This is a genomic window from Prosthecodimorpha staleyi (assembly GCF_018729455.1).
In the GTDB taxonomy this organism is placed as follows: domain Bacteria; phylum Pseudomonadota; class Alphaproteobacteria; order Rhizobiales; family Ancalomicrobiaceae; genus Prosthecodimorpha; species Prosthecodimorpha staleyi.
The window spans coordinates 169,739-225,767 of the sequence record NZ_JAHHZF010000011.1 but is presented as its reverse complement, the minus strand read 5'-3'; the positions used below and the strand labels follow the sequence as shown (position 1 = coordinate 225,767).

At 70.3% G+C, this 56,029-nt stretch carries 51 protein-coding genes, 1 tRNA gene and 1 riboswitch (1 of these 53 only partly in view); of the genes, 21 read left to right on the top strand and 31 right to left on the bottom strand.

The genetic code is table 11. From position 1 onward, the window contains the following. The first annotated feature begins 492 nt into the window (after positions 1-492). The 3 genes from KL771_RS21665 (at position 493) to KL771_RS21655 (ending at position 3,906) form a co-directional block, all read left to right on the top strand. On the top strand, positions 493-1,692 hold the full coding sequence (locus KL771_RS21665; protein ID WP_261970587.1) for an aspartate aminotransferase family protein: 1,200 nt from the start codon (positions 493-495) through the stop codon (positions 1,690-1,692). Beyond that, a complete protein-coding gene (gene argF, locus KL771_RS21660) occupies positions 1,689-2,624 on the top strand; it encodes an ornithine carbamoyltransferase (RefSeq protein WP_054358665.1) in 936 nt (311 codons plus the stop codon). The genes KL771_RS21665 and argF overlap by 4 nt, the downstream gene beginning before the upstream one ends. Before the next feature lie 265 nt (positions 2,625-2,889). Beyond that, positions 2,890-3,906, top strand: coding sequence for an Hsp33 family molecular chaperone (locus KL771_RS21655; RefSeq protein WP_261970586.1), 1,017 nt, complete (start codon positions 2,890-2,892; stop codon positions 3,904-3,906). A gap of 42 nt (positions 3,907-3,948) precedes the next feature. Here KL771_RS21655 and KL771_RS21650 read toward each other — a convergent pair whose 3' ends face one another. The 4 genes from KL771_RS21650 to KL771_RS21635 all read right to left on the bottom strand — a co-directional run bounded on the left by KL771_RS21650 (position 3,949) and on the right by KL771_RS21635 (position 7,258). Further along, positions 3,949-4,737 (bottom strand): sulfite exporter TauE/SafE family protein, encoded by a 789-nt coding sequence (locus KL771_RS21650; protein ID WP_261970585.1) that lies wholly within the window; start codon positions 4,735-4,737, stop codon positions 3,949-3,951. Between the two features lie 210 nt (positions 4,738-4,947). Continuing rightward, on the bottom strand, positions 4,948-5,559 hold the full coding sequence (locus KL771_RS21645) for a CAP domain-containing protein (protein WP_261970584.1): 612 nt from the start codon (positions 5,557-5,559) through the stop codon (positions 4,948-4,950). Then, positions 5,556-6,257: an alpha/beta fold hydrolase gene (locus KL771_RS21640; protein WP_261970583.1), complete on the bottom strand. Its 702-nt coding sequence runs from the start codon at positions 6,255-6,257 to the stop codon at positions 5,556-5,558. Before KL771_RS21640 ends, KL771_RS21645 begins: the two co-directional genes overlap by 4 nt. 131 nt (positions 6,258-6,388) lie before the next feature. Further along, on the bottom strand, positions 6,389-7,258 hold the full coding sequence (locus KL771_RS21635) for a transporter substrate-binding domain-containing protein (RefSeq protein WP_261970582.1): 870 nt from the start codon (positions 7,256-7,258) through the stop codon (positions 6,389-6,391). A 220-nt stretch (positions 7,259-7,478) separates the two neighbouring features. Here KL771_RS21635 and KL771_RS21630 point away from each other — a divergent pair, with 220 nt between their 5' ends. After that, positions 7,479-9,476, top strand: coding sequence for a glycosyltransferase family 2 protein (locus KL771_RS21630; protein WP_261970581.1), 1,998 nt, complete (start codon positions 7,479-7,481; stop codon positions 9,474-9,476). Then, positions 9,456-9,530: transfer RNA gene (locus tag KL771_RS21625), tRNA-Gly, on the top strand. Before KL771_RS21630 ends, KL771_RS21625 begins: the two co-directional genes overlap by 21 nt. Positions 9,531-9,703: 173 nt before the next feature. Here KL771_RS21625 and KL771_RS21620 read toward each other — a convergent pair. The 7 genes from KL771_RS21620 to KL771_RS21590 form a co-directional block, all read right to left on the bottom strand. Further along, positions 9,704-10,426: a GntR family transcriptional regulator gene (locus tag KL771_RS21620; protein WP_261970580.1), complete on the bottom strand. Its 723-nt coding sequence runs from the start codon at positions 10,424-10,426 to the stop codon at positions 9,704-9,706. A gap of 10 nt (positions 10,427-10,436) precedes the next feature. Then, positions 10,437-11,276, bottom strand: coding sequence for an ABC transporter permease (locus KL771_RS21615; RefSeq protein ID WP_054358658.1), 840 nt, complete (start codon positions 11,274-11,276; stop codon positions 10,437-10,439). A gap of 3 nt (positions 11,277-11,279) precedes the next feature. Further along, positions 11,280-12,164, bottom strand: coding sequence for an ABC transporter permease (locus tag KL771_RS21610; protein ID WP_261970579.1), 885 nt, complete (start codon positions 12,162-12,164; stop codon positions 11,280-11,282). Next, the gene (locus KL771_RS21605) at positions 12,161-13,225 is read right to left on the bottom strand and encodes an ABC transporter ATP-binding protein (protein ID WP_261970578.1); all 1,065 of its coding nucleotides are present in this window, start codon (positions 13,223-13,225) and stop codon (positions 12,161-12,163) included. The genes KL771_RS21610 and KL771_RS21605 overlap by 4 nt, the downstream gene beginning before the upstream one ends. Before the next feature lie 167 nt (positions 13,226-13,392). After that, a complete protein-coding gene (locus KL771_RS21600) occupies positions 13,393-14,583 on the bottom strand; it encodes an ABC transporter substrate-binding protein (RefSeq protein WP_261970577.1) in 1,191 nt (396 codons plus the stop codon). Between the two features lie 179 nt (positions 14,584-14,762). Next, positions 14,763-16,226 (bottom strand): ADP-ribosylglycohydrolase family protein, encoded by a 1,464-nt coding sequence (locus tag KL771_RS21595; protein ID WP_261970576.1) that lies wholly within the window; start codon positions 16,224-16,226, stop codon positions 14,763-14,765. A gap of 220 nt (positions 16,227-16,446) precedes the next feature. Continuing rightward, a complete protein-coding gene (locus KL771_RS21590) occupies positions 16,447-17,133 on the bottom strand; it encodes a hypothetical protein (protein ID WP_261970575.1) in 687 nt (228 codons plus the stop codon). A 231-nt stretch (positions 17,134-17,364) separates the two neighbouring features. Here KL771_RS21590 and KL771_RS21585 point away from each other — a divergent pair, with 231 nt between their 5' ends. Next, positions 17,365-17,655, top strand: coding sequence for a hypothetical protein (locus KL771_RS21585; RefSeq protein ID WP_054358653.1), 291 nt, complete (start codon positions 17,365-17,367; stop codon positions 17,653-17,655). Between the two features lie 185 nt (positions 17,656-17,840). On the opposite strand, the gene KL771_RS21580 is transcribed toward KL771_RS21585, so the two are convergent. From KL771_RS21580 to KL771_RS21570, 3 genes are all read right to left on the bottom strand, one after another. Next, positions 17,841-18,311 carry a hypothetical protein gene (locus tag KL771_RS21580; RefSeq protein ID WP_261970574.1) on the bottom strand — a complete coding sequence of 157 codons (471 nt, stop codon included), beginning with the start codon at positions 18,309-18,311 and terminating at the stop codon, positions 17,841-17,843. A gap of 98 nt (positions 18,312-18,409) precedes the next feature. After that, positions 18,410-19,765, bottom strand: coding sequence for a sensor histidine kinase (locus KL771_RS21575; protein ID WP_261970573.1), 1,356 nt, complete (start codon positions 19,763-19,765; stop codon positions 18,410-18,412). Between the two features lies 1 nt (position 19,766). Next, entirely contained in the window at positions 19,767-20,471 is a 705-nt protein-coding gene (locus KL771_RS21570) for a response regulator (RefSeq protein WP_261970572.1), read from the bottom strand. Between the two features lie 160 nt (positions 20,472-20,631). Here KL771_RS21570 and KL771_RS21565 point away from each other — a divergent pair, with 160 nt between their 5' ends. Together KL771_RS21565 and KL771_RS21560 are read left to right on the top strand one after the other, a co-directional pair. Next, on the top strand, positions 20,632-20,946 hold the full coding sequence (locus KL771_RS21565) for a hypothetical protein (RefSeq protein ID WP_261970571.1): 315 nt from the start codon (positions 20,632-20,634) through the stop codon (positions 20,944-20,946). Between the two features lie 80 nt (positions 20,947-21,026). Further along, entirely contained in the window at positions 21,027-21,488 is a 462-nt protein-coding gene (locus KL771_RS21560; RefSeq protein ID WP_261970570.1) for a cysteine rich repeat-containing protein, read from the top strand. 59 nt (positions 21,489-21,547) lie between these two features. Here the strand turns inward: KL771_RS21560 and KL771_RS21555 are convergent, their stop codons facing one another. From KL771_RS21555 to KL771_RS21545, 3 genes are all read right to left on the bottom strand, one after another. Then, positions 21,548-22,717, bottom strand: a complete 1,170-nt coding sequence (locus KL771_RS21555) for a carboxylate-amine ligase (protein ID WP_261970569.1) — start codon at positions 22,715-22,717, stop codon at positions 21,548-21,550. A 324-nt stretch (positions 22,718-23,041) separates the two neighbouring features. Then, positions 23,042-23,854 (bottom strand): DUF2076 domain-containing protein, encoded by an 813-nt coding sequence (locus KL771_RS21550; RefSeq protein WP_261970568.1) that lies wholly within the window; start codon positions 23,852-23,854, stop codon positions 23,042-23,044. 94 nt (positions 23,855-23,948) lie between these two features. Continuing rightward, positions 23,949-25,052, bottom strand: coding sequence for a 2'-deoxycytidine 5'-triphosphate deaminase (locus KL771_RS21545; RefSeq protein WP_261970625.1), 1,104 nt, complete (start codon positions 25,050-25,052; stop codon positions 23,949-23,951). 131 nt (positions 25,053-25,183) lie between these two features. Then, positions 25,184-25,262, top strand: a riboswitch (SAM riboswitch). A 67-nt stretch (positions 25,263-25,329) separates the two neighbouring features. Here KL771_RS21545 and KL771_RS21540 point away from each other — a divergent pair. Then, a complete protein-coding gene (locus KL771_RS21540) occupies positions 25,330-26,541 on the top strand; it encodes an O-succinylhomoserine sulfhydrylase (protein WP_261970567.1) in 1,212 nt (403 codons plus the stop codon). Positions 26,542-26,548: 7 nt separating this feature from the next. Here KL771_RS21540 and KL771_RS21535 read toward each other — a convergent pair whose 3' ends face one another. Next, positions 26,549-27,160 (bottom strand): CDP-alcohol phosphatidyltransferase family protein, encoded by a 612-nt coding sequence (locus KL771_RS21535; RefSeq protein ID WP_261970566.1) that lies wholly within the window; start codon positions 27,158-27,160, stop codon positions 26,549-26,551. Between the two features lie 180 nt (positions 27,161-27,340). Here KL771_RS21535 and apaG point away from each other — a divergent pair, with 180 nt between their 5' ends. Beyond that, entirely contained in the window at positions 27,341-27,736 is a 396-nt protein-coding gene (gene apaG, locus KL771_RS21530; RefSeq protein WP_261970565.1) for a Co2+/Mg2+ efflux protein ApaG, read from the top strand. Between the two features lie 103 nt (positions 27,737-27,839). Then, the gene (gene pdeM / locus KL771_RS21525) at positions 27,840-28,625 is read left to right on the top strand and encodes a ligase-associated DNA damage response endonuclease PdeM (RefSeq protein WP_261970564.1); all 786 of its coding nucleotides are present in this window, start codon (positions 27,840-27,842) and stop codon (positions 28,623-28,625) included. 10 nt (positions 28,626-28,635) lie between these two features. On the opposite strand, the gene KL771_RS21520 is transcribed toward pdeM, so the two are convergent. The 5 genes from KL771_RS21520 to KL771_RS21500 form a co-directional block, all read right to left on the bottom strand. Then, complete coding sequence (locus tag KL771_RS21520; RefSeq protein ID WP_261970563.1) at positions 28,636-30,726, bottom strand: methyl-accepting chemotaxis protein; 2,091 nt, start codon at positions 30,724-30,726, stop codon at positions 28,636-28,638. Positions 30,727-30,811: 85 nt separating this feature from the next. Further along, positions 30,812-31,594 carry a TIGR02186 family protein gene (locus KL771_RS21515; protein ID WP_261970562.1) on the bottom strand — a complete coding sequence of 261 codons (783 nt, stop codon included), beginning with the start codon at positions 31,592-31,594 and terminating at the stop codon, positions 30,812-30,814. Next, positions 31,591-32,523, bottom strand: a complete 933-nt coding sequence (locus KL771_RS21510; protein ID WP_261970561.1) for a sulfite exporter TauE/SafE family protein — start codon at positions 32,521-32,523, stop codon at positions 31,591-31,593. The genes KL771_RS21515 and KL771_RS21510 overlap by 4 nt, the downstream gene beginning before the upstream one ends. Positions 32,524-32,803: 280 nt before the next feature. Next, positions 32,804-33,883 (bottom strand): quinone-dependent dihydroorotate dehydrogenase, encoded by a 1,080-nt coding sequence (locus tag KL771_RS21505; protein WP_261970560.1) that lies wholly within the window; start codon positions 33,881-33,883, stop codon positions 32,804-32,806. Next, entirely contained in the window at positions 33,880-34,227 is a 348-nt protein-coding gene (locus KL771_RS21500) for a DUF952 domain-containing protein (protein WP_261970559.1), read from the bottom strand. Before KL771_RS21500 ends, KL771_RS21505 begins: the two co-directional genes overlap by 4 nt. Positions 34,228-34,344: 117 nt before the next feature. On the opposite strand from KL771_RS21500, the gene KL771_RS21495 reads away from it, so the two are divergent. Together KL771_RS21495 and KL771_RS21490 are read left to right on the top strand one after the other, a co-directional pair. Beyond that, entirely contained in the window at positions 34,345-35,133 is a 789-nt protein-coding gene (locus KL771_RS21495; RefSeq protein ID WP_261970558.1) for a S24 family peptidase, read from the top strand. Further along, positions 35,130-36,011, top strand: a complete 882-nt coding sequence (locus KL771_RS21490) for a thermonuclease family protein (protein WP_261970557.1) — start codon at positions 35,130-35,132, stop codon at positions 36,009-36,011. The genes KL771_RS21495 and KL771_RS21490 overlap by 4 nt, the downstream gene beginning before the upstream one ends. Before the next feature lie 48 nt (positions 36,012-36,059). Here KL771_RS21490 and KL771_RS21485 read toward each other — a convergent pair whose 3' ends face one another. Together KL771_RS21485 and KL771_RS21480 are read right to left on the bottom strand one after the other, a co-directional pair. Beyond that, positions 36,060-37,715, bottom strand: a complete 1,656-nt coding sequence (locus KL771_RS21485; protein WP_261970556.1) for a cisplatin damage response ATP-dependent DNA ligase — start codon at positions 37,713-37,715, stop codon at positions 36,060-36,062. Continuing rightward, positions 37,712-38,800 carry a ligase-associated DNA damage response exonuclease gene (locus tag KL771_RS21480; protein ID WP_261970555.1) on the bottom strand — a complete coding sequence of 363 codons (1,089 nt, stop codon included), beginning with the start codon at positions 38,798-38,800 and terminating at the stop codon, positions 37,712-37,714. The genes KL771_RS21485 and KL771_RS21480 overlap by 4 nt, the downstream gene beginning before the upstream one ends. Positions 38,801-38,902: 102 nt before the next feature. Here KL771_RS21480 and KL771_RS21475 point away from each other — a divergent pair, with 102 nt between their 5' ends. Continuing rightward, the gene (locus KL771_RS21475) at positions 38,903-39,820 is read left to right on the top strand and encodes a class I SAM-dependent DNA methyltransferase (protein WP_261970554.1); all 918 of its coding nucleotides are present in this window, start codon (positions 38,903-38,905) and stop codon (positions 39,818-39,820) included. A gap of 9 nt (positions 39,821-39,829) precedes the next feature. Here the strand turns inward: KL771_RS21475 and KL771_RS21470 are convergent, their stop codons facing one another. Further along, positions 39,830-40,606: a GGDEF domain-containing protein gene (locus KL771_RS21470; RefSeq protein WP_261970553.1), complete on the bottom strand. Its 777-nt coding sequence runs from the start codon at positions 40,604-40,606 to the stop codon at positions 39,830-39,832. 211 nt (positions 40,607-40,817) lie between these two features. On the opposite strand from KL771_RS21470, the gene KL771_RS21465 reads away from it, so the two are divergent. Both KL771_RS21465 and KL771_RS21460 read left to right on the top strand, forming a co-directional pair. Then, positions 40,818-41,138, top strand: coding sequence for a hypothetical protein (locus KL771_RS21465; protein WP_261970552.1), 321 nt, complete (start codon positions 40,818-40,820; stop codon positions 41,136-41,138). Positions 41,139-41,827: 689 nt separating this feature from the next. Further along, positions 41,828-44,365: a ligase-associated DNA damage response DEXH box helicase gene (locus KL771_RS21460; protein WP_261970551.1), complete on the top strand. Its 2,538-nt coding sequence runs from the start codon at positions 41,828-41,830 to the stop codon at positions 44,363-44,365. Between the two features lie 12 nt (positions 44,366-44,377). On the opposite strand, the gene KL771_RS21455 is transcribed toward KL771_RS21460, so the two are convergent. The 3 genes from KL771_RS21455 to KL771_RS21445 all read right to left on the bottom strand — a co-directional run bounded on the left by KL771_RS21455 (position 44,378) and on the right by KL771_RS21445 (position 46,436). Next, complete coding sequence (locus KL771_RS21455) at positions 44,378-44,677, bottom strand: antibiotic biosynthesis monooxygenase (RefSeq protein ID WP_261970550.1); 300 nt, start codon at positions 44,675-44,677, stop codon at positions 44,378-44,380. A 265-nt stretch (positions 44,678-44,942) separates the two neighbouring features. Then, complete coding sequence (locus tag KL771_RS21450; protein WP_261970549.1) at positions 44,943-45,218, bottom strand: hypothetical protein; 276 nt, start codon at positions 45,216-45,218, stop codon at positions 44,943-44,945. Between the two features lie 804 nt (positions 45,219-46,022). Further along, positions 46,023-46,436, bottom strand: coding sequence for a tellurite resistance TerB family protein (locus KL771_RS21445; protein WP_261970548.1), 414 nt, complete (start codon positions 46,434-46,436; stop codon positions 46,023-46,025). Positions 46,437-46,759: 323 nt separating this feature from the next. Between KL771_RS21445 and KL771_RS21440 the strand changes: the two genes are divergently transcribed. The 4 genes from KL771_RS21440 (at position 46,760) to KL771_RS21425 (ending at position 50,057) form a co-directional block, all read left to right on the top strand. Beyond that, positions 46,760-48,451: a lysine--tRNA ligase gene (locus tag KL771_RS21440; protein ID WP_261970547.1), complete on the top strand. Its 1,692-nt coding sequence runs from the start codon at positions 46,760-46,762 to the stop codon at positions 48,449-48,451. Positions 48,452-48,596: 145 nt separating this feature from the next. Next, entirely contained in the window at positions 48,597-49,286 is a 690-nt protein-coding gene (locus tag KL771_RS21435) for an MIP family channel protein (RefSeq protein WP_261970546.1), read from the top strand. 162 nt (positions 49,287-49,448) lie between these two features. Continuing rightward, the gene (locus KL771_RS21430) at positions 49,449-49,736 is read left to right on the top strand and encodes a DUF6460 domain-containing protein (protein WP_261970545.1); all 288 of its coding nucleotides are present in this window, start codon (positions 49,449-49,451) and stop codon (positions 49,734-49,736) included. Positions 49,737-49,745: 9 nt separating this feature from the next. Continuing rightward, the gene (locus tag KL771_RS21425; RefSeq protein ID WP_261970544.1) at positions 49,746-50,057 is read left to right on the top strand and encodes a hypothetical protein; all 312 of its coding nucleotides are present in this window, start codon (positions 49,746-49,748) and stop codon (positions 50,055-50,057) included. A gap of 57 nt (positions 50,058-50,114) precedes the next feature. Here the strand turns inward: KL771_RS21425 and KL771_RS21420 are convergent, their stop codons facing one another. Then, the gene (locus KL771_RS21420) at positions 50,115-51,014 is read right to left on the bottom strand and encodes a histone deacetylase family protein (protein WP_261970543.1); all 900 of its coding nucleotides are present in this window, start codon (positions 51,012-51,014) and stop codon (positions 50,115-50,117) included. A gap of 155 nt (positions 51,015-51,169) precedes the next feature. Between KL771_RS21420 and KL771_RS21415 the strand changes: the two genes are divergently transcribed. After that, on the top strand, positions 51,170-52,531 hold the full coding sequence (locus tag KL771_RS21415) for an MATE family efflux transporter (RefSeq protein ID WP_261970542.1): 1,362 nt from the start codon (positions 51,170-51,172) through the stop codon (positions 52,529-52,531). Positions 52,532-52,549: 18 nt separating this feature from the next. Here the strand turns inward: KL771_RS21415 and KL771_RS21410 are convergent, their stop codons facing one another. Beyond that, positions 52,550-56,029: the 3' portion of a peptidoglycan-binding protein gene (locus KL771_RS21410; RefSeq protein WP_261970541.1), read on the bottom strand. The gene runs 978 nt beyond the window's last position; only the last 3,480 of its 4,458 coding nucleotides appear in the window; its start codon lies off the right edge, out of view; the stop codon is at positions 52,550-52,552.

Genomic DNA, 56,029 nt, shown 5'->3' with positions numbered 1-56,029 from the left:
CGACGTGACGCTTTGACTGGGAACAACTCGCAGACCGCTCGGTCGCCGCACGAGATGTCGTGTTTAATGACCGTTAACCTACACCACCCCTAGACTCTGCATCAACCGCTCTGGGGCAGTGAGTTGGGGATCGTTGGGGCGTTTTCCCCAGGTGAGTCCGATTTGCCACAGATTCTCTGTGGGAAATACGCGTTAGTACCGGGATTTCTCGTGTGAAATCAGAGTTGCCGGCGAATTGACGCTGCGGTGAGACTGCCGAACCTGTCAGATTCATGTCGACGGTGCCGCGCCGTTGACAGAACTGCTCGAAAAACCGCATAATTCCCGTATATCCGACGTGCCGCCGAAGAGGCGGCACGTTTCGTTTCGGGCCTTGCCCGGCACCGATGCGCCCTTGCTGCGCAACCGGTGGCGGGCGGGCGGGCGGAGCCGGATGCGACCGTGCCGCAGGACCGAGGGTCGCGGCGCCCCGAATGCTGAAAGGAACATACCATGAGCCAGTCCGCACTCTACGCCACCTTCGCTCGGGCGGACGTGGCGTTCGAGCGAGGCGAGGGCTCTTGGCTCTATACGGCCGACGGCGATGCCTATCTCGACATGATGGGCGGCGTTGCGGTCAACGCGCTCGGCCATGCCCATCCGCGTCTCGTCGCCGCGCTCAAGGCGCAGGCGGAAAAGCTCTGGCATGTCTCCAACGTGTTCCGGATTCCGGAGCAGGAGGCGGTCGCCGAAAAGCTTGCCGGCCTCACCTTCGCCGACCGCGTCTTCTTCTGCAATTCGGGCGCCGAGGCGCTCGAATGCGCCATCAAGACGGCGCGGCGCTATCATTTTGTCAACGGCCGGCCGGAACGGGTGCGGATCGTGACCTTCGAAGGGGCCTTCCACGGCCGTACGCTGGCCACCCTCGCGGCCGGCGGCCAGGAGAAATATCTGGAGGGCTTCGGCCCGAAGGCGGGCGGCTTCGACCAGGTCCCGTTCGGCGACCGGGAGGCGCTCGACGCCATCATCGGGCCGGAGACGGCCGCGATCCTGGTCGAGCCGATCCAGGGCGAGAGCGGCGTCCGCCCGGTCGAGCCGCAGATGCTGCGCCATCTGCGCGACCTGTGCGACCGGCATGGCCTGCTCCTGATATTCGACGAGGTTCAGACCGGCATGGGCCGGACCGGCAAGCTGTTCGCCCACGAATGGGCCGGCGTGACCCCCGATGTGATGGCGGTCGCCAAGGGCATCGGTGGCGGCTTCCCGCTCGGTGCCTGTCTGGCGACCGAGGCGGCGGCGGCCGGCATGACCGCCGGCACGCATGGCTCGACCTTCGGCGGCAACCTGCTCGCCATGGCGGCTGCCGGAACGGTGATCGACGTGGTTGCCGAACCCGAATTCCTCGAGGCGGTGCGTGCCAAGGGCCTGCGCCTGAAGCAGAAGCTCGCCGGTCTGGTCGATACCCATCCGGAGGTGTTCGAGACCGTGCGCGGCGAGGGGCTGATGATCGGCCTGAAATGCCGCAAGCCGGCCGGCGAGGTCGTTGCGGCCATGCGCGCGCGCAAGCTGCTCTGCGTCGGCGCCGGCGACAACGTGATCCGGTTCCTGCCGCCGCTCACGATCAGCGAGGCGGAGATCGACGAAGCCGTCCATCGGGCCGATGCGGCCGCGACGGACATCGAGGCGGCCAGCCGGAAGGGAGCCGCGGCGTGACGGCGAAGCACCCGAAGCGGGATTTTATCGACCTCACCGACATCGGCGCGGCCGATCTGCGCGTGATCATCGACGAGAGCAAGCGCCTCAAGGCGGAGCGCCGCGGCGCGCGGCGCGGCGAGGGGCCGCTCGCCGGCAAGGTGCTGGCGATGATCTTCGAGCGGCCGTCGACCCGTACCCGCGTCTCCTTCGACGTGGGCATGCGCGAACTCGGCGGCGAGACGCTGATGCTGACCGGTGAGGAGATGCAGCTCGGTCGCGGCGAGTCCATCGCCGATACCGCGCGCGTCCTGTCGCGCTATGTCGATGCGATCATGATCCGCATCCTCGACCACAACGCGCTGGTCGAACTGGCCAGCAACGCGACCGTGCCGGTGGTCAACGGCCTGACCAAGTTCTCGCATCCCTGCCAGATCATGGCCGATGTGCTGACCTTCGAGGAGCATCGCGGGCCGATCGCCGGGCGTACCGTCGCCTGGACGGGCGACACCAACAACGTGCTGACCTCCTGGATCCATGCCGCCGCGCGCTTCGATTTCAAGCTGCGCGTCGCGACGCCGCCGGAACTGGCACCGCGCATGGATATCGTCGGCTGGGCGCGCAAGAACGGCGCCAGCGTTCATCTGACCGCCGACCCCTATGAGGCGGTCGAGGGATCGGATTGCGTGATCACCGACACCTGGGTGTCGATGGGCGACGACGAGAGCGAGCGCCGCCACAATCTCCTGAAGCCCTATCAGGTCGACGGACGGTTGATGCGCGCGGCCAACAAGGACGCCATCTTCATGCATTGCCTGCCGGCGCATCGCGACGAGGAGGTCACCGAGGAGGTGATCGACGGACCGCAGTCGGTGGTGTTCGACGAGGCCGAGAACCGCCTCCATGCCCAGAAAGGCATTCTTGCCTGGGTCATGGGGACGGCCGGCGCGTGAGCTGAGGCCGGCCGCCTCAGCCTTCCGGCAACGGCGGGACCAGTCGGGTCGGGCGCGACCGACCGGACCTCGCCGATCCGCAATGCCGGTGGAGTGCATGGCCGATCCTCCGCGATCGGCGGGCTTCCGATCCGCCGGCAAGCCCCCATATAGGGGCGAATACGGCCCCGGGACAGGATTCCGCGTCGGTCTCGACGCATCCTGTTCCGGCGGCGCCCCCAGGCCGCAGTGTCCCGCTGCCGACCGCCCTTCCGGACCTGTTCGCATGACCGACACGACCTTCGCCAGCCGCCCCCCGCAGGAGGGCGCAGACGACACCGTGCAGCCCTTCGCGGTTTCCGCCCTCGACGTGCGCGGCCGCGTGGTCCGGCTTGGCCCGGCCCTCGACGCGATCCTCGATCGTCACGCCTATCCGAAGCCGGTCTCGCAACTGCTGGGCGAGGCCGTGGCGCTGACCTGCCTGCTCGGCTCGTCGTTGAAGTTCGACGGCCGCTTCATCCTGCAGACCCGGACCGACGGTCCGGTCTCGATGCTGGTCGTCGACTATCAGACGCCCGACCGCATCCGCGCCTGCGCGACCTTCGATCGTGCGGCGGTGGAGACGATGACGGCGGAGGGTCGGGCGAGCACGGTGGCGCTGCTCGGTCGCGGTCATCTGGCCATGACGGTCGACCAGGGGGCGGACATGAACCGCTATCAGGGCGTCGTCGCGCTCGACGGCGCGACCCTGGAGGAGGTCGCACATGCCTATTTCGCCCAGTCGGAGCAGATCCCGACGCGGGTGCGCCTCGCGGTCGCCGAGATGCTGACGCGCGAACCGGGCCAGCCGCCGCGGCATGCCTGGCGGGCCGGCGGCATCCTCGTTCAGTTCCTGCCCGAGAGCCAGGATCGCATCCGCCAGCGCGACCTTGCGCCGGGCGATGCGCCCGACGCGTCGGGCCGTCCGGATGAGTTCTCCGACGACGACGCCTGGGTCGAGGCGCGCTCGCTCGTCGAGACGGTCGAGGACCTCGAACTGATCGATCCGGCCCTGTCGTCGGAGCGGCTGCTGTTCCGCCTGTTCCACGAGCGCGGCGTGCGCGTGTTCGAGACCCAGCCGGTGCAGGACCGCTGCCGCTGCACGCGCGACGCTGTCACCGGCATGCTCGACCAGTTCTCCGCCGAGGAGATCGCCGACATGACCGTCGACGGCGAGATCGTCGTCACCTGCGAGTTCTGCAACACGCGCTACCATTACGACCCGACGGCCCTGAAGAACTATGCCGGGACGGCGGAGGCGTGACGGCGTGTCGGTTCGGTCGGGTTCGAGATGCCCGGGCCGACGCTACCCGAAGGCCAGCTTGCCGCCGACGATGGTCAGCACGCCGGCGAGCAGGCCGCGCAAAAGGGCTTCCGGCATGCGCGGCGCGAAATGGCTGCCGACCAGGATGCCGGGGATCGAGCCGAGCAGCAGCGAGGCCAGCATGGCCCAGTCGACCGAACCCATGGCCCAATGGCCGAGGCCGGCGGCGAGCGTCAGCGGCACCGCATGGGCGATGTCGGAGCCGACGATGCGGGCGATCGGCAGGAGCGGATAGAGCAGCATCAGGGCCGTGATGCCGAGGGCGCCGGCGCCGACCGAGGACAGCGTCACGATGGCGCCGAGCACGACCCCGGTGAAGACGGTCAGGAACGCGGTCCGACGCAGATCCGGCGTCTCCTTGCGCAGGCGGCTGGCGATGGCGAGCACATAGCGGCGCAACACGAAGCTCACGGCGGTTGCGAGCAGCGCATAGCCGAGAGCGACCGAGATCAGCTTCGCCGTATCGTGGCTGTGGCCGATCCGGTGTAGCAGCAGCAACGTCACGAGCGCGGCCGGCACGCTTCCGATCGCCAGCAGGCCGGTCACGCGCCAGTCGACCGTGCGGTTGAAGCCGTGCATCGCCGCGCCGGCCGATTTGGTGATCGCCGCATAGAGCAGGTCCGTGCCGACCGCCGTCGCCGGATGCACGCCGAACATCAGGACGAGAAGCGGCGTCATCAGCGAGCCGCCGCCGACGCCCGTGAAACCGACAAGGAGGCCGACCGCGAAGCCGGAAATCGAATAGAGCGGTTCGATCGACGACAGGTCCACGTCTGCTCCCGTTCGACCGCCGGAACCCGGCGCCGGATGGCTGGAAGGGGGCCCGTCCCGGGGCCTCCGCATGACCCCGTCCGAGGACCGGGATGGGCCGACCGGAATTCCGATCGGTCCGATCGGCTTTGTGTCCCGAGACGGGCCGAAGTGCAAGTCGGCTTCATGATGGGTCCACCGCTGTTCGGTGGCCGCGGCCGGCGGCCGAACTCAGAAGCGCATGCCGAACGGACCGCCGCCGCCTGCGGTCATCGACGGCGTGCCGCGCGGACGGGCCAGGATCATGCACCAGAAGGTCTTCCAGCCGGTATCGGGCTTGAAGACCGAGGCGATGCCCATCTGGGTCACGTCCGTCTTGCGCAAGTTGGCATCGTGGCCGGACGATGTCCGCCAGCCCTCGAAGGCATCCTCCAGCGTGCGATAGCCGACGCCGAGATTTTCGGCGCCGGTCGCGTAGAGATAGCCGCCGTCCTTCAGCCGCTTGTCCAGAGCGCCGTAGGGCGGCAGGGAATGCGACATCTTGTCGACCGCCGCCATGGCGTTGGCATAGCGGCTGCAGATCGAGGTCAGCGTGCCGTCGAGCGAGACCGGCTGCAGGCCGCTCCTGGCCCGGTAGGCATTGGTCATGGCGACCGCCTTGGCCGGATCGACCGGCACATAGGGGCGCTTCGGATCGATCTTGATATTGGCCCCGAAGGTGTCGCCGGCCAGATAGTTCAGGTTGCCACCGCAGGCGGCCAGTGGCAGCGCCGCGCCGGCGAGGCCGAAGACGCGGATCAGGCCGCGCCGGGAAAGGGCGAGTTCGAGGGTGCGGTCGGTCATGGGCACGGTTCCGTAAGGGCCGGAGCGGTGGAGGCGGCGTCGGCCGGTTGGGCGCCGGACAGCCGGGCCGCGAACGCGGCGGTCTCGGCGGCGGCGAAGCGGATATTGCCCATCAGCGTCGCCGGCGAGGACCCGCGCGGGCCGAAATCGTGGCTGCCGTCCTCGACGAAGGTCACCGTGACGGCATCGCCGAGCGCGTAGCTCTCCACTTCGGCGCGGTCGCCGAACTCGTCGCGCTCGCCCTGCAGCACGAGCGTCGGCCGGCCGACCGCGGCGAGCGGCGCGACCCGCGGGTTCGTCTCGTCGGCGGGCGGATGGAACGGATAGCCGAACGCGACCACGCCGGCGACCGCTTCGGGCAGGTCCGTCCCGGCCGCCATCACGGCGACGCGTCCGCCCATCGACTTGCCGCCGATCAGGAGCGGGGCGGACGGGCCGATCTCCGCCAGCACCGCGGCGATCGCCGCCCGATAGGCGTCGACCAGGGTCTCCGCCTTGGGCGGCGGTCGGCGCCGGCCCGTGCTGCGCCGCTCGGCCATGTAGGGGAACTCGAAGCGCGCGACCGCGATCGCCTCGGCGGCGAGCGCCTCGGCCAGCCGGGTCATGAAGGCGGAATCCATCGCCGCGCCCGCGCCATGCGCCAGCAGCAGCGTGGCGCGCGGCGCAGTCTCGGGGCGGGTCCAGAGGAAGTCGGTCAAACGGATCTCCGAGGTGCCGCGCGCCATGCGCGGAAGGCCGATCCTCCGAGCCATGGCGGCGAAAGACGGCCTGGTCAAGACCCGATCGCATCCGGGGCAGCCCGGCGCGCCTGCACGCCGGGCACGGCCGGTCAGTAGTAGCCGAGCGGGAAATAGCGGAAATAGAGCTCGGCGATGGTGCCGTCCTCGGAAAGCCGGTGCAGGGCGTAGTCGAAGGCCTGCTTCAGGCGCTTGTTGCCCTTGGTCACCGAGATCCTGAGGCCGTCGCCGAAATAGTTGCTTTCCAGATAGGGGGCACCGCGGAATTCGCAGCAATTGTGGCTTGCCTCGCCGAGCAGCCAGAAGCTCAGGCCGACCGCATCGCCGAAATGCACGTCGACGGTGCCGTCGCGCAAGGCATCGCGCGCCGCCGCCTCGTTCGGATAGGCGACCACGCGCGACTTCGGGAAGCTGTCGAGCACGAAGGCCTCGTGGGCGGATCCCGAGACCACGGAGATCCAGCGCAGTTCGAGGCCTTCCGGCGTCGTCGTGAGGGCTGTGCCCTTCGGCGCCACGAAACGCCCGGGCATGGTCAGATAGGCGTCCGTGGTCTCCAGTTTCGCCCGCAGATCCGACCCGATGTTCAGTCCCGCCACGATGGCGTCGCCGCGCCGCTCGCCGATCGCCGTCACCAGGTCGTCGAAGGGGCGCATCTGGATGGTGCAGGCGGCGGTCAGTTCGGCGCAGATGGCGCGGGCGAGGTCGACGTTGAAACCGGTCAAGCGGCCGCCTGAATCCAGGTAGTTGAAGGGCGGAAAGTCGCCGGAGGTGAGGAAGCGGATCGTGCCGAGATCGCCGGTCGGCTTCTCCGGGCGGCGCTTCGGGTCCCACAGATTGGGCAACTGCGCCGATCCGGCCGGGCGCGACGGCTTCAGCGTCGGGGCGAGCGGCTTGGCCGGCCCGGTATCGACCGGCTGTGCGCCGGGCCTAGCCGGCTGGCCCGGCGCCTGAGCCACCGCCACGCCGGCGACGCCCAGGACGAAGCTCAGGCAAAGAGCGGCCTTCCGTCGGAAATTTCTGCCTTTACGGGTCATTTTCGACAAGGCAACTTACCTGAGAAGCGGCATGATCGGTTGTACGGCACCGGCAGTTCACCCGGGCGCGACCGCGTCCTGCGGCGGAGCGAACCGGCCGTTGCGGAGCCAAGCCGAAACTTAGAGAAGCGCCGCGCGGAGGGGAAGGGTGTTCATCGGAGAGCCACGCTTCGCCCCGTCGCCGCCCTCGTTCGGCGAGACCGGCCCGTCCGGCCGCGCACCGCATGCCGGTCGCACCTGGAGCGAGGCGCAGGCCTCCGTGCCGGAGCGGACGGTCTTCGAACACGACCTGCTGGTCGACCTCGGCTATCCGTCCGGACTGATCGCCCGCGCCGCCGCCGACGGTCGCGGCGACGGCCGGGGGGCGGCGGGCCAGCTGATCGCGGTCGGCCGGCTCGATGCCGAACGATGGTGCCGCGCCGTGTCGGTGCGCCTGGACCTGCCATGGGCCGGCGACGTGGCGGCCGAGCGACTGACCGCCGGCGCGGTGCCACCCTCGGCCAACATCCTTCGTCAGGCCCGCGCCGCCTGGATCGAGGCGGACGGGGAGGGGCGCCTCCTGCTCGCGCCGGTCGGCCCCGACCTCGATCTGCTGGTCTGGCTGGTCCGTTCGGATCCGGACCATCGCGGCCGCCTGTTGCTGACAACGCCGGACCGCCTGCGGCAGGCGCTGATCGCCCGCCACGGTCCGGCCTTGCTGCGCCGCGCTGTGGACGGACTGGCGGCAAGCCGCCCGGATTGCTCGGCCCGCCGGATCGGGCCCGGCGCCCTTGCGGCCGTGCTGGCGCTGACGGGCCTGATCGTCGCGCTGCCGGTCGCGGCGGCGTTCGGAGCCGGCGCGCCGATGCTGGCCGGGGCGGAACTGGCCTTCATGGCCCTCGGGCTGCTGCGTCTGTCGGCGGCGCTGGCGCCCGGTGCTCTCCCGCCGCCCCCGCCGCCGCGTGAGGACCGGCTGCCACGCTATGCCGTCCTGGTGCCGCTCTATCGCGAGGCCGGTGAGGTGCCTCGGTTGTTCGCGGCCCTCGAGGCGTTGCGCTATCCGCGTCATCTGCTGCAGGTGCTGGTGCTGGTCGAGGCCGACGACGGCCCGACCTGCGCGGCGGTCGCCGCGCATCTGCCCGGCACCGGCTTCGCCATGGTGACCGTGCCGCCGGTCGCGCCGCGGACCAAGCCGAAGGCGCTCGGCTACGGTCTCGCGCTGGCGGATGCCGATCTCGTCACCGTCTACGATGCCGAGGACCGGCCCGACCCGGACCAGTTGCTCGCCGCCGCGGCGGCCTTCGCGGCCGGACCGCCGGACCTCGTCTGCGTCCAAGCGGCGCTGGCGATCGATCATGCGCCCGCCTCCCGGCCCTGGATCGCGCGTCAGTTCGCGCTCGAATATGCCGCCCTGTTCGGCGGCCTGCTGCCGCATCTCGCCGCCGGCGGACGGTTCTTCCCGCTCGGCGGCACCTCCAACCATTTCCGGCGTGCGGCGCTGGAAGCGGCCGGCGGCTGGGACCCACACAATGTGACCGAGGATGCCGACATCGCCGTCCGCCTCGTCCGCGACGGCGGCCGCCTCGGCGTCATCGCCTCGTCCACCCGCGAGGAGGCGCCGCTGACGATTGCCGCCTGGCACGGCCAGCGCAGCCGCTGGCTGAAAGGCTGGCTGCAGACGCTGGCGGTGCATAACCGGCATCCGCTGCGCCTGCTTGCCGATCTCGGTCCGACCGACTTCCTGCTGTTCCAACTGACCATGGCCGGTCAGTTCCTGTCGGCGCTGATCTATCCGTTGAGCCTTGGCACTCTGGCGTTCGATGCCCTGTTCCGCGGCCAGCTGCTGGCGGATCGCAGCTTCGGCGGCGATCTGGTGCTGTCCGCCTGCCTCATCGCGCTCGCCCTCGGCATGATCGGTCCGGTCGCGCTGGCGGCGCGGGTCTCGCGCGGCGCCTGGTCGCCCGCGCGCCTGTTCGATCTCGCCACCATGCCGGTCTACTGGCTGTTGCTCTGGCCGGCGGCGGTGACCGCCCTGTTCGAACTGGTCGTCGCACCGTCGCGGTGGACGAAGACCCGCCATGGCCTCGCCGAACGCGACTTGCCTCTTGCGGAGCAACCGACCGGGAGGCTATCTCTAGACCCAAGGGCGGGTGTAGCTCAGGGGTAGAGCATCGGCTTCCCAAGCCGTGGGTCGAGGGTTCGAATCCCTTCGCCCGCTCCAAAATTCCGATCTTCAAGCGATTTCAATCGGTTTCGCGTGAAAGCGATGCGCGTGGTCAGGTCGCCTGGGCGCATGCCTCGGCCAAAAAGCGCGGGACTCCGCCTCGCCGCCGCTTGCATCACGGCTGGTGACATGGCGGCCACCCGAAAGTCCGCCAGTCGCAGGACCGCCAGTCAAATCGCAGTCGGCGCGATCAGGGCCGTGTGGCGGGGCAGGTCGGTATCCTCGAAAAGATCGGGATGACGCTCGGCGAGGCGGGCGGTCGCGACCAGGATCTCGCGCAGGTGCCGGCGCATGGTCGCCTCGGCGGCTTCCGGCTGGGCGGCCGCGATGGCGTCGAGGATCGCCTGATGCTGCTCGACGAGCAGGCCCATCGGGGTGGCGTCCGGCAGGCTGAGGATGCGCATCCGGTCGGTCTGGGCGCGCGCGCCCTCCACGATCCGCCAGGCATAGTCACAGCCGACGATATCCGAGATGGCGCGGTGGAAGGCGATGTCGGCCACCTTGAACCCGGCGATGTCTTCGCGACCGGCGGTGTCGCGCTGCTCGGCCATGATCCGTTCGAGCCCGGCGATGTCGGCCGGGGCGGCCATCGCGGCGGCGCTGCGGGCGATGGCGACCTCCACGGCCTCGCGCACGAAGCGCGCATTGGCGACCTCGCGCACCGAGATCTTGACCACGAAGGTGCCTCGGTTGGGCAGGATCTGCAGGAGCCCGGCGTCTGCGAGCTTGATGAAGGCCTCGCGCACCGGCTGGCGGCTGACCCCGAAGCGGCTGGCGATGTCCTTCTCGGACAGCGCCTCGCCGGGCCGCAGGGTCATCTCCACGATGGCGTGGCGCAGCTTGGCGACCAGTTGCGGGGCGATCGGCTCGCGCAGGCTGAGGGTCGGGTCCATGGCGGCGCCCTCAATGCGCGTCGCGCTTGGCCCGCGCGACGATCTGGGTCGGGTTGACGAAGCGCAGCGCGATCAGGAGCCAGACCAGCGTGGTCAGCATGTAGATCACCGCCATCGCGTCGATCGACTGCACGGCGCGGACGCCGGCGGCGAAGACCGAATAGTAGAGCGCCACGACCAGCGTCTGGCTGCCGGGTCCTGCGGTCAGGAAGGTCAGTTCGAACATCGCGATGGTGCGCACCAGCACGAGCAGCAGCGCCGCCAGGATGCCGGGGGTCAGGATCGGCACCAGGACATGGCGGAACACCCCGAAGGTGCCGGCGCCGAAGACCCGGGCGGCGGCCTCCAGGCGCGGATCGATCTGCTCGATGAACGGGATCATGACCAGGATCACGAAGGGCACGGTCGGCACCAGATTGGCGAGGATCACGCCGGTCAGCGTGCCGCCGAGCCCGACCTGGTAGAGCACGGTCGCGAGCGGGATGCCGAAGGTCACCGGCGGCACCAGGATCGGCAGCAGGAACAGCACCATGACCAGCCGCTTGCCGGGGAATTCGCGCCGCGCCATGGCGTAGGCGGTCGGCACGCCGATCAGGCCGGACAGGAACACGACCGCAAACACCACCTGGAAGGTGACGGTCAGCACGTCGCCGAGCTGGAACTCGTCCCAGGCGGAGAAGTACCACTTGGTGGTGAAGCCGGCCGGCAGCCAGGTGCCGAGCCAGCGCGTGGCGAAGGAGCTGGTCACCACCGAGCCGATCAGGCCGGCGAGGTTGATCAGGAACAGGATCACCACCGACCAGACCGCGAAGGCCCAGATCCGTGCCGTGAGCGAGGTGTCCTTCGGCATGGGTCAGCCCTTGGCGGCGGCGACGGGGCCGCGATAGAGGAGCGATCGGAGGCCGAGCACCAGCGCGACCACGCCGAGCTGGGTCAGGCCCATGATCATCGCGATGGCCGACGCCATGGCGTAGTCGTATTCCTCCGTGGCCGCCTGGTAGGCGGCGATCGAGATCACGCGCGTCGCGCTCGACGGGTCGCCGACCAGCACCGCCGACGGCAGCACCGAATAGGCCTGTACGAAGGACAGGCAGAAGGTGATGGCGAGCCCGGGCAGCAGGAGCGGCAGGAACACCTCGCGGAAGCGGTTGCGTGCGTTGGCGCCGAGCGTCGCCGCGGCCTGCTCCAGCGACGGGTCGATGCCGGTCACGTAGGAGAGCGTCAGCAGGAAGGTGAACGGGAAGCCGGTGATCACCAGGCTGATGAACACGCCCCAGTAGTTGTTGACCAGTTTGACCGGGCTGGAGATCAGGCCGGCCAGCATCAGCACGCGATTGAGCCAGCCCTGCGGGCCCAGATAGAAGAGCATGCCCTCGGCGACCAGCACCGTGCCGAGCGTGATCGGCAGGATCAGGAGCGTGGTCAGCAGCCGCTGCCGGCGCAGCAGGCGGACCCGGAAGGCGATCGGCAGCGCGATCAGCAGGTTGATCAGCGTCACCGGCAGGGCCAGCTTCATGGTCGTCCAGATCGTCCCGTAGAGGAACGGATCGGAGAAGAATTTCGCATAGTTGGCCAGCGCCGGGCCGGCCTTCGGGTGGAACGACAGCCACAGCCCGTACAGGAACGGGTAGATGAACAGCGCCACCACGAAGATCACGCCGGGCAGGACCAGGAGCGTGGTGCCGTCGAGGCCGCGGGCGGAGAGCCGGGCGCCGAGCGAGGGCGTTTCGGCACTCATGCGGCGGTCTCCGCGAAGACGAGCGTGCGTTCGCGCGCGCCCGACAGACGCACGGCCGCACCGGCCGCAAGGCGTTCGTCGGCGCTGAAATGCAGCTCCGCGCCGGACGCCACGGCGGCGAGGCCGACGAATTCGTGGCCGCGATATTCGATCGCCGTGACCTTGGCGTCGACCGAGCCGGTCGTACCGGCCCGCAAGTCCGCGGGCCGCAGCGCGACCACGACGCGGCCGTCCTTCGGAGCCGGCCCCTGCAACTGGCCTTCCAGCTCGCCGCCGTCGATGGCGACCCGGACGAAGCCCCCGGCCTCGCCGACGAGGCGGCCGGCGACGCGGTTGCGGTAGCCCATGAAGTCGGCGACGCCGAGATCGGTCGGGCGGGCGTAGAGCTCCTCCGGCGTGCCGACCTGGCGGATCTCGCCCTCGCGCAGCACCACGATGCGGTCGGCGAGCGAGAGCGCCTCCTCCTGGTCGTGGGTCACGTAGATGGTGGTCGAGCCGAGGCTCGAATGGATGCGGCGGATTTCCTGGCGCATCTCCAGGCGCAGCTTGGCGTCGAGATTGGACAAGGGCTCGTCCATCAGCACCAGGGGCGGCTCGATCACGATGGCACGCGCGATGGCGACGCGCTGCTGCTGGCCGCCGGACAATTGGCCGGGCAGCTTCGCCTCCTGGCCCTGCAGGCGGACGAGCTGCACGGCGGCGGCGATGCGCCGCGCCATCTCGTCGGCCGGCGTGCCGCGCATCCTGAGGCCGAAGCCGATATTCTTGGCGATCGTCATATGCGGGAACAGCGCATAGTTCTGGAACACCATGCCGAAGCCGCGCTGCTCGGGCCTCAGCGTGTCGATGCGCCGGTCGTCGAGCATGATCCGGCCGCCCGAGAGGGCGAGCAGGCCGGCGATGCAGTTGAGCGCCGTCGTCTTGCCGCAGCCGGAGGGCCCAAGCAGCGCGATGAACTCGCCGCGCCGGATGGTGAGCGACACGCCCTTGAGGGCGTTGAAGCCGCCGAACTCGCGCCGGATGGCTTCGAGCCGGAGTTCCTGGAAGACGGGCGTGGACATGGAGCGTTTCGGGATCCGGAGGGAGGCGCCCCGCCGGTGTCGGCGGGATCACGGGGACAGGTCATGCGCACCGCGGCGCGGCCGCCGGCCTCGGGGCCGGCGGATCGGGGTGTCTTGGCCGCACGGGCGGCCGCCGCATCGAGGTCCTGATGCGGCGGCCGCGCCGGTCACTTCTTGCGGGAGCCGATTTCCTCGTCCCAGCGACGGAAGGCCAGGACCATCTTGTCGGGCAACAGCGGCAGCTCGATCGGGTTGTTGGCGATCAAGTCCGCATAGGCGGCGCGGCCGAATTCCTTGATCGCCGCCTGGCTGTCGGCGGGCGCCATGTCGAGGGTCACGCCGGCCACCGCCGGGCCGGGATAGAAGTAGCCCTCGTCGTAGGTATAGGCCTGCTGCTCCTTGGTGAGCAGGAAGTTCATCAGGTCGAGCACCACGTTGAGCTTCTCGGGCGAGACGCCCTTCGGCACGCACATGTAGTGCGCGTCGGCGACCCAGCGGAAGCCCTTCAGTGCGGCGATCTCGGCGTTCTTCGGCACCACGCCGAGCACGCGCGGATTGATGTCCCAGCCGGTCGTCGACACGATCATGTCGACCGAGCCCTCGCCGAGCGCCTTCATGGTCGGTGTCGTGCCGGCCGGATAGGTCTCGATGGTCTCGCCGAGCTCCTTCAGATAGGCCCAGGTCTTGTCCCAGCCGCCGACCGGATCCTTCGGGTCCTTGTCGCCGAGCAGGTAGGGCAGGCCCATCAGGAAGGTGCGGCCCGGGCCTGAATTGGCCGGGCGGGCATACATGAAGCGGCCCTTGTTGGCCTTGGCCCAGGCGAGCAGGTCCTCTGCGGTCTTCGGCACCGCCTTGACGCGCTCGGGCATGTATTCGAGCAGTGGGCCGGACGGATAGTAGGTGACGACCACGCCCTGGCCCTGCGCCAAGCTCTGCATGCGGAAGGCCGGCTCCTGATAGATCGCCTTCAGGTCGGGCAGGTTGGCCTGCTGGGCCGGGACCAGATCGATCCACAGCTTCTGGTCGATGCCAGCGGAGAGTACGTCGGTGCCGGTCAGGACGAGGTCGATGTCGACCCGGTTGGCGTCCTGCTGGGCCTTGATCTTGCCGGGCAGTTCGGGCGCCGGCGCCTTGCCGAAGACCACGCGCGAGACCCAGTCGGGCTTGGCCTTGCGGTAGTTCTCGATCGACTTCTGGGTCAGCGCCAGATTGCCGGCGACGTCCATGATGTTGAGCACGACCGGCGCGGCCGGCTTGGTCGGTGCGGCGAAGGCCGGGCGGATGCCGGCGGCCGCAAATGCGGCAAGACCGGCCGACGCCTTCAGGATCTGGCGCCGGTCCATACGATCGGAATTCATTGTCGTTTCCTCCCACGGGAAATCCGGGCATCCGTCAGGCCGCCATGGGGATATCTCCCGTCCCCGGGGGCGCCGATGCCTCTATACCACCATACAGGCCCGCCTCGACCCGTCAAGAGTGGCGACGCACGGCACCATGCCGCCCCCCGCGCCGCCTCGCCGGCCGTAGGAGGCGGTGCTCAGACGGGCCCCGGAGCCTCGGTTGCGCCGGCGTCGAACAGGTCCGCGGCCAGGGATTCGATCGTCTTTCCCCAGGCGACCGCCGCGCGCCAGGCGGGCGGAATCCCGGCGGCGCCGTAAAGCGCTCCGGCGAGCTGGCCGGCGATCGCCGCGGTGGTGTCGGCATCCTCGCGCAGGTTGGCGGCCATCAGGACCGCGCCGCGGAAATCCGCCGTCCGCCCGACGCACCAGAGCGCGGCTTCGAGCGCGTCGGCGACATAGCCTGAGCCGCGCACTTGCGCCCGCGGCTTGCCGCGCCAGCTGCCGGCGGCGATCGGGCCGATCCTGCCCGCATAGGGCTCGCTCCGCGGCCGCATCACGGCGGAGCGCGGCCTGCCGGCGATCGCCTCGGCGAGGAGATCGGCATAGACCACGCAGGCATCGACCGCCTCGGCGGCACCATGGGTGGTCCGGCTCTGGCGGGCGGCCACGTCGCGCCGGCGCTCCCGGTCGTGCCAGTGCCGGACGGCGACCGGCGCGAGCCGCATCAGGCTGCCGTTGCCGGCGGCATGGGCATGGGTCTCGCCGGCGACCGGGTTGCCGGTCCGGCCGAAGCGGTCGAGCGCGCCGCGCACCGTATTGCCGATGTCGAAACAGGTGCCGGTGCAGGAATGGGCGCCGTGCCGGTACCAGTTGACGAAGCGGTTCATCAGGTCGCGCTCGTCGAGGGTCGGGTGGGCTCTCAGGCTTTCGGCGAGGGCCAGCGCCATGGCGGTGTCGTCGGTCCATTCGCCCGGCTTCAGGCCGAATGGCCCGCCGCCGACCATGTCGGTCAGCCGTGGCGCCCGGTCGTCGCGGCGCTTGAATTCCAGCGTGGTGCCGACCGCATCGCCGACCGCCAGCCCGAGCAGGGCGCCGACGGCGCGGTTGCGCCGGGCATCCAGGCCGCGATCCGGCACCGGCTCGTCGGCCGGGGCGGTCCCGGCGACATGGGCGACCTGCGCCGTCGTCGGTGTCGCGTCCGGCCGCGCCGCGCCCACCGCTGCAACCGCCGGCCCCGGCGCTGTGCCCAGTTCGACCATCAGCCGCGCGGCAACGGTGGCCGGATGGTTCGCGGTGCCGAGACTATGAACCAGGATATCCGCACCGTCCCGCAACCGCGCCCGCAGACCTTCGCCGACCGTCGCCCAGGCGGTTTCGAAGCGGGCATCCGGGATGCCGGACTCGGCAACCGGTAAGGGCAGCCAGTCCATGTTTCGGGCCTCGACACCGGCGCCGAACCCCGCCAGGCCGAGCGCCTCCAACGCGGCAGCCGACGTGAGGCTGACCACGGCTGCGGCGCCCCAAGCGGCGATGGCATCGAGGTCGGCATCGAGGCCGCTTGTCACGTCGTCCGGCGCGCGGCGTCCGGGGCAATCCGAAACGCCGATCCGGCCGCAGCCGGGCGAGGGGCGCACGAAAGGCGGGGCGGAGGCTGGGCTCATGGGAGCATTTTCTCCGTTGGGCGGATCGGCGGCAAGGAGGGATCCCGGCGTCGATATCCCGCCGGGGACGGATGGCAATCCGGTCATCGAAACCCCGCCGGTCCGGATTAGCAACCCGGACCCGGTCCGCTCCTCGCAATTCGCGGTCGCGGTCCGTCCAGGGACCGGCCCGGCCGTTCGGGCCTCCGGGCAAGACGCGGGAGGTCGCGCCGACGAAGGCTCACTTCCGGCGCCGCGTCAGCCAGTCCTGCGCCTGTTCCAGGCGATCGGCGGTCCGATCGACCTTCCTGACGAAGGCGATCACGGCCGAAACCATGCCGATGATGGACGAAATCGTCAACCAGAGCGAAATAGCCGCGCCGAAGGCAGCCAACGTCGCGATCGCGATCCATTTTGCGGCCAGCGCCATCAGGCTGGCCAGGACCGGCGCGGCGAGAGCGATCATGGCGGCATCCAGAATGGTCATGTCCCGGTGTCGATCGAGCACGCGCTTCTGGCCCGCATAGGCGAGCGGAATGGCGGTCAGGAAGATCAGGAGGAGCAGGATCGAACCGGGTCCGCTCGCCTTGGACCACAGGATCAGCACGGTCTTCGGCACGGCGACGATATAGGTCACCGGATTCCAGGGATGATCATACGAGCAGCCGAACCCGGCCGGCGCGCCGCCGATGGTGGTGGTCGGCCCGCAGTGCCTGATCTGCGCCGCATAGGCGTCCAGTACCGAAAGCGGATCGAAGGCGTCGAGTGAGACGATGGCTTCCCGGGAGGCCTGGATGACGGCCTGCTTATCGATCGACTGCACCCAGAGGCCGACGCCACAGATGGCGAGCGCGACCAGCAGATAGAGCCAACGCCGCCGCCGGCCGGGTGCCGGCCGGTCTTTGGTTGCGGATGTGTCGGCTTCCATCGCTGAACCCTCCCGCCGGTAACGGATGCATTTCGGGCTCGCGTAGAGGGTGCCATGCCGGGGCCGTTCTGACCAGCATGACCGTGTTTCCGGACTGCCGGCGAGCCTTCCCATCCGATTGGAGGAGAGGCCCCTTTTCGATCGTCCGATCTGCATGCATTGTCATTTCAACGGACGGCGCCGAGGACGGTGCCGGACCCCGGAAGCCAGCCAAGCCCCAAGGAGTTCGCCATGATCCGCAAGTTCGCCACCATCGCCGCCTTCGCCCTGGTCGCCGCGACCGCGACCCTCAACACCGCCCGGGCCGACGACAATGATTTCGTCGCCTCCAAGACCTTCGAGAGCACCGTCTCGGGCGACGACCTGTCCGCCGAAGACCGGCTCCTGATCGTCAATGGCAATTCCGGCCGCGTCGTCTACAATGACGGTCGCAACGACCTCTTCTGCGTGACCCGCGTGGTCTTCTCGCACTACGACTACTACGGCCGCCCGCACTACAAGCGCACCATGCGCTGCCGCTGATCCGGCGCCGGTGACCGGTCTTCCAGCCGATCGCCGGCCCGCTGACAAGGCCCGGAATCCTCCTCCCAAAAGCCCGACTTGCCCGCGCCCCGGAGTCCCTCCCGGCGCGGGCTTTTTTCCATGAGGACCGAGGCCGTCGCGGTGCGAACCTCCGGGGCGGCGGCCGGCCGGCTTATGGCCGATCGTCACCCCGCCGTGCAGACTACCTTGCCGGAGAAGGTCTTGGACTTGGCCTCGCCCTTGTCGACCCAGGAGGCCTTGAGCGTGTAGCGGCCGCGATAGGGGGCCTCGTCGTCCGATCCGGCCCGGCGGGTTTCGATGACCAGGTCGAGCGCGGTGACGCCGTCACCGTCCAGCTCACGATAGAGCTGCAGCTTCAGGTCCGGGCCGAGCACCCAGGAATGGGCCAGATGCTCGCCCTCGAACGTCGTCTTGGGCGGCAGGGTCGGGAGGCCCTTGGCGGATTTCAGGGTGATCTCGCCCGAGACATTGGAGAGCGGTGCCGGGATGCCATGAGCGAGGATGGCGTTCGCGCTCGCCTCGACCGCCGCATCCGAGATGGTGCAGTCGAGCGTGGCGGAGGCCTCAGCGCCGCCGGCCGGCAGCAGGACGAGCAGGGCGGCAAGGGTGTAGCGGGTAGCGGCAGGCGACGGCATGGGGGCTCCGGGGCGGGGCGTTTCGGTGCCGGATCGTCTAGGACAGCCGCGTTTCCGCGTGATGTCGCGCCCTGTTGCGGCGTCGTTGCCGGCCGGTTTCAGGCGGCCGGCAGGCGGACGATGAAGCGGGCGCCGCCGAGCGCCGGGCTGCGGTCGAGCGTGATCGTGCCGCCATGGGCCTCGATGATCTGGCGTGCGATGGCAAGGCCGAGGCCGGTGCCGCCGGTCGCCCGGTTGCGCGAGCGCTCGAGCCGGTAGAAGGGCTCGAACACCGCCTCGCGCTCCGCGTCCGGAATGCCGGAACCGTCATCCTCGACCGCCACAGAGACAGAGGTGCCCTCGCGCGCCAATGTCACGCGGCAGCGGGCGGCGTAGCGTCCGGCATTGTCGAGCAGATTGCCGACCACGCGTGCGAGCGCGACCGGATCGCCGGCGACGCGGACCGCCGGGCCGGCGGGCAGGGGCGCCCGCTCGATCGCGGCGAGCGGGCGGCCGGCAACGGCATGATCGAGCAGGTCGGCGAGATCGACCGGCTCGCGTCGATCCGGCGCGCCGGTACCGCGAGCGAGCGCCAGGGCTTCGTCGATCATCGCCGTCATGTCGTCGAGATCGCGCGCGGCGCGTTCGCGCTGCTCGTCGGCCTCGATCGCCTCGATGCGCAGCCGGAGCCGCGTGATGTAGGTCTTCAGGTCGTGGCCGATCGCGCCGATCAGCATGCTGCGGCCCTTGATCAGGGCCGCGATGCGGGTCTGCATGGCGTTGGACACGTCGATCAGCCGGCGGATGTCCGGCGCACCGCGCGGGGAGACGCGCGACGGCTCGCCGCGGGTCGAGAAATCCTCGGCCGATGCGGCCAGTTCGGCCAGCGGCCGGGCTTCGCGCAGGATCGCCCAGAACGCGGCGGCGGCGAACAGGAAGCCCAGCACGCCGATCCAGAAGCCGGCCGGCACGCCGAAGACGCGCCGGACAGCATTGCCGCGCAATTCGAACGAGGCCCAGCGGCCGTCGACCAGTTCGATCGCGATGGCGATCGGGGTGCGGCCGGTCAGGTCGAGACGGTCGGCCAGCCGCGCCAGTGTGCCGTCCACCGGCGGTGCCGGCCGATGGGCGACGACCGCGCGGTCGGGCAGGGTCTCGAGATACTGGCCGACCAGCCATTCGACCGTCGGCATGCGCTGGTCGGCCGGGACCGGGGCCGGAGCGGCGGATGTGATTGCGACCGAGAAGGCCTCGGACCCGGCGGCGCGGGCCAGGAGCTCCGGGTCGACCTTCGGTTCGCCTTCGACCAGCGCCACGATGGCGGCGACCTGGGCCGGTATCGGGAAACGCTCGGCGTTGGCTGCGCGCCGCTCGCGCGCCGTATACGAGACCGCCACGGCCAGGGCCGCGAAGGTGAGCATGAGCGCCAGCAGGATCAGCACGAGCCGGCCGACGAAGCCGAGGCGGCCCGGCATGTCAGGCCTCCGTCACGGCGACCGCCAGCACGTAGCCGGCGCCGCGGGCGGTCTTGATCAGCGGTTCGCCGCCGACCTCGATCTTCTTGCGCAGCCGGCTCATCTGCACGTCGATGGTTCGGTCGAGCGCCTCGGCGCGGCGGCCGCGGGTCCAGTCCATCAGCTGGTCGCGCGACAGGACCCGTCCGGGCCGGGTGACGAAGCAGGCGAGCAGGTCGAACTCGGCCCCGGTCAGCTCGATCGCGGCGCCGTCGGCGGTCGCGACGCTGCGCGCGTCGAGATCGACCGTGATTGGCCCGGCGACGAAGCGGCGCCGGTCCGCGATCGGCTGCGGCTCGGTCCGACGCAGTACCGCACGCATGCGGGCGACCAGTTCGCGCGGATTGAACGGCTTGGCGAGATAGTCGTCGGCGCCCATCTCCAGGCCGAGGATGCGGTCGATGTCGTCGCCGCGCGCAGTGAGCATGATGATCGGCACGCGCGAGGCGACGCGCAGCCGGCGGCAGATGGCGAAGCCGTCCTCGCCCGGCAGCATCACGTCGAGCACGATCAGGTCCGGCGGACCGTATTGGGCGAGCAGGCGGTCGAGCCCGGCCCCGCCGTCGGCGATGTCGACGCGAAAGCCCTGGCGGCGCAGATAGTCGCGGACCAGGGTGCGAATTTCGGGGTCGTCCTCGACGACGACGACGCGCGGCATGTCGGTCATGGCGCGATCCTACGGATGGGAGCCGGAAGCGCGAGCCTGGCCGATCCGGATGCAACACTTCGTTACGATCCGGGGCCGGATCGGCAAAAGCCGTGCAAAGTTGCGGCTGCACTCTTCTCGTCATCGCCGGACGACGGCGCCCTCACGAAGGAGACTGACCATGCAGACCCTCGCCAAGCTCTTCGCGCTCGCCCCCGCCGCGCTCGCATTCTCTCTCGCCGTCTCGACCGGCGCGGAAGCCTTCCAGCGCTCCGGCACCTGGACCGGTCCGGCCGGCGGCGTCTATACCAGCCAGGGTTCGCGGACCTGCGCCAACGGCAGCTGCTCGTCGGCCGGCAGCGTCACCGGCCCGGCCGGCAACACGGTCAGCCGGACCGGGTCCGCCAGCTGCTCGGGCGGCGTCTGCACCGGCCAGGCGACCTATACGGGGCCGGCCGGCCGGACCGCGACCCGCACCTACCGCGTGACCCGCTGACACGCATCGCATGCCGCCGACCGCGGTCCGGGGCTTCGTGCCCCGGCGGGGGGCCGGTCGGGCGAACCGGAGGAGAGGCCATGACCCGCGTTCCATCCGCCGCCGCTGCCGCCGCGACGCGCAGACGGCGCCTCGCCGTTCGCGCCGGGACCATCGCGGTGGTGCTCGCGATCCTGGTGGCGCCGGCGGCGGCCTGGAGTTTCGAACCCGGCCCCTGGCGGCTCGGCGGCGGCGAGGCCCTGCGCCTGTGCGGGGCGGATGCCGCGCGCCATTGCACCGGGGTGACGCCCGGCGGCGGCCGGCTGGCGCAATGCCTGATCGAGCGCCGCGCCGTGCTCGAACCCGGTTGCCGCAGCTTTCTCGACCGGGCGAAATCCGCCGAACTGACCGTGATGGCCTGCGCGGCCGATGCGCGCCGGCTGTGCCCCGGCGTCGCGCCCGGCGGCGGGCGCATGATCGCCTGCCTTGAAGGGCAGCGGGCGTCGGTCTCCCCGGCCTGCATCCGCACGCTGGATGCGGCCTCCGAGCAACTGCGGCCATGAGTTGAGGCCGCAGGCGGCGCCGTCCGGATCGAGCCCCCGATCCGGGCGGCGTCGGTTCCTCAATGCATGACGGCGGCGTGTGGCATCGGTGCGGTAGCGATGCCGCCGACGCCGATCGTGGCGCGGGCCAGCCATGTGGCGACCCGGTAGAGCGCCTCCTCGCGGGTCTGGTCGGCCTCGCGGGCATTGCCGAAGACCTCCAGCTGCCGGTGCGCGCTGGTGCCGAAATCCAGGATCGCCTTGATGCCGTCGAGATCCTCGGCCCGGCCGATCCGCCGCGCGTCCGGCATCAGGTCCTTGACCAGGCGGCGGATCGCCAGCCGGACCAGGAGCGGCGTGCGGCTGGCCGGATCGACGATGCGCGCATCGAGCCCGCCGCGCTGGATGCGCCAGCGGTTCTCCTCGGTGATGGCGCGCACCACCGCGTCGACGGGCACGCCGAAGTCGGGATCGCGATCGAGGCGGGCGACCAGGGCGCGGAACAGCATCGCGATGGCGACCGCATCCTCCGGCACCGTGCAGGCGTCGGCAATGCGCAGCTCCAGCGTCGGATGGGCCATGGACGGCCGGATCGACCACCAGATGTAGCTGGCGTCGGGGATGACCCCGCCGGCGGTCATCGAGTCCAGATAGGCGCGATAGTCCTCGTCGCCGGCAAAGACCGGCGGCAGGCCGGTGCGCGGCAGCTCGTCATAGGCGGCCGGCCGGTAGGAGAGCAGCCCGGTCGACTTGCCGCACCAGAAGGGCGAGGAGGTCGACAGCGCCAGGAACAGCGGCAGGAACGGCATCGCCCGCGTCATCAGCGCGACGCGCCGCTCCGGGTCGGGCAGCGCGACATGGACATGGGTGCCGCACAGCAGATTGCGGTAGCCGAGCATCTGCAGGTCGTTCATGACCATGCGGTAGCGCGCCCGCTCGGTATGGCGTTGTGCCTGCCATTCGGCGAAGGGATGCGTGCCGGCGGCGATCAGGCGGAAGCCGAAGCCGTCGGCGACATCGCCGACGCCGTCGCGCAGTTCCTTCAATTCGGCCAGCGCGTCCGCGGCGTGCCGATGCGGCACGGTCTGCGTCTCGATCTGCGACTGCAGCAGTTCGAGCGAAACGCGATCGCCCAGCCGGTCGCGGCAGCGGGTCAGGAATTGGGGTGGCAAGGTCCTGACGGAATTCATCGTTGCGGCATCCACGACGAAAAATTCCTCTTCGATCCCGAACGTGTAGTCGGAAGCCATCCATCCCTCCATTGCGTTCTTTTTCCCCGTGCGACCCTGCTATACAGCACGGCCGCCCGTTGATGAGGGTTAATGGCGGATTGGGGCGCCCAAAAGGCTCTCGAATACGTAAATGTGGCAAAAATTATTCTATGGTATCCAAGAAGATCGGAGACGAACGCGGGCGCCAAGCGTTGCTGCAACGCAGCGCCTGAGTCTAACCGCAGTGTCACGATTTGAAAGACTTCGTGATCGGAGTCCCGCGGCCGCCGGTTCGGTGGGCCGGTCGGCTCGGTGGCTCCGGCCGGCCGGCCGGGAAATTCGCATTCGGAAAAAGCGATGGGATCAGTTGTCGAGATCGTCGTCGAAGAAGCTGAAATCGTCGCCCCCGCCGCCGATTCCGCCGCCGGTGACGAAATCATCGGTGCCCGACTTGTGTCCGCCGCCCTCCGAGGCATGGGCGTCGCCGCCGAACAGGCTACCGCCGCCGGAGTGATTCGAACCGCCGAACAGGCCCTTCAGCGCCTCGTAGGCGAAGACGCCGCCGGCGATGCCGGTCGCCGCCCCGATCACGGTGCCGAGCACGCTGCCGCCGGATCCTTGCGGCGGCGTCGGCGCCGGCAATCCGCCGGGGCCGGGGTCGGTGCGCGTCCCCCAGGGCCCGGGGGCGGGCAGCGGGCCCGGCGCAGGCAGGGGCCCCGGCTGCGGCCCGGGCCGACCCCATCCGTCCGACGAACCCGGATTGGTTCCGGTCCACGGGCCCGGCGGGGGCGGGGGCACGGATCGGTCCGTGCGCGCGGTGCCCCAGGGTGCGCTGCCCCAGGGCTCGCGCCGCTCGGGCGGACGGGAATGGCCGTCCGGTGCGCCCGGATGGCCGAACGGGCCGGTACTGTCGCCGAACAGGCCGCCCTGGGCGCCCGCCTGCGGGTGGGTGTCGACGGCGGCCAGTTCCGCACGCAGCCGCTCGGTCTCCTCAAGCAGCGCCTGACGCTCCCGGTCGAGCGCAACGATCGCCCGGACCAGACCGAGCAGGGCCTCCGGATCGCGCGCCACCGCCGCCTCGACCGCCGCATGGGCGGCCGGATCGTAGGGCGCCGGCCCCATCTGGCGGACGCGCGCGAAGATGTCGTGGATGATGTCGGATTCCTGCGGCGTCATGTCGGTCTCCCCGGCGGTCGCCTCGCGACCCTCCTGTCCTCAAGACGTGGGAACGGTCGGGCACGGCATCAAGATACCGGCGGCAGGCCCGCCCTCAGAAACGGAAATGCTTGGACAGCTTCAGGCCCTGCGCCTGATAGTTGGAGCCGACCTCGCCATAGACCCGCTCGGGGCGCTCCGCCATGCGCTCGTAGACCAGCCGGCCGATGGTCTGGCCGTGATCCAGGATGAACGGCACCTCGTGGCTGCGCACCTCGAGCACCGCGCGCGAGCCGGCCCCGCCCGCGCCGGCATGGCCGAAGCCCGGATCGAAGAAGCCGGCATAGTGGACGCGGAACTCGCCGACCAGCGGATCGAACGGCACCATTTCGGCCGCATGGCTGGGCGGCACATGCACCGCCTCGCGGCTGACCAGGATGTAGAATTCGTCGGGATCGAGGATCAGGCTGGCCGGTCCCCGGCGCCGGATCGGATCCCAGAAATCGAGCACGTCGAGGGCCGCCTTGCGGTCGACATCGACCACCGCGCTGTGCCGGCGGGCGCGGTAGCCGATCAGACGGTCCGGCCCGGCACCCTCCAGGTCGATCGACAGCGACACGCCGTCGACAAGCACCGGGTCGGCCTCGTTGACCAGCCGATCCGTGGCATGCAGCGCCGCCAGTTCGGCATCGGTCAGGCGCGCGTCGCCCCGGCGGAAGCGGATTTGCGACAGGCGCGAGCCGGCGCGGACCAGGACCGGGAAGGTGCGCGGCGAGACTTCGAGAAAGAGTGGCCCGCGATAGCCGGCCGGGATGGTGTCGAAGGCGCGGCCCTCGTCGACGATGACGCGGGTGAACACATCGAGCCGGCCGGTCGAACTCTTCGGATTGGCCGAGGCGGCGACATCGGCCGGCAGGGCCAGACGCTCCATCAGGGGCACGATGTAGACGCAGCCGGTCTCCAGCACCGCCCCGGTCGAGAGGTCGATCTCGTGCAGGCGCAACTGGTCGATCTTGTCGGCGACGCGCTGGCCGGGGCCGGGCAGGAAGCTGGCGCGGACCCGGTAGGCGACGGTGCCGAGCCGGAGATCGAGACTGGCCGGCTGGATCTGGTCGTCGTCGAAGGCGCGTGCGGTGGCGATGCCGCCGGCCGCGGCGAGCGCACGGACCTGCTGCGCGGCCAGTATCCCGGCTCCGGTCCCGATTTCGCCACCGCCCATCGAACGCAACGCCCCACATCCCGAAGACATGCCGACAGTTAGCCGATGCGCGGTAGGGAATCGAGTCGCGCCTGCCCATTTCTTGGCAGGCGGAAACGTGTTGACAGGCCGGTCGGTCGGGCGTATCGCACCCTTCACTTCGTGGTCATTTGAGCCGGCCGGCTTGCAGCCACGTTAAATAAGTCGCTAAAGGGCCGGGGTGTGATGGAGCCCGGTCCGCGTATGCTGGCCGGGATTTTTTGTGTCCATCGCACGGCCAGCGTTCCGGAGTCCGGACATGAGCACTACTCCCTCCCGCCGCCGGCGGCCCGCGACCGATCTCGTCCATGGCGGCACGCTCCGCTCCCAGTTCAACGAGACGTCCGAGGCGCTGTTCCTGACCCAGGGCTTCGTCTACGGCTCCGCCGAAGAGGCCGAGGCGCGGTTTCTGAACCTGTCGCCGGGCTATCAGTATTCGCGCTTCGGCAACCCGACCGTGACCATGTTCGAGGACCGCATGGCGCTGATCGAGGGTGCGGAGGTCGCGCGCGCCACCGCGACCGGCATGGCGGCGGTCAATGCCGCTTTGTTGTCGCGGCTGTCGGCCGGCGACCATGTCGTCGCCGCCAAGGCCCTGTTCGGCTCTTGCCGCTACATCGTCGAGGATCTCTGCCCGCGCTTCGGCATCGCCTGCACGCTGGTCGACGGCGCCGATCTCGACCAGTGGCGCGCCGCCATCCGGCCCGAGACCAGGGTTCTGTTCCTGGAAAGTCCGACCAACCCGACGCTCGAAGTCTACGACATCGCCGCGATCGCGGCGATCGCCCATGCGGCCGGGGCCATCCTGGTCGTCGACAATGTCTTCGCCACGCCGCTGTTCCAGTCGCCGCTGAAGCTCGGTGCCGACGTGGTGGTCTATTCGGCGACCAAGCATATCGACGGCCAGGGCCGCTGCCTCGGCGGCGTCGTGCTGTGCTCCAAGGAATTCCTGGACAAGTATCTGCAGGTCTTCATCCGTCAGACCGGCCCGTCGATGAGCCCGTTCAACGCCTGGGTCCTGCTCAAGGGCCTGGAGACGCTGGCCGTCCGGGTCGAGCGCCAGACCCGCAACGCCGCGCTGGTCGCCGATGCGCTCGCCGCCCATCCGGGCGTCACCCGGGTGATCTATCCCGGCCGCGCCGATCATCCGCAGGCGGCGACCATTGCCCGCCAGATGACCGGCGGGTCGAGCCTCGTCTGCTTCGAGGTGGGCGGCGGCAAGGCGGGCGCCTTCGCGGTCGCCAACGGCCTCGAAATCGTGCGCATCTCGAACAATCTCGGCGATGCCAAGAGCCTGATCACCCATCCGTCGACCACCACCCACCAGCGGCTGACCCCGGAGGCGCGCGCCGAACTCGGCATCACCGACGGCATGCTGCGGCTCTCGGTCGGCCTGGAGGATCCTGACGACCTGATCGAGGACCTGATCGGCGCGCTCGATGCGGGCCGCCTCGCCGCCGCGGCGGAGTGAACCGGCCCTACGGGTTCCGGAACGTCGTGATGGCGAGCCGGACCCGGGCGGCAGCGGTGATCAGGCAGAGGATGCCGAAGCCCCATGCGAGCGCCGGAAAGGCGGCTGGCCACAGGCAGGCCACCAGGAACACCGCGATGGTCTCGGTGCCTTCGGCGAGGCCGGTGGTGAAATAGAGCGATTTCGAGCCGCGCTGCGTCGTCTCCAGGCCACGCCGCGCGGCCAGGATGGCGAAGCCGAGAAAGCTCGCGCCGTTGACGTAGAAGGTCGCGATCAGGAAGGCGGCCGGCACGGCGCTGGCGGCCGGATCGGCGATCGCGAAGGCGAGCGGCATGCCGCCGTAGAAGACGAAATCGCAGACGATATCGAGGAAGCCGCCCAGATCGGTCTTCGCGGTCGCCCGGGCCACCGCGCCGTCGAGACCGTCGGCGAGCCGGCCGGCCAGCACGAACGCGACCGCGGCGGCCGGCGACCCGCTGGCGACCAGGCCGATGGCGATCAGGCTGGCGACGAAGCCTGCGGCGGTGACCTGGTCGGCGGTGACGCCGCGGCGGGCCAGATCGCGGCCGATTCGGTCGAGCCGGCCTTCGATCAGACGGCGTGCGAGCCCGTCCAGCATGCGGTATCGTCCTCAGCCTCGACAGGCGTGCTGCCGCCATGGCAGATATCGCGACGGATGCGTGCCGGGCCATCGAGACGGCATCATTCCGAAGGCGAGACTATGGGGCCTGCGAGGGCTGCGCAATGCGATCGTCCGGAGCCCGAAGGCAACGGCGACCAGACCGGCAGGAGACAGCAAATGCGATACGAGGCGGTGACCGGCGGCATCCGGGTGACCGTCGAGCCGCACTTCCTCGAGGAGAAGTCGGAACCGGCGCAGGGACGATACTTCTGGGCCTATACGGTCGAGATCACCAACCTCTCCCAGGTCGCGGTCCAGCTCAGGACCCGCTATTGGCGGATCATGGATGCCCAAGGCCGCACGCAGGAGGTCCGCGGGCCGGGCGTGGTCGGCGAGGAACCGGTCATCCCGCCGGGCGGCAGCTTCGAGTATACCTCCGGCTGCCCTCTGACGACCTCGTCCGGTTTCATGGTCGGCAACTATGTGATGGACATGGCCGACGGCGGCAGTCTGACCGTCGACATTCCGGCCTTCTCGCTCGACACGCCGGCCGAAAAGCGGGTCGTCAACTGAGTCGGTTTCGCTGCCGGCCGGACTTGCGCCGCCTGCCGGTCATCGGGAACAGACCGTGAATTCGAGCGTCGCGGCGGGCCATCGGATCTGGCAGGATCACACCATGCGATTCGCCGCCGCCCTCGACCGTGACGACCCTGCCGGCGATGCCGCGGTTCGGGGTGCCCGCAGCCCGGATGCCGCCGTGACGGCCCAGGATCCGGCCGCCGGAGCCGCCGGGGTGGTCTTTTGCGGGACGGAGCTGAAACTGCTGCCCGACGGTGCCCTGTGGTGGCCGGAGGCGGCGACGCTGGTGGTCGCCGACCTGCATTTCGAGAAGGCCTCGTCACTGGCCCGGCGCGGGTCCCTGCTGCCGCCCTACGATACCGCCGTCACGCTCGACCGTCTGGGCCGTCTGATCGCCGCCTTGAACCCCGCCTGCGTGATTTCGCTCGGCGACGCCTTCCACGATCCCTTTGCGTTGGAGCGGATCGCCGCGGAGGCACGGCAGCGGATCGCGGCGCTGCAGGTGGGCCGCGACTGGGTCTGGGTTGCCGGCAATCATGACCGTGCGCTGCGCGGCGAGATCGGCGGGACCGTCGTCGAACAGGTCGCCATGGGGCCGCTCCTGTTCCGCCACGAACCCGCCGCGGCGGCGGAACCCGGCGAGATCGCCGGACATCTGCATCCGGCCGCGCGCGTCCTGCTGCGGCCGAAGTCGGTGCGCCGGCGCTGTTTCGCGACCGACGGCCGGCGGCTGATCCTGCCGGCCTTCGGGGCCTTGACGGGCGGGCTCAATCTGCTCGACCGGGCCTATCGCGGCCTTCTGGACCCGCAGAGCCTCGTCGCCCACCTGGTCGGCGACGGCCGCGTCTACAGCTTCCCGCGGCGACACCTCGCGCCGGATTGAGCCGGCGCGATCAGGCGGCGCGGACGGTGGCGAGGAATTTCTGCACCTCGCTGCGCAGCACCTCGGCCTCGCGGCCCAGTTCCGCCGAGGCGCGAAGCACCTCCGCAGAGGCCTTGCGGGATTCGGACGCGGCTGTCGTGACCGAGCCGATCCCGTGCGCCACCGCGTTGGTGTCGCGGGCCACGCCGTTGACGCTGCGGGCAATGTCCTCGGTCGCCTGGCCCTGGGCCTCGACTGCGGTGGCGATCTGGCTGGCGATCCCGCTCATCGTCTCAATCGTGCCGCCGATGCCTTCGATCGCCCGTGCGGTGGCGCCGGTCGACGCCTGGATGGCGTCGACCTGCCCGCCGATCTCTGCGGTGGCCTTGGCGGTCTGGTCGGCGAGTTGCTTGACCTCGGCGGCGACCACCGCGAAGCCGCGGCCGGCTTCCCCGGCCCGCGCCGCCTCGATCGTCGCATTGAGGGCGAGCAGGTTGGTCTGGCCCGCGATGCTGTTGATCAGGCCGACGATCGAGCCGATCCGGTCGGCAGCCCGGGCAAGCCCTTCGACATGCGCATTGGTCTGCTTCGCCTCGCTGACGGCGCGGGCGGCGATCTCGGCCGACTGCGACACCTGCCGGGCGATCTCGGTGACCGAACCGGACAGTTCCTCGGCGGCGCCGGCCGCGGAGGTTACATTGGCCGAGGCCTGGCCGGTTGCCGCCGCAACGGCACTCGATTCCTGGGCGGTGCGCTCCGAGGCATCCGACAGGATGCGGGAGGAGGCCTGCAACTGCGTCGCCGCGGAGGCGACCGTGCTGACGACCCCGCCGACCGCGGATTCGAACCGTTCGGCCAGCGCATGCAGCTCCTGGCGGCGCTGCTGGGCCGCCCGCGCCTCCTGCTCGGTGCGCTCGCGGCGCAACTCTTCGGCGCGGCGCATGGCATCGCGGAAGGTCGCCATGGTCCGGCTCAGAGCGCCGATCTCGTCCTGGCGATCGGCATAGGGAGCCTCGACGGAGAGATCGCCGCCGGCAAGAGCCGCCATCCGATCGCGGATCGCGGCGAGCGGGGTGGTGACGCGGCGCGATACCGCCAGCAGGATGGCGCCGGTCAGCAGAAACGCCAGCGCAACGCCGGCGAGATCGATGGCGAGCCAGAGGCGCGCCTCGCCGGCCTTCGCCTCCGAGCGGCGCAACGCCGCGGCGAGAGCCGCGTCGGCGACCTGCACGATGCCGGCAAGCCGCGGCACGATGCGGGCATTCCAATCGTCATAGGACAGGTGGGCCTTGCCGCCGGATGCGACGGTCGCCAGCAGGCGCCGCTCGTCGGCCTGGAAGTCCTTCTCGAAATAGCCAGCATCGACCTTGGCGAGAGCGTCCGTCAGCATCGGATCGGCGGGCAGCCCAGCGGTGAGATCGCGCAGGATCGACCAGAGGCCCTGGCTGCGCGCGAGAGCCTCACGGTGGCGGATCGGCGCATCATCGCCGACCGGGCGGTTCTGGAGCCCGCCGACCAGGAGAAGCGCGCCGTCACCGGCCGTACTGCGCAGGACCCAGGCGGTCTGCTTGATGGTGAACAGACGGTCGATGAAGGGATCGTCGAGATCGACCGCGCCGGCGATATCGACCGACACCTTGCCGAGGAGATCGATCAGCGCGCTGGCGGCAGCCACGTAGTCCTGCGCCAGACCGGCCCGCCGCTCCGCCTTCGGCTTGGCGATGGCGGCAAGGCTTTCGGCCTGCAGGGCGGCAAGCTGGCTCTGCAGGCGCTGCAATTCCGGCAGGCTCTTGGTCTTGCCCTCGAAGTCGAGCGCGTCCAGCAGCGGGAGAGCCGTCGCCAGCGCATTCATGACCGCGATGCGGGAACTGGTCGTCAACTTGCTGAATTCGGTCCGGGTCTGCTCGGACAGCAGTTCGTTCTGGGTCCCGGGGCGGTCGAGCCGTTCGTTGTGGAGCGCCGTGAACAGGGCTGCGGACGCCCGCGTGGCCTTGGCGAGCCGATCCGCCCGGGCGAGATCCGACCAGGCATTCCAGGCGGCCACGGCCGAGAATGTCAGGAGGACTGCCGCCAGAATGCCGAACGCACCGCGCAACAGGGCACCGACAGAAATCCCGTTCATCCGCATTCTCCTGAAATTTTACTTCAGGTAAAATGCCGACGGATGCAATAACGTTAGGTAAATGGTTTTGGAAATCGGGTGTGCTTCAATCCCGGCGGAAAATGATGCCCGCGAACCAGCCGGTCAGCAGCGCCAGCACGACGGTCCCGAGGCCATAGAGCAGGGGTCGGGTGAAGGCGAGGTCGAACATGAACTGTTCGAATCCCGTCTTGGAGACCACCACCGCCGAGGTGTGCTGGGCCAGCGAGACGCCTTCCTGGAACAGTCCGACCTGGATTCGGAACCGGCCGACCGGCACGTTGGCCGGCAGCGGGATGGTGGCGCGAAACAGCGTCGGGCTCAGGAAGGTGACCGCACCGGGCAACTCCCGATAGAGCCCGGCATGCAGCTTGAGGCGCAGGAAGCCGGCGCGGAAGTCCGGATCGCCCGGCGCCGGATCGTCCGGGGAGCCGGTCGAACGCTCGGGCAGTATCAGGTGCTCCAGGCCGACCTGGTGCCGCCTCAGGGTTTCGGGCGGGCCGATCTGGTCGATCGTTCCGGTGGTCAGCGTCGCATAGAAGCTCGGCACATCGACATAGGTGCGGCTGTCGCGATTCACCCAGACGCCGAAGCCGCGCTGCTTGCGCCGCGTCACGACGGTTTCGCCCGGACCGAAGACCTGCACGGCGATCTGGTATTCCGAGGCCCGCGAGACCGTCGCCCGGTCGCGTTCGATCGACCCGAAGACGGTGATGTCGGTGCCGGAGAAGTTCGAGGCGATGTTGACCGTGCCGGTCGAGGTCGCCACCACCAGGGTTTCGGCGCGCGCGGCGGGGATGCAGGCCAGGATGGCGCCGGCGAGGACGATGGCGACCTGCAAGGCTCTCACGGCGCAGCTCCGGAGACCAGCGGGGCGATCGAAAACGGCTCTTGCGGCGTCACGACGAGATCGATGGCGAAACGCACCCCGACCGCCAGGATGAGAAGCCCGAGCAGCGCGCGCAACTGTTCGCCGCGCAGGCGCGAGCCGACCTGGGCGCCGAACTGCGCGCCGATGACGCCGCCGACCATCAGGATCAGGGCCAGCACCGCGTCGACCGACTGGTTCGAATAGGCCTGCAGGATGGTGGCAACCGCCATGGTGCCGAGGATCTGGACGAGCGAGGTTCCGATCACGACCGTGGTCGGCACCTTCAGGAGATAGATCAGGGCCGGCACCATGATGAAGCCGCCGCCGATGCCGAGCAGCGTGCCGAGGAAGCCGATGAACACGCCGAGCGCCAGGATCGGAATGGCCGAGATGTAGAGGCGCGAGCGCTGGAAGCGGACCTTGAACGGCAGCCCATGGATCCAGCCGTGCTGGCGAAGCTTGCGCGGCTCCGGCGCGGCCTCGCGGCGTGCGGCGATCATGAAGCGGACGCTCTCGATCACCATCAGCATGCCGATGCCGCCGAGGAAGACGACGTAGCAGAGGCCGATCACCACATCGAGCTGGCCGATCGTGCGCAGCAGCCGGAACACCAGGACGCCGAACACCGTGCCGACGACACCGCCGGCGAGCAGGAACAGCGCGAGCTTCCAGTCGATCGACTTGCGCCGCCAGTAGGCGAGCGCGCCGGAGGCCGAGGAGGCGACGATCTGACTGGTCACCGTCGCCACCGCCACGGCCGGCTGGATGCCGGAGAAGACTAGCAGCGGGGTCAGCAGGAAGCCGCCCCCGACGCCGAACAGGCCGGACAGGAACCCGACCGCCGCGCCCATGCCGAAGATCATGAACATGTTCACGGGCAGTTCGGCGATCGGCAGGTAGAGCTGCACCCTCTCCTCCACTTTTCCGCCCGCACGTCCCGGGCAAGACGGCCTCGCCGGCGGGTCCTGCCGGTCCGTCGCCGGCCGGCGCCGCCACCAACGCCGTCGCTTTGAAGCATCACGCCATGAAAGTCTTGATATTCGATCACGTGCCCGGGCGGCGCGGCGAATTTTCGGCAAATCTGCGCGGAAAGAATGCGGTCCTGCCGAAACGGTGCGCAGAGGTCTCGGTCGCCGGCCGGGACCGGGACCGGGACCGGCCCCGCTGCCGTGACCTGCAGGCCGCGCCCTACCCCGCCGCTTCAGCCCAGCGGCGCGCCTCGCTGCCGACCGCCTCGGCGATCGAGCCGAGCCGGTCGCGCCGGACCTGCCGGGCGAGGCCGTCGAGGATCGATCGGACGAGGCCCGGCCCCTCGTAGACGAGGCCGGTATAGATCTGCACCAGATCGGCGCCTGCCGTGATCTTGGCGAAGGCGGTCTCGGCGCTGTCGACCCCGCCGACGCCGACGAGCACCATGTCGGGGCCGACCATCAGCCGCATGCGCGCCAGCATCGCGGTCGACCGAAGGAACAGGGGGCGGCCGGACAGGCCGCCGGTCTCGCGCGCGGCCGGCTCGACCAGATGCTCCCGCGACAAGGTCGTGTTGGAGACGATGATTCCGTCGACCTTCTTGTCGAGCGCTTCGGCTGCCACGTCCTCGAGGCCATGCGCATCGAGATCGGGGGCGATCTTGAGCAGCACCGGGACCCGGCGACCGTGGCGCGTTGCGGCGTCGTCGCGCGCGGCCAGCGTGCGGGCCAGCAGGTCGCCGAGCGCGGCCCGCGCCTGCAGATCACGCAGGCCGACGGTATTGGGCGACGAGATGTTGACGGTGAAGTAGGACGCCAGGTCGGCAAAGGCCTCGATGCCGGCGACATAGTCGGCGGCGCGGTCGACCGTGTCCTTGTTGGCGCCGATATTGACGCCGACGATGCCGCCGCGCCCGCGCCGGTCGATGAGCCGGGCCCGGAGCGCCGCATGGCCCTGGTTGTTGAAGCCCAGCCGATTGATCACGGCCCGGTCGCGCGGCAGGCGGAAGACGCGCGGTTTGGGATTGCCGGCCTGCGGTTGCGGCGTCACCGTGCCGACTTCGGCAAAGCCGAAGCCGATCCTGAGAATCGCGTCCGGCACCTCGCCGTTCTTGTCGAAACCGGCGGCGATCCCGATCGGGTTCGGGAAGGCGAGGCCGAGCCGGTTGACCGCAAGGCGCGGGTCGGCCGGCACGCAAGCCGGCACCAGGCCGGTGGCGAGGGCCTTGAGGGTCAGCCCGTGGGCGGTTTCGGCATCGATCCGGAACAGCGCCGGGCGCGCAAGGCCGTAGAGGGTCACCGGTCGAACTCCGGAAAGAGGTGGCGGCCGTCGGGTCCGAGCGGCAGCGGCGCGGTCCAGGCGACGGCGGACAGCGGCAGGTGGCCGTAGAGATGGGGAAACAACTGGCCTCCGCGCGAAGGTTCGTAGCGCAGGGCGGCGCCGAGAGACGCCGGATCGACGGCAACCAGGACCAGATCGGCCTGTCCGGCGAAATGCCGCGCGGCGGTCTCTGCAACCTGGGCGCGCGTCGACAGGTGGATATAGCCGTCGGCCAGATCGACCGGCGCGCCGTCGAACCGGCCGAGCGCCTCGGCTGCGGTCCACGCCGCCGCATTCGCAATCTTGAAGATTTTGTCGGACATTCCGGAATCGTCCCATCCGCGCGGGTATACGGATCCGGCGGCGGGGACCGCCGTGCCGGTGTGCGGCCGCGGACTTTCCGTGTAGCGATGGGACTTCCGCGCCGCAAGGCTGGGCCGATGGACGCGGTGCCACTCTTCCTTATCCACAGACGATATACAACCTATGCGTTTAAATCTGGACAAGACAATAATCCAGAAGTATTCGTTGGACGCAGACGAATTTTTCTCGTCGCAGGGCCAGATTCGATGACGCGCGAGCCGGTCCCCCCGATCACGCACGAACGTGTCTGGAGCGCGATCGATGCTTTCGCGGCGCGCCAAGGCCTGACGCCGTCGGGTCTGGCCCGGCTGGCGGGGCTCGATCCGACCACCTTCAACCGGTCGAAGCGCCACGGCGGCGATGGCCGGCCTCGCTGGCCGTCCACCGAGTCGATCGCCAAGGTGCTGCAGGCGGTCGGCGCGCGCTTCGACGAATTCGTCGGGCTGGTCGAAGGCCGCGAAGGACCTGACTATGCCGTCCCGGCCCGCACGGTGCCGTTCATCGACGCCCGCGAGGCCAGTGCGCCCGGCTTCTTCGACCCCGGCGGGCGGCCGACCGGGACGGGCTGGGACGCGGTCGCCTTTCCGGCGGCACCGGAGGATCCGCTCTTCGCGATCGAAGTCGCCGGCTCGGGAATGCAGCCGCTCTACCGCGACGGCGATGTGATCATCGTACGCCCCGACATCGAAATCCGGCGCGGTGATCGCGTGCTGATCCAGACCCCGGACGGGACCTTGACCGCCCGCATCTTCCTGCGCCGCACCAAGCGCTCCGTCGAGGTCGCGGCCACGGATTCGCCGGGCTCCGAGCGGCTGGCCCTGACGGAGATCGCCTGGCTCGCCCGGATCGTATGGGCCAGCCAATGACCCGGGTCGCCCGTCTCGCCCTGATCGGCGCGACCGCCGGCCTGGTCCCGATCGGCGCGGCGATGCTCTATTTCGGTTTGGATCGCGGTGCCCAGCCGCCGCAGCCCGGGATATCCCGATCCGTGACGGTGCCAGCAACGGCCGTGATCGATCCGCCGGCCATGCCCGGCACGCGCGGCGCCGGGACCGGCACGGTCGCGACCGACCTTCCCGGCGGCACCGCCAGGCCGCCGGGACCGGCCGGCACTGCCATGTCCGTCGCGCCCGAGGTCTCCGGCACGGCGGGCCCGACGGCGGTCGGTACGGTGCGGCCACCCACGCCGGCAGCCTCGTCGGCCGGCTTGCGGGGGCCGGTGTTGGTCGCCCCGGAAGGGCCGGTCGACGTGCGCAACGTCACCCCGCCGGGCGTGACGCCGCCGCCGGCCGTGACCGGGCCGCTGGAGCGGCTGCCCGCACGTGAACCGGTCAGAAAGCCGCTCGGCCCCCCGAAGCTGCGCGTGCTGCGCCCGATCCTGGTCGAGTCGGCCGGCGTGGTCCGGGCCGGCGACGTGCGCGTGCGCCTCGCCGGCATCACGGCGCCGGCGTCGGATGAGACCTGCCGCGACGCAACCGGTCAGGACTGGCCCTGCGGCGCGCGCGCCGCGGTGGCCTTGCGCGCCTTCGTCCGCGGGCGCGGGCTGCAATGCACGGTGCCGGAGGGCGCGCGCGAGGGCGACTTCGTGTCGCCCTGCCGGCTCGGCAGCGAGGATGTCGGCCGCTGGCTGGTGCGCCAGGGCTGGGCCAAGGCGGCCGGCGACGATCTCGGCGCCGACGAGACGGAAGCCCGCCGCGCCGGCCTCGGCCTGTGGGCGGCCGCCGCGCCGACCCCGGCCGATTGACCGGGCGGGGCGTGTTCCGGGCCGCGTGGCCGCCTGGATCGGTCCGCGTCAATCCTCATCGGCGGGGGCGGCCGAGCGCAGCATGGCTTCCAGCACCTCGATCCGGTCGGCTTCGGCGGGTGGCTTGTCCCAGCGGATGCGGCTGATGCGGGGAAACCGCATGGCGACGCCGGACTTGTGCCGCGTCGAGCGACCGAGCCCCTCGAAGGCGACCTCCAGCACCAGCCCGACCGATGCGTCGTGTTGCACCTCGCGCACGGGACCGAAGCGGTTGATCGTGTGGCGGCGGACGAAGCGGTCGAGTTCGGTCAACTCCTGGTCGGTGAAGCCGAAATAGGCCTTGCCGACCGGCACCAGTTCGGCGGCGGCCCCGGTGCCGCGCCAGACCCCGAAGGTGAAATCGGAATAGAAGGACGAGCGCTTGCCGTGGCCGCGCTGGGCATACATCAGCACCGCGTCGACCACGCGCGGGTCGCGCTTCCACTTGTACCAGAGGCCCTTTGGCCGGCCGGGCAGATAGGCGCTGTCCTGCCGCTTCAGCATGACGCCCTCGACCGCCTCGGCATCCGGCCCGGCCCCGGCGGCGGCCGGATCGGCGCGCGCCTCGGCCAGGGCCTCCCAGCTTGAGAACGGGATCATCGGCGAGATGTCGAGCCGCGGATGGCCGGTGCGGGCGATGAAACGCTCCAGCCGCGCGCGCCGGGCTGCGAAGGGCAGGGCGCGCAGGTCCTCGCCGGCCTCGACCAGCAGGTCGTAGGCGCGGATATGGGCCGGCTGCTCGACCAGCATGCGCGGCGTCACCGTCTTCCGGTTCAGCCGCTGTTGCAGCACGTTGAAGCTCTGCACCCGGCCGTCGACCAGCACCAGGAGTTCGCCGTCGATGGCGGCGTCGAAATCGAGCGCCTCGAGCAGGTCCGGGAAGGCGGCGCCGATATCCTCGCCGGTGCGGCTGTAGAGCCGGCGCCGGTGCCGGCGGGTCTCCAGGCTGAGGCCCGCGGCGGCCTGGACGCGGATGCCGTCCCATTTCCATTCGGCGACGAAATCGGCCGGGTCGAGCCGGTCGAAATCGCCGTCCTCGACCGCGTGCGCCAGCATGGCCGGCCGGAACGGCGCCGGGTCGTCGCTTTCCGGCCGCGGCCCGCGTCCCTCGACCCAGGCGAAGAGGTCGAGATAGGGCACCGCCAGCCCGTGCCAGACATGCTCGACCTCGTCCGGCTCGATCGCGCCGAGCTGGGCGACCGCCGTCTTGGCGAGCCGCGCCGAGACGCCGACGCGCAGGCCCCCGGTGATCAGCTTCAGGCAGGCCCAGCGGCCGGCCTCGTCGAGCGCGTCGAGCCAGTGTGCCAGGATCGCCGGAAGGTCGCGCTTCGCGGTCTCCGCGAGCGTCTCGACCACCTCGGCGAGGCTCGGCACCGCGTTCGGCCGCGTCTCCGGGGCAGGCCACATCAGCGCGACGGTCTCGGAGAGATCGCCGACGAAATCGTAGGAGAGGCCGAACAGGACCGGGTCGGTGCGCTCCGCGATCAGCGCCCGAACCAGCCCGGGCTTGGCCTCGGCAAAGCCGAGCGACCCGGTCAGCGCGGCCAGCGCATAGCCGCGCTCGGGATCGGGCACATGGCGGAAATAGTCCGCCATCAGGGCGATCTTGGCATTGCGCCGCGGCTCATAGGCGAGCCGGTCGAGCAGTTGGGCAAAGCGGTTCATGCCGCCGCCCCGCTGTCGCCGGCGGAACCAACCTCTGCGCCGGGCGCAGCCTCGGCGGCCGGCGATCCCTCCGGTTCGGCCTCGCCCTCGTCGCCATAGCCGAGCAGGTTCAGCGGGCGGGCATCGAGGCCGCGCTGGCGGCACCAGTGGACCAGGGCCTCCTCGGCGCCGTGGGTGACCCAGACCTCGCCGGCGCCGGTCTCCTCGATGGTCGCGGTCAGGTCGTCCCAGTCGGCATGGTCGGAGACGATCAGCGGCAGTTCGACGCCGCGCTGGCGGGCGCGCGCCCTGACCCGCATCCAGCCGGACGCGAAGGCCGTGACCGGATCGCCGAGCCGGCGCGACCAGAGATCGGCCATCGAGCCGGGCGGGCAGAGCACGATGCGGCCGGCCAGATCTTTCGGCTTCAGCCCGCGCACCGGATCGAGCGGACCGAGTTCGATGCCGCGGCTCTCGTAGAATTGGCACAGCCGCTCCAGCGCGCCGTGCAGGAAGATCGTGTCGTCATAGCCGGCCTCGCGCAAAAGCGCGATCATGCGTTGCGCCTTGCCGAGCGCATAGGCGCCGACCAGATGCGGCCGGTCGGGGAAGAGGGCGAGCGAGCCGATGAGTTTGTCCGCCTCGCCGCGCGCGTCCGGATGGCGGAACACCGGCAGCCCGAAGGTCGCCTCGGTGACGAAGACATCGCAGGCGACGGGCTCGAACGGGCTGCAGGTCGGGTCGCGCTGGCGCTTGTAGTCGCCGGAGACGACGATGCGGGCGCCGCCGGCTTCAAGCGCGATCTGGGCGGAGCCGAGCACATGGCCGGCCGGATGGAAGGTGACGGCTAGGTCACCGATGCGGATCGGCCGGCCGAGCCCGGCGGCCTCGGTGGTGCCGGCGAAATTCTCGCCGTAGCGCACCGCCATGATGGCCAGCGTCTCCGGCGTCGCCAGCACGGCGCCGTGGCCCGAGCGGGCATGGTCGGAATGGCCGTGGGTGATCAGCGCCCGGTCGACGGGGCGGACCGGGTCGATGTGAAAGCCGCCGCGCGGGCAGTAGAGCCCGGCGGGGGTGAGGGTGAGGAGATCGGCGGCGACGGGCATCGGGCCAGAATGTAGGGTGGCGTACCGGCCGCGTCAGCAGCGCGCTGCGGCTTTCCTCGGCGCCGGGGCCGGTCTATCAGGAAGCCCCACGCGGATCGCCCCATGCAGACCACCTTCCTCTCCTCCGGCGACCTGATCGCCGACCGTCGCTACGACTATGCCGAGGCACTGGCCGAGGCCGGCGATGCGGCGGGCGCCGCCGATCTCTACGCCCAGGCGCTGGAGATCGCGCCGCACTGGGTCGCCGCCTGGTTCGCGCTCGGCCGCGCCCGCGCCGAGGCCGGCGACCGGGACGGCGCCGCAGCGGCCTTCGCCCGGGCGGCCGAACTCGATCCCGAGGACCGGCTCGGCGCCGCGCTCCATGCCGCCCGGCTGGCTGGCACCAGCCCCGCCGCGCCGCCGGCCGGCTATGTCCGCGCGCTGTTCGACGGCTATGCCGAGGATTTCGATGCAGCGCTGGTCGGCCGGCTCGGCTACCGCGCGCCGGCGGCCATCGCGGCGGCGCTCGCCGCAACGGCACCGGGCCGGCGCTTCGCCGCCGCGCTCGATCTCGGCTGCGGCACCGGGCTGATGGCCGAGGCGGTCCGCGACCGGGTCGACCGGATCGACGGGGTCGATCTCTCCGAGCGCATGGTCGCGCGCGCCCTGGCCAAGGGGCTCTATGACGACCTCGCGGTCGGCGATGTCGTCGAAGCCCTGGCGGCGCGCGCGCCGGGCACGCTCGATCTCGTGCTGGCAGCCGATGTCTTCTGCTATCTGGGCGACCTGCATCCGGTTCTCGCCGCGGCTGCGCGGGCGATGGCGCCGGGCGGACTGCTCGCCTTCACGGTCGAATGGGACGAGGCGACCGGCGCTCCGGGCTACCGGCTGCGCGACAGCCTGCGCTACGGCCATGGCCGCGAGCATGTCGTCGCCGGCGCCGCCGCGGCCGGCCTTGTGCCGGTCGCGCTCGATGCTGTCGACCTGCGCCGCGACCGCGGCGAGACGATCCGCGGACTGCTGGCTGTCCTGGCTCGCTGATCCTGAGGGTCAGGCCGACGCGATTTTCGGCCGAACGCGCGGGGCCGGCATGGTCTCGGTGGCGGCGGCGATATGGACCCGGTCCCGGCCGGCGCGCTTGGCATGGTAGAGCGCGATGTCGGCGCGCTTCATGGTCGCCTCCAGCGTGTCGGCCGCCTGGTGTGCGGCGCCGCCGAGGCTGATCGTCAGGGCGAGGTCGTGGCCGGCGACCCGGCGGCCCTGCTCGCGCATCGCCCGGCACAGGGTTTCGGCGGTCGCTGTCGCCTCGGCCGCGTCCATCCCGGGCAGGAAGATGCCGAACTCCTCGCCGCCGAGCCGGCCGACCAGGGCATCGACGGGTGCGGCCCGACGCAGCACCTCGGCGATCCGCTTCAGCGCCTCGTCGCCAACCGTGTGGCCGTAGGTGTCGTTGATCGCCTTGAAGTGATCGGCATCGACCATCAGGAAACTGCCGCCCCGCGGCAGCGCCTCGCGCGCCTGGTCGAGCAGGACGGCGCGCGACAGGACGCCTGTCAGGGTGTCGAGCCGGACATAGGCATCGACGCGCTCGATCGTCTGGGTCAGCAAGCGGACGATCGACATGGCGAACCAACTGACCGGGGGCGCGATGGCGAGCGGGATCAGGACGGCCGGCGGCATGAATACCAGGGCCATGCGCAGGGAGCCGGTGATCATCCAGACCGACAGCAGCACCGCGGCGGTCGCAGCGACGATGCAGATCAGCGTGATGCCGACGACGCCACGCCAGACCTCTCGCCGTGTCCTGACCCGGAAGATTGTGTTCATGCCGTGCATGACATTTCATGCCCATAGAGGTCCTGCCGGTCCATGAAGCGGACCGGAAATAGATGCAAATGTTCATACTTATGATTATCAAATCATAAGTCACGGCCTTGTGAATGAACGATTTCCGGCCCTGGAGACTTGTTCCGGCAGCGATGCAGCCGACCGCCTTTCTTTCCGAAGGCGGCGGCTGGACCGAACTGGAGTAGCAAACATGAAAAAGATCGCAGCAGCGGCCGTTCTGGCAGCCCTGGCTTCGACCCTCGTGGTGTCCTCGGCCGACGCCCGTCCGTGGCACCGCCATGGCGGCGTCTGGGCCGGCGCGGCGGCTGGCGTGGTGGTCGGCGGCGCGCTGGCGGCGGGCGCCTATGGTGCCTATGGCCCCTACGGCTACTATCAGCCGGGCTACTACTACGCGCCGCCGGGTCCCGGCTATGTGCAGGCACCCCGCCAGCGCAATCATTCCGGCAACTGCACCCGCAGCGTCCGCCAGGACATGTATGGCCAGCCCTTCGAGTGGTGGGACTGCAACTGATCGGAAGCCTCGGCCTGCGGCCGGATCATGCCGTCCCGGGCAGGGTTTTCCCTGTCCGGGCAGACCTTTTCGAAAGCGCTCGGCCGCCACCGATCATCGCGGCGTCAGCCCCGTGCCCCCGTCCCTGCGCCCCCGTCGGCGTGAGCGGTCGCATCCCCGGACAAGGCCCGCAGGGCCGCCGATCCGGGGCCCATTCGCAGCGCAGCGGGCGTCGGGATCGCCATTTATATCAAAGTCTTGCGACAGGTCGCCAACAGAGTGGGTCCCGGCTCTCCGCTGGCGCTCCGGCCGGGAATGCGGCCCTTCGGGGCATCATTCCCGCGGGCGCGGGGCAGTGCGGATTCGGGAGTGGGCAGTGGGCAGTGGGCAGTGGAAGGTCCGATGTTGGAGCCCCTGCCGCAATCTCTCAGCGCATCCCCGGACAAGGCCCGCAGGGCCGCCGATCCGGGGTCCATTATGATCTCTGCGGCGTCAAGACCATCAATTAAAACAGGTCCGAACGGACTGTTGACGGCAGAGTGGGTCCCGGCTCTCCGCCTACGGCTCCGGCCGGGAATGCGGTGCGGGATGGTGCAAAAAACCGCGCAACGCTCCGGGACCTGCCCGCGAGGCGGGAGCGTCCCGAGAGGTGGTATCGGAATGTTCGCTCGCCCTTCCGCTCGGGCCGGGCCGGCGCTACCTCTCATGGCGTGAGCGCCCCGTCCGACACCCATGATCCCGATCCCCTGCTGCCGCCGCGTTTCGCCGCCTGGTTCGCGGCGCGCGGCTGGACGGCGCGGCCGCACCAGCTCGACCTGATCGCCCGCGCGTGGGCCGACCGCCCCGTGCTCCTGGTCGCGCCGACCGGCGCCGGCAAGACGCTGGCCGGCTTCCTGCCGAGCCTGATCGATCTCGCCGGCACGCCGCGCGCTGCCCGGCTGACCGCCCGGGGCCGGACCGTCGGCCGGCGCGGCATCCACACGCTCTATGTCTCGCCCCTCAAGGCGCTCGCCGTCGACGTGGCGCGCAATGTCGAGCGGCCGATCGCCGAGATGGGCCTGGACGTGACGGTCGAAACCCGCACCGGCGACACCCCCGCCCACAAGCGCCAGCGTCAGAAATCCGATCCGCCCGACATCCTGATGACCACGCCCGAACAGATCGCGCTGCTGGTCGCCGCGCGCGAGGCGGAGGACCTGTTCGGCGGCCTGAAGACGGTGATCTTCGACGAGCTGCATGCCCTGGTCACGTCGAAGCGCGGCGACCTCTTGGCGCTGGGCCTCGCCCGTCTGCGCAAGCTGGCGCCGGGCCTGCGCACGGTCGGCCTGTCGGCGACGGTCGCCAATCCGGACGAACTGGCCGCCTGGCTGGTCGCGCAGGACGGCGCCACGCCGCCGGCCGACATCGTGAGACTCGAGGGCGGCGCCAGGCCCGACATCCGCATCCTGGAATCGGCAGAGCGCATCCCCTGGGCCGGCCATTCGGCGCGCTACGCCATGGGGGAGATCTATGCGGCGATCAAATCGGCGAAGACCACGCTGATCTTCGTCAACACGCGCAGCCAGGCCGAGATGGTGTTCCAGGAGCTCTGGACCATCAACGAGGACACGCTCAGAATCGCGCTGCATCACGGCTCGCTCGATGTCGCGCAGCGGCGGCGTGTCGAGGCCGCGATGGCGGCGGGCGCGCTCGACGCCGTGGTGGCGACCTCGACGCTCGATCTCGGCATCGACTGGGGCGATGTCGATCTGGTCATCCATGTCGGTGCGCCGAAGGGGGCGAGCCGGCTCGCCCAGCGCATCGGCCGCGCCAACCACCGGCTCGACGAGCCGAGCCGCGCGCTGTTGGTGCCCGCCAACCGCTTCGAGGTGCTGGAATGCCGCGCGGCGCTCGACGCCAACTATCTCGGCGACCAGGACACCCCGCCGATCCGCCCCGGCGCGCTCGACGTGCTCGCCCAGCATGTGCTCGGCATGGCGGTCGCCGCCCCCTTCGCCGACGACGATCTCCATGCCGAGGTGACCTCCGCCTATCCGTACCGAGCGCTCGATCGCGCCACCTTCGACCGGGTCGTCGACTATGTCGCGACTGGCGGCTACGCGCTCAAGGTCTACGAGCGCTATGCCAAGATCCGGCGGCGCAAGGACGGGCTCTGGCGGGTCGCCTCGCCCGACATCGCGCAAGGCTGGCGGCTCAATGTCGGCACCATCGTCGAAATGCCGATGCTGAAAGTCCGGCTGGTCTCGAAGGTCTCGGGCGGCACGCCGGCACGCGGCGGGCGGGTGCTCGGCGAGATGGAGGAGTTCTTCTTCGAGACGCTCGCCAAGGGCGACACCTTCCTGTTCGGCGGCGAGGTGCTGCGCTTCGAGACGATCCGCGAGAACGAGGCGCTGGTCACGCGCACCCGGGACGAGAGCCCGCGCATCCCGGCCTATGCCGGCGGCAAGTTCCCGCTCTCCACCTATCTGGCCGATCAGGTGCGCCGCATGCTGGCCGACCCGTCCGCCTGGGGGCGGCTGCCCGACCAGGTCGGCGAATGGCTGGCGATCCAGAAGCTTCGCTCGGTGCTGCCGAAGCGCGACGAACTGCTGGTCGAGACCTTCCCGCGCGGCGGCCGGCACTACATGGTCGCCTATCCGTTCGAGGGCCGGCTCGCCCACCAGACCCTCGGCATGCTGCTGACGCGGCGCCTGGAGCGCTTCCGCGCCCGTCCGATCGGCTTCGTGGCGACCGACTATGCGCTCGGCATCTGGGCGGTCGAGGATCTCGGCCGGCTGTTCGCGGACGGGCAGCCGTCGCTCGGCACGCTGTTCGACGAGGACATGCTCGGCGACGATCTCGAAGCCTGGATGGCCGACAGCTATCTCCTGAAACGCACCTTCCGCACCAATGCGGTCATTGCCGGCCTGGTCGAGCGGCGCCATCCCGGCAAGGAGAAGAGCGGCCGCCAGGTCACCGTCTCGACCGACCTGGTCTACGACGTGCTGCGCAGCCACGAGCCGGACCACATCCTGCTGCGCGCGACCTGGGCGGACGCCTCCGCCGGCCTGATCGATCTCGGCCGGGTCGGCGCGATGCTGGCCCGCATCAAGGGCCACACGGTCCTCAAGCGGCTCGACCGCATTTCGCCCCTGGCCGTGCCGATCATGCTGGAAATCGGCAAGGAGCGCGTCCCCGGCGAGGCCGACGAGACGCTGCTGCGCGAGGCCGCCGACGCCATCGTGGCCGAGGCAATGGAGACGGCGTGAACCCGGCGGTCGCTACGGCCTCAATTCAAGCAAGGCCGGCCCGGACACCGGATCGGTGACGCCGAGACCGTTGCCCAGATCCTCGAGCGTGTGGCGAAAGCTGTTGAGCAGGCCGATCATGGTGGGGCGTGCCGCAGCCAGGCTGTCCAGATCGTCCCATTCCCCGATCACGCAGAAGGCGGCCGGGCCGGTCGAGATCAGTGAAAATCGCCGGAAGCCTTTGACATCCATCGATGCATTCGTATGTGCATCAATAAACTCGCGCTCCATTCCGGGCTTTGTCTTGAAGCGTACGACGTTGAATGCCGTCATGCCATCCTCCCGTCATGCGAACAGTTGAATATAATAGAATGAATATTTGATCGATGAAAGGCCGGATACGTGAGATCGACGCCGATGGCGGTGCCCCGAGGCACGCCATGCAGGCGAAGCGGAGGCCGCGGTCCGGCCGATTGCGTCGCCGGGAACGCAAAGAAAAGGCCCGGCGGTCGGCCGGGCCTGAAGGTGCACTTGGGGGAGGAAGGGGAGGGCAGGAAGATCAGGGGAAGCAGTGCCGTCAGATTTGACCGCGGTCCGCTCAGTTGCAGACCTTGGTCTTGTAGGGGTTGCCCCAGGAGTCGTAGGCCCAGACCTTGTAGCAGGTCGGCGCGTAGACCGGCGCCGGAGCATAGTAGCCGGGGGCGTAGTAGCCGGGCGCATAGGCCTGCGAGGCCAGCGCACCGCCGATGATGGCGCCGCCGACGAGGCCGGCCACGAAGGCGCCTCCCTTGGCTTCGGCCTGCGAGGCGGTGGAGACGGAGGCGCCGGCGACGAGGGCGACGGCAAGGGCGGCGGCGGCGATCTTGGCGAACATGGCGGGCTCCTTGAATTCGGGGTTCGGTCTGGGCTCTCAGGGGGTGGGGCGGGTCAGGCCCCGTCGTTCGATGGTTTGAGACTAGGCCCCCGCCCATGCACCCGACCCGAACGCCCGGTTCAGAAACCGTTCAGATGCCGGGCCCCCGATCACGAGACCGTGACCGGATCGAGCAATCGACCGGCAAGCCGCGATTTTCCGGTGGATTTGCCCCCTCCGCCGCCACCCCCCGAAACCGCAATCCCGGACAAGGCCCGGAGGGCCGCCGATCCGGGACCCACTCGCATCGCAGCGGCGTCAAGATCACGCGTCAACGCAGTGTCCTGCGGCAAGTCGGGAAGGGAGTAGGCCCCGGCTCTCCGCTGGCGCTCCGGCCGGGGATGCGCCGCGAGATCGACAATCCTCCCGAGGTATCGCGGCGAAGCGCCGCGGTAGCGTCCTGCGAGATGCGGTACCCGCCTGCAGCATCCCGTTCCTCGCCATCCCTCCCAAACCGCAATCCCGGACAAGGCCCGGAGGGCCGCCGATCCGGGACCCACTCGCACCGCAGCGGCGTCAAGATCACGCGTCAACGCAATGTCCTGCGGCAAGTCGGGATGAGAGTGGGCCCCGGCTCTCCGCTGACGCTCCGGCCGGGGATATGCCGCGAGATCGTCAATCCTCCCGAGGAATCGCGGCGAAGCGCCGCGAGAGGCGCGACGCGCCCTGCGGAACCTGGGGATGCGTCGGGAAATCCTCGTTTCTCCCGCGTCATCCCACCTTCGGCCCTCCCAAGCGGAAATCCCCGACGAACCGCTCCCGGCCTCAGAGCCGGCGGTAGCGGACGCGGGCGCTGTGTTCGATGGCGGCCGCGGCGAGCATGGGGACTTCGAGAGCATCGCGCAGCATTTCCAGGAGGCGCAGTTCTTCCTGGCGGGCGACCACGTCGGCGGAGGCGACTTCGACGGCGAGCGCATAGGCGGTCTCGTAGAGCCGGGCCGGCAGCGCCGCCTTGGCCATCTCGATGATCACGTCGAGCCCGTTATCCTCGGCCAGCGTGCGCGCGGTCGCCTGGGCGATCGGAACCAGGCGGGCGGGATCGAATCCGGCGAAGACCGGCATGCGATCGACCAGCATGCGGATGGCGGTCAATTCGACATGGGCCATGTCGCGATCGGCGACGCAGGTCGTCATCATCACATGGACGAGGGCTTCCTGGATGGTCGGCTGGTCTGTCATCGTATCCTCTCGGGCGCCGAGGGTCCGGCGGGGGTCGGAAGCTAGGTCCGGCGCGCGCGCGCCGCAAGGGTCGGCGTGAATCCGGCGTGATTGACGTGTCCGGAGGCCGACCTTAGTGTCGCGCGCGATCCGGGGCGGGCCTTCGCCCGCGGATCGGCCGGTCCGTCGCGGATCGGCCAGACCGCAAACCAAACGAGCGCTGCGCTCCGCGCCGACACGGCCCCTCCCGGCCGGCCGCCGGCTCCGGAGCGACAGCGCCGCCCTGCGCGGCCGGATCCGGTCGATCCGGCCGGCCGCACGCCCATCGACAGAAAGCCGTTGCCATGACCGCCCCGCGCCCGCTCGCTCTCGATCTCACCCCGGCCCTGATCGAGGCGGCGGCGAAATCCAAGGCCTGGCCCTTCGAGGAGGCGCGCAAGATCGTTGCCCGCCTGGAGAAGACCGGCAAGGGCGAGGTCCTGTTCGAGACCGGCTATGGGCCGTCGGGACTGCCGCATATCGGCACCTTCGGCGAGGTCGCGCGCACCACCATGGTGCTGCATGCCTTCCGGGTGCTGACCGGCGACCGGGTGCCGACCCGGCTCCTGTGCTTCTCCGACGACATGGACGGCATGCGTAAGGTGCCCGACAATGTGCCGAACCAGGATCTCCTGCGCGGCCATCTCGGCAAGCCGCTGACCCGCGTGCCCGACCCGTTCGGCACCCATGACAGCTTCGGCCATCACAACAATGCCCGCCTGCGCGGCTTCCTGGACGCCTTCGGCTTCACCTACGAGTTCGCCAGCGCCACCGACTACTACGCGGCCGGCCGGCTCGACGAGAAGCTGCTCGTCATGCTGGAGCGCTACGACGACGTCATGGCGATCATGCTTCCGACCCTGCGCGAGGAGCGGCGCCGCACCTATGCGCCCTTCCTGCCGGTCCATCCGAAGACCGGCGTGGTCATGCAGGTGCCGATCGAGGAACGCAACGTCGCGCGCGGCACCGTCGTCTGGACCGATCCGGACAACGGCGAACGCTTTGAGACCCCGGTCACCGGCGGCGGCGCCAAGGCGCAGTGGAAGCCCGACTGGGCCTTGCGCTGGGCGGCGCTCGGCGTCGACTACGAGATGTCCGGCAAGGATCACATCGACAACGTCCGCATCTCCGGGCAGATCTGCCGGGTGCTCGGCGAGCGTCCGCCGGAGGGCTTCAACTACGAGCTCTTCCTCGACGACCAAGGCCAGAAGATCTCCAAGTCCAAGGGCAACGGCCTGACCATCGACGAATGGCTGTCCTATGCCTCGCCGGAGAGCCTGTCGCTGTTCATGTTCCGCGAGCCGAAGGCGGCCAAGCGGCTCTATTTCGACGTGATCCCGAAGAATGTCGACGAATACTATCAGTTCCTGGAGGCCTACCGCCGCCAGCCGCTCGAGCAGCAGCTCGGCAATCCGGTCTGGCACATCCATTCCGGCCTGCCGCCGGAGCCGGAGCGGATCGGCGGCACGTCCGGCAATGCCCCGTCGAGCTCGATCTCCTTCACGATGCTGCTCAATCTGGTCTCGGCCTCGAATGCCGAGGATCGCGGCGTGCTGTGGGGCTTCCTGTCGCGCTACGCCCCCGGCGCGACGCCGGCGAGCAATCCCGAGCTCGACCGGCTGGTCGGCTACGCGATCCGCTACTTCCACGATTTCGTGAAGCCCGGCAAGGTGTTCCGCGCGCCGACCGCGACCGAGCGGGCGGCTCTGGAAGCGCTGGATGCCGCCCTCGGCACCCTGCCGGCAGCCCCGGACGGCGACGCCATCCAGGCTGCCGTCTACGATGTCGGCCGCACGCATTTCCCGGACGCCAAGAAGCTCGGCCCCGACGGACGACCCGGCGTGTCGCAGGAGTTCTTCGCCAGCCTCTACCAGGTCCTGATCGGTCAGGAGCGCGGCCCCCGATTCGGGTCCTTCGTGGCGCTTTATGGCGTCGCGGAGACGCGGATCCTGATCGGCAAGGCCCTGACCGGCACTCTGGCCACCAAACTGGCGTGAAACGGCGCTGCATGGCTCCCATATCCGGGGAAATGCTGCCGCCGGCCGCGCTTCCCTGTGATCCGGGATTGCACGCATGCAGAAACTTGGTTGAGTATCGTCGCCCCGGTTCCAGCGGAGCCGGTTCAGCTGGGGAACTTCAACCATGAAAAAGTATATCGCCGAAGTGGTCGGCACATTCATTCTGGTCTTCATCGGCGTCGGTTCGGTGGTGGCCGGCGGCCTCGGCGGCGTCCTGCCGCTGGGTCAGGTCGGCATCGGCCTGTGCTTCGGCCTCGCCGTGACGGCGGCGGCCTATTCGATCGGTCCGGTTTCCGGCGCCCATCTCAACCCGGCGGTGACGGTCGGAGCCTTCCTGGCCGGCCGCATGTCCGTCGCGGACGTGATCCCCTACATCATCGCGCAGCTGGTCGGTGCGACCCTCGCGTCGGTGGTGCTGCTCCTGGCCGTCTCCGGCAAGGCGGGTGGCTATGATGTGGCCACGCTCGGCTTCGGTCAGAATGGCTGGGATCCGGTCAAGGGCTTCTCGATGACCTCCGCCTTCGTGATCGAGGTCGTGGCGACCTTCGTGTTCGTCACCGTGATCCTGGGCGTCACCCATCCGAAGCACACCACCATCCTGGCCGGCCTGGTGATCGGCCTGACGCTGGCCATCCTGCACATGGCCTTTATCCCGGTCTCGGGCAATTCGCTCAATCCGGCCCGTGCCTTCGGCCCGGCCCTGTTTGCCGGCGCCGGCGCGCTCGGCCAGCTCTGGCTCTATATCGTCGCCCCGCTGATCGGCGGTGCGCTCGCCGGCATCGTCTCGCGCACGGGCCTGCTCTCGGCCGACTGACCGTCAGCCGGGCGGCGGCGGCCGAACGCCCCGCCGCCGCCCCTCTCCCGCCGCCGCCCGGGTCACCCGGCAGCCCGTCGGCCGGACGGCCCGGAACCGGGCGCCTCGACCCGCCCCGAACGGGCGTGCTATGCCTCCGTCGGAAATCTCCGGAGGCACGACATGGCAAACCCGATCGAACGCTTTCTCGGCGGCCCGCCGCTGAGGACGCTGCTATGGCTGGCCTTCCTGTCGATCGTGGTCGGGTTCGTGCTGGCCACCCTCGGTCTGCATCCGATGCGGCTGGTGCAGGGCGTGCTCGACGCGGTCGAAGGCCTGGTCGACGCGATCTCGCGGCTCGGCCTGGGCGCCTTCCGGTCCGTCGGCCAGTATCTGATCTGGGGCGCCATCGTGGTCGTGCCGATCTGGCTGGTCTCGCGACTGCTCGCGGTCGGCCGCGGACCGCGCTGATCCGCCGCCATGTCGGAATCGAAGACGTCCTTCCGATCCATCCTGTTCGTGGCCGTCATGGTTGGCGCGGTCCGCATGCTCAGCCATACGGCCGGCATCGACCTTGCCGGTGCGGTCGGCGGCGCGATCGTGAATTTCAAGAACCGCGTGATCGAACTCGGCAGCGACAGCCATTTCGCAGTCACCACCATCCTGACCCCGATCCTGACCCGGCCGCTGGTGCTTTCGGGCCTGGCCGCCCTGGCCGTGCTGGGCCTTTGGGGCTGGCAGCACCGCCTTCGCGAGGCGCGGCGGACAGGCCGCCGCCAGAGCAAGGCCTGACTGCGGCGGCCGCTCCGATCGGGCGATGCCATGGCGGCTCCGCCGTGGGCTCCGGGATCAGACGAACTCTCGCGCAACGCGGTGGATGATGGTGTGCAGGCGCGCCAGCCGGTCGATATCGTCCTGATAGCCGCCGCCCAGCACGCAGGCGAGCGGCAGCCCCCGATCGCGCACGGTCCCGATCACCCGCCGGTCGCGCTCGGCGAGGCCGGCATCCGACAGCGCCAGCCGGCCGAGCCGATCTTCGACATGCGGGTCGACGCCGGCATTGTAGAAGACGATGTCCGGCCGGTGCCGGTCGATCGCATCGGGCAGTGCGGCCGTCAGGGCCGCCAGATAGGCCTCGTCGGAGGTGTCGTCGGCCAGGCCGATGTCGAGGTCGGAGGGGACCTTGCGGGCCGGGAAGTTGCGCTCGGCATGCATCGAGAGCGTGAAGACGGACCCGTCGCCGGCGAAGATCGCCGCGGTGCCGTCGCCCTGGTGCACGTCGAGATCGACCACCAGCGCGCGCCCGATCAGGCCGTCGGCCTGGAGCACGCGGATCGCCACCGCGACATCGTTGAAGACGCAGAAGCCGGACCCCTGCTCGCGCCGGGCATGGTGGCTGCCGCCGGCGGTGTTGCAGGCGAGCCCGAATTCGAGCGCGAGCCGGCCGGTCATGACGGTGCCGGCGGAGGCCGTGCGGGCGCGCCGGGCGACGCGCGGCGTCATGGCAAAGCCGATTTCGCGCGCGATCCGGTCGGGCACCGCGGCGCCGAAGACCTGGTCGACATAGGCCGGATCATGGGCGAGCCCGATCCAGCCGGCCGGCGCCTCAGCCGGGACGTGGAACGCGCCGGCCGCCGCCAGTCCGTCCTCGACCAGGATCTCGGCGATGCGCCGGAACTTGGCCATCGGGAAGCGGTGGCCGGGCGGAAATTCCGCATCGTAGTGGGGATTGTGCACGATCGGCAGCATAGCGGGAGTCTATCGTGCGCGACGCGCCGGCGGAACGGTCGCGTCGGGAAAAGGCCGGTCCGACTTTCCGGTCTGTCGGCGATGCATGGGCGGCAGCCAGCCATGAGACGGCCGGGGCTTGCCGGATCGGCGGACCTGCCGCAAAGGTCGCCGCCATGACGTCCAGCGCCATCCCGCACCCACCCGAATCCAGCTCGCCGGACCTCCGGGCGCCCGACCATCGGGCCGTTCTCGCCATCGCGGTGCCGATGACGCTCGGCTACATGACCACGCCCCTGGTCGGCCTGGTCGACATGGCGGTGGTCGGGCGCCTCGGCGACCCGGCCCTGATCGGCGGCGTGGCGATCGGCTCGGTGATCTGCGATGTCGGCTTCACCACCTTCAATTTCCTTCGGTCCGGCACGACGGGCCTGACCGCGCAGGCGGTCGGCCGCAGCGATCGGCCGGAGATGCTCGCGACGCTTATGCGCGCGCTGGTCCTCGCCGGGCTCGCGGGCCTCCTGATGATGCTGGCGGCCCCGGCCGCGGCATGGGCCGGACGGGCGATCTTCGGCGGCAGCCCGGCGGTGATGGAGGCGATGGCCACCTATGTGCTGATCCGCCTCCTCGGCGCCCCGCTGGTGCTGGCCAATTTCGCGCTGTTCGGCTGGCTGCTCGGGCTCGGCCGGGCCGGCGCCGGGCTCTTCCTGCAGACGGTGCTCAACGGCGTCAATGTGGCGGTCGCGGTCGGACTGGTGCTCGGGGCCGGCTGGGGCGTGGCCGGTGCGGCTTGGGCGGCGGTCGCCGCCGATGCGGTCACGGTCGCGCTCGGGCTCGCCTTGCTGGCCCGGACACGGGACCGCTCGGCTTGGCCGGGTTGGGCGCGGGTGATCGACCGTCCCGCCGTCCTCGCCATGCTCGGCACCAACCGCGACATCATGATCCGCTCCTTCGTGCTGCTTGCCGCCTTCGCCTTCTTTACCCGGCAGAGCGCGCTGCAGGGCGACCTGGTGCTGGCCGCCAACGCCATCCTGGAGAAGTTCTTCCTGTTCGGCGGCTACTTCCTGGACGGGTTCGCGGCAGCGGCCGAGACCTTCGTCGGCCGGGCGGTCGGCGCCCGCCGGCGCGAGATCTACGATCGCGCCCTGGTGCTGACGGCCGTCTGGGGCTTCGCCCTCGCCGGACTGGTCAGCGCCACGCTCTGGGCGGCAGGCCCGGCGCTGCTGGCCCTGATGACGTCGGCGGCCGCGGTGGCCGAGACGGCGCGCGTCTATCTCGTCTGGGCGGCGCTGACGCCGCTGGCCGGCGTGCTGGCCTTCCAGATGGACGGCGTCTTCATCGGCGCCACCTGGTCGCGCGACATGCGCAACATGATGCTTCTGTCGCTGGTCGTCTATCTGGCGGCCTGGGCGCTGCTGATGCCGGCCTTCGGCAATCACGGGCTCTGGCTGGCCCTCCTGATCTTCCTCGGCGTGCGCGGCCTGTCGCTCGGCTGGATCAGCCGGCGGCGCGCCGCCGAAACCTTCGGGACGCGCTGACGGCAGGCCGCGGACCGATCAGGTCGCGTTGCCCTGCAGGGCTCTCAGGAAGGCTTCGTCGGGTTCTCCGGTCGGCTTCATGTTCAGCTTGCGCTGCTGGGTCCGGACCGCCTGCCGGGTCTTGTCGTCGAGCGTGCCGGTGATCGCCCCGCCATAGAGACCGCGGGATTGCAGCAGCGCCTGGACGCGCTGGATCGTGTCGGCCGGACCGAGACCGGCCTGCGATGCGCCGGGCTCGATCCAGACCGTTGCCTCCTCATTGGCGGTCTTGTCCGCCGCGCGGGCCCGGAACACCTCGACGGCGGCCTTGGCGGCGGCGAGATTGCTCTTGTCGAGATGGCCCGCCACCTCGTCGCGCTTCTTCTCGGCGTCCTTGTCGCCCTGCAGGGCCGCGAGGCCGAACCATTTGTAGGAGACGGCGAGGTCCTGCTTCACGCCAGAGCCGAGCGCATAGATGATGCCGAGGTTGAACTGGCTGTCGCGCAGTCCGTATTCCGCCGCCTTCTGGAACCACGGCACCGCATTGGTCATGTCGCGGTCGTTGGCGAACAGCACGCCGAGATTGTGCATGGCGCGCACATTGCCCTTCTCGGCCGCGGAAAGGTACCAGCGGCGCGCCTGGATCGGATCGCGCGTGCCGGTATGGCCCTTCTCGTAGGCGGAGCCGAGCCGGTACTGTGCCGGCGGGAAGCCGCGGTCGGCGGCGCGCTGATACCAGATCGCGGCCTCCTTCGGATCGGCGATCACGCCGCGGCCTTCGGCAAAGCGCATGCCGACCTCGAACTGCGCCTTGACGTCGCCCGCCGCGGCCGCCTTGCGCAGCGCGGACGAGCCGATCGCCTCCGGCGGCTCGAGGTTGGCGCTGCCGCCTTGGTCCTCGGGGGCCTTCTGGATGCCGCCGGTGATGATCGGATCGGCGCCGAGCGAAGGCGGCGGGGCCGCGATGCGGACCGGCTGCACACCCGCCTCGGGCGTCGCGGTCGGGGTCGTCGCGAAGCCGCCCGGTGCGATCGACGGGCGCGGCGTGTCGATGAAGCCGCCGGGCGGGATCGACGGCGGAGTCAGGCTGGCGCTGCCGGACTGGGAGGGCGCAACGAGGGCGGGCGGCGTGCCGCCGGTCGCCGGGGTGCCGCCGACTGCCGGGACGGCCGTCCCGGCCGGGTCGCGCACCGGCTTGCCGAGTTCGGCCACCTGCGGCGCTTTCGCGGCCGTACCGGCGGTCTCGGTCTGGCGCTGGCCGGGCAGCATCTGCAGCGCGAAGACGGCGAGCAGCACGGCGGCGGCCGCCAGCATCAGCGGACGGCGCCGGCCCCGCAGGGCGGCGCCGATCCGCGCCAGCGGACCGCGCGGATTCTCTTCGGGCACGAGACCGTCGTTCTGCGGGCCGGGCTGCGGCTCGACGAACGGTTCATCGACCGGGAGCGTCTCCGCCTGCTGGGCTGCCTGCGCGGCCCGCCGCGCCGCCGCGATGAAGTCGGTGCGCCGCGGGGCCGCGGCCATCGTCTCGTCGGTTTCGCCGGCCCGCCGATCGGACGATGCCGCCTCCGGATCGGCCGCACGGCCGCGCAGGCCGGGCTTGCCCGACCCGACGGCGAGCGGGCGGGCGTCCTCCGTGACCGTGCGGCTCTGTTCGGCGCGCAGCAGGCCGCTCTGCAGGCTCGCCAGCAGTTCGGCGGCAGGCGGCGTCGCGGTCCGGCCCTCGACGGCGCCGAGCCGCTGGATCACCGCCGCCAGGGCGTCGTGGACCGAGCGGAGCGTGGTCGCCGCGGCCGCCTCATGCTCGCGCATGCCGTTCTGGAGGGCGGCCATCTCGGCCCGCAGCGCCTCGACGGCGGCCAGGGTTCCGCGATCCTCGGTCACCCCGGCGATCTCGGACAGCGCCTCGCGGGCCACCTGACGGGCCGTCTCCATGGTCAGATCCTGTTGTTCCGACAGGATCATCTGGATGCGCGTCAGGGTTTCCTCGATGGCGCCAAGCCCGGAATTCCGGCTCTCGCTCTCCTCGATCTGCCGATTGAGGCGCCCGAGCTGCTCCTCGATCAGGACCATCGCCCGCTCATCGACGGTGATGCGCGCCCGATCGATCCGGTCGCCGAGCTCGTTAAGGCGCGCCTCGATCGCGGCGGAGGACGGCTGCGCCACCGAACGGGCGATCTCGGTGCGCAGCGCGGCGATCTCGCGTGCGAGCGCGCTCGGGTCGAGGCCGGTGAACGGGCGCAGTTCGAGCCGGTCGAGCTTGTCGACGAGGGTCGTGACGCGCGCCTCGAAGGCCTCCATCATGTCGAGATGGTGCGACGGCCGGAGGCCGGCCATCTGCTCGTCGATGCGATGCAGCAGCGCCTCGATCGCCCCGAACTGGGGCGCGTCGCCGGAGCGGGGCGCCTCCGCCCGGTCGAGCCGTTCGACCAGGTCGGCGATCGCCGTCTGGATGGCCGCAACCTGGGTCGCGTCCGGGGTTCTTTCGCCGAGCCGGTCGAGCTGCTCGGCCAGGGAGGCGATGCGGGCCGTGATCACCGCATTGTCGTCGCGCCGCGCGGCAGCCTCGATGGCGGCAAGCCGGCGGGTCACCTCGAAGGTCTGATCCTCGATCGCCTGCAGGGCCTCCGCGGTGCCGCTGCCCGCCCGGATCGCCCGCAACTCGTCGATCAGGGCCTCCAGCCGATCCGGGGCGAGCCCGGGTCCGGGCCGGCTCTCCAGGGCCGCGATCTTCTCGGCGATCTCGGTCAGCCGCTGGTCGAACAGGCGAACCAATCCGCCGGCATCGAAAGCGCCGAGCGCCTGCCGGATTTCCTCGAGACCGGCGGCGAGGCGGCGCGCCTCGGCGGCGTCGGCCCCGAAAGTCTCGACCTGACCGGCGACGCCGGCGACCAGCGCGCGCAGGCCGGCGACCTCGCCGGCATCCGGCAAGGCTTCGAGCCGGGTCCGCAGGGCACCGAGCTCCGTGGCGATGGCGGTCAGGACGGCGCGATCGGCCGCGTCCCGCTCGACGTCATGGCGGCCGAGATCTTCGACGCGTGCGACGACATGGCCGAGCCCCGCCTCCAGCCGGGCGAAGCCGGGTTGCGGATCGGACTGCGCGATGGTGTCGCGCAGCCGCGCGATCTCCAGCACCAGGGGATCGAGCATGTTCGGGTCGATGCGCGCGGCCGCCAGCGCGTCGACGCGCCCGACGATCGTCTCGACCATGCTCAGGTCGGCGGCCGTCGGATGGCGGCCGCGGCTTTCCATGTCGGCCCGGAAGGCGCGGATCTCGTCGAGGAGGTCGGTCGGCCCGACCGGATCGCGTCTGGCGGCCAGTCCGTCGATCCGTTCGGCAAGGGCGCGGAAATGCCGTTCGATCTCGGCCATGCTGGGGACGGCCGCGGGCGCCAGCGGCGGGATCGCCGCGCCCAGAGGCGCCTGGGGCTGCGGTGCCGGTGTCGGCGGTGCCGGGGTCAGCAACACCTGGGTCAGCGGCGCGGCCGGCAGGTTCAGTTCCGGCAGGCGCGGCCGCGGGGC

What these genes read in the sequence shown, in the direction of transcription:
- KL771_RS21665 (WP_261970587.1), top strand. Translation starts at nt 493, where the DNA reads ATGAGCCAGTCCGCACTCTACGCCACCTTCGCTCGGGCGGACGTGGCG.
- KL771_RS21655 (WP_261970586.1), top strand. Translation starts at nt 2,890, where the DNA reads ATGACCGACACGACCTTCGCCAGCCGCCCCCCGCAGGAGGGCGCAGAC.
- KL771_RS21645 (WP_261970584.1), bottom strand. Translation starts at nt 5,559, where the DNA reads ATGACCGACCGCACCCTCGAACTCGCCCTTTCCCGGCGCGGCCTGATC.
- KL771_RS21620 (WP_261970580.1), bottom strand. Translation starts at nt 10,426, where the DNA reads ATGGACCCGACCCTCAGCCTGCGCGAGCCGATCGCCCCGCAACTGGTC.
- KL771_RS21615 (WP_054358658.1), bottom strand. Translation starts at nt 11,276, where the DNA reads ATGCCGAAGGACACCTCGCTCACGGCACGGATCTGGGCCTTCGCGGTC.
- KL771_RS21610 (WP_261970579.1), bottom strand. Translation starts at nt 12,164, where the DNA reads ATGAGTGCCGAAACGCCCTCGCTCGGCGCCCGGCTCTCCGCCCGCGGC.
- KL771_RS21605 (WP_261970578.1), bottom strand. Translation starts at nt 13,225, where the DNA reads ATGTCCACGCCCGTCTTCCAGGAACTCCGGCTCGAAGCCATCCGGCGC.
- KL771_RS21600 (WP_261970577.1), bottom strand. Translation starts at nt 14,583, where the DNA reads ATGAATTCCGATCGTATGGACCGGCGCCAGATCCTGAAGGCGTCGGCC.
- KL771_RS21595 (WP_261970576.1), bottom strand. Translation starts at nt 16,226, where the DNA reads ATGAGCCCAGCCTCCGCCCCGCCTTTCGTGCGCCCCTCGCCCGGCTGC.
- KL771_RS21590 (WP_261970575.1), bottom strand. Translation starts at nt 17,133, where the DNA reads ATGGAAGCCGACACATCCGCAACCAAAGACCGGCCGGCACCCGGCCGG.
- KL771_RS21585 (WP_054358653.1), top strand. Translation starts at nt 17,365, where the DNA reads ATGATCCGCAAGTTCGCCACCATCGCCGCCTTCGCCCTGGTCGCCGCG.
- KL771_RS21580 (WP_261970574.1), bottom strand. Translation starts at nt 18,311, where the DNA reads ATGCCGTCGCCTGCCGCTACCCGCTACACCCTTGCCGCCCTGCTCGTC.
- KL771_RS21575 (WP_261970573.1), bottom strand. Translation starts at nt 19,765, where the DNA reads ATGCCGGGCCGCCTCGGCTTCGTCGGCCGGCTCGTGCTGATCCTGCTG.
- KL771_RS21570 (WP_261970572.1), bottom strand. Translation starts at nt 20,471, where the DNA reads ATGACCGACATGCCGCGCGTCGTCGTCGTCGAGGACGACCCCGAAATT.
- KL771_RS21565 (WP_261970571.1), top strand. Translation starts at nt 20,632, where the DNA reads ATGCAGACCCTCGCCAAGCTCTTCGCGCTCGCCCCCGCCGCGCTCGCA.
- KL771_RS21560 (WP_261970570.1), top strand. Translation starts at nt 21,027, where the DNA reads ATGACCCGCGTTCCATCCGCCGCCGCTGCCGCCGCGACGCGCAGACGG.
- KL771_RS21555 (WP_261970569.1), bottom strand. Translation starts at nt 22,717, where the DNA reads ATGGCTTCCGACTACACGTTCGGGATCGAAGAGGAATTTTTCGTCGTG.
- KL771_RS21550 (WP_261970568.1), bottom strand. Translation starts at nt 23,854, where the DNA reads ATGACGCCGCAGGAATCCGACATCATCCACGACATCTTCGCGCGCGTC.
- KL771_RS21545 (WP_261970625.1), bottom strand. Translation starts at nt 25,052, where the DNA reads ATGGGCGGTGGCGAAATCGGGACCGGAGCCGGGATACTGGCCGCGCAG.
- KL771_RS21540 (WP_261970567.1), top strand. Translation starts at nt 25,330, where the DNA reads ATGAGCACTACTCCCTCCCGCCGCCGGCGGCCCGCGACCGATCTCGTC.
- KL771_RS21535 (WP_261970566.1), bottom strand. Translation starts at nt 27,160, where the DNA reads ATGCTGGACGGGCTCGCACGCCGTCTGATCGAAGGCCGGCTCGACCGA.
- apaG (WP_261970565.1), top strand. Translation starts at nt 27,341, where the DNA reads ATGCGATACGAGGCGGTGACCGGCGGCATCCGGGTGACCGTCGAGCCG.
- pdeM (WP_261970564.1), top strand. Translation starts at nt 27,840, where the DNA reads ATGCGATTCGCCGCCGCCCTCGACCGTGACGACCCTGCCGGCGATGCC.
- KL771_RS21520 (WP_261970563.1), bottom strand. Translation starts at nt 30,726, where the DNA reads ATGAACGGGATTTCTGTCGGTGCCCTGTTGCGCGGTGCGTTCGGCATT.
- KL771_RS21500 (WP_261970559.1), bottom strand. Translation starts at nt 34,227, where the DNA reads ATGTCCGACAAAATCTTCAAGATTGCGAATGCGGCGGCGTGGACCGCA.
- KL771_RS21495 (WP_261970558.1), top strand. Translation starts at nt 34,345, where the DNA reads ATGGACGCGGTGCCACTCTTCCTTATCCACAGACGATATACAACCTAT.
- KL771_RS21490 (WP_261970557.1), top strand. Translation starts at nt 35,130, where the DNA reads ATGACCCGGGTCGCCCGTCTCGCCCTGATCGGCGCGACCGCCGGCCTG.
- KL771_RS21485 (WP_261970556.1), bottom strand. Translation starts at nt 37,715, where the DNA reads ATGAACCGCTTTGCCCAACTGCTCGACCGGCTCGCCTATGAGCCGCGG.
- KL771_RS21480 (WP_261970555.1), bottom strand. Translation starts at nt 38,800, where the DNA reads ATGCCCGTCGCCGCCGATCTCCTCACCCTCACCCCCGCCGGGCTCTAC.
- KL771_RS21475 (WP_261970554.1), top strand. Translation starts at nt 38,903, where the DNA reads ATGCAGACCACCTTCCTCTCCTCCGGCGACCTGATCGCCGACCGTCGC.
- KL771_RS21470 (WP_261970553.1), bottom strand. Translation starts at nt 40,606, where the DNA reads ATGAACACAATCTTCCGGGTCAGGACACGGCGAGAGGTCTGGCGTGGC.
- KL771_RS21465 (WP_261970552.1), top strand. Translation starts at nt 40,818, where the DNA reads ATGAAAAAGATCGCAGCAGCGGCCGTTCTGGCAGCCCTGGCTTCGACC.
- KL771_RS21455 (WP_261970550.1), bottom strand. Translation starts at nt 44,677, where the DNA reads ATGACGGCATTCAACGTCGTACGCTTCAAGACAAAGCCCGGAATGGAG.
- KL771_RS21450 (WP_261970549.1), bottom strand. Translation starts at nt 45,218, where the DNA reads ATGTTCGCCAAGATCGCCGCCGCCGCCCTTGCCGTCGCCCTCGTCGCC.
- KL771_RS21445 (WP_261970548.1), bottom strand. Translation starts at nt 46,436, where the DNA reads ATGACAGACCAGCCGACCATCCAGGAAGCCCTCGTCCATGTGATGATG.
- KL771_RS21440 (WP_261970547.1), top strand. Translation starts at nt 46,760, where the DNA reads ATGACCGCCCCGCGCCCGCTCGCTCTCGATCTCACCCCGGCCCTGATC.
- KL771_RS21435 (WP_261970546.1), top strand. Translation starts at nt 48,597, where the DNA reads ATGAAAAAGTATATCGCCGAAGTGGTCGGCACATTCATTCTGGTCTTC.
- KL771_RS21430 (WP_261970545.1), top strand. Translation starts at nt 49,449, where the DNA reads ATGGCAAACCCGATCGAACGCTTTCTCGGCGGCCCGCCGCTGAGGACG.
- KL771_RS21425 (WP_261970544.1), top strand. Translation starts at nt 49,746, where the DNA reads ATGTCGGAATCGAAGACGTCCTTCCGATCCATCCTGTTCGTGGCCGTC.
- KL771_RS21420 (WP_261970543.1), bottom strand. Translation starts at nt 51,014, where the DNA reads ATGCTGCCGATCGTGCACAATCCCCACTACGATGCGGAATTTCCGCCC.
- KL771_RS21415 (WP_261970542.1), top strand. Translation starts at nt 51,170, where the DNA reads ATGACGTCCAGCGCCATCCCGCACCCACCCGAATCCAGCTCGCCGGAC.